We start from the raw sequence: 57,671 nt of genomic DNA, 5'->3' as shown, positions 1-57,671 counted from the left end.
GCCGCCTTCGTCCGGCTTCAAATCCCCGATTTTTTTATGAGCGAATTCCACCTTGCCTTGGATCAGCTCCTTGGCGACATTGGCGTTCTCCACTACCAGATTCTTGATGCCCGGGTTGGCCTTGAACCGGGTCGGATCGTACAGCTCCGTATAGGGATTCGGTTTGCCTTGAATCTGATCGGCAATTATCCGCGCCGCCAGCGTGCCCGCCGTCATTCCCCATTTCGCGAAGCCTGTGGCGATGTAGATCTCCTTGTCTTTGGACAGCTTGCCGATGTAAGGGACCTTATCTACCGTAATCAAATCCTGGGTGGACCAGCGATAAGGAATCTGGCGGATGCCCAGAAGCTCTCCGGCGAAAATCTCCAGATTCTCATAATGCTTGATCGTACAGCTGCTCTGCCCCGTCTTATGGCTCTCGCCGCCGGCGATAACCAGCTTTTTGCCCTCCCATTCGACCGCGCGGAGAGAGCGTCTCGGCTTGCCGACGCATAAGTACATTCCGCCTTCATAGTCGGTTTCAGGCTCGAAGGCCAGGGCGTACGCGCGTTCCGCATGCAGGCGCGCAAAGTACATCGCTCCGCCGTCATAGAACGGAAAATGGGAGGCCGATACGGCATGCCGGCACTTGATGCGGTGCTTGCCCCGTTCGGTAAAGAGCGTCAGACCGTCCTCATCCTCGACCTCTTCGCTGATCATGGTATGCTCGTACACGGTTCCGCCCTTGGCGAGAAACGCTTCAAGCAGTCCCTTCAGATACTGCAGCGGGTGGAAGCGGGCCTGGCCGGGAAGCTTGATGCCGCCTCCGATGCGCATGGGCAGCGATACGGAATCGACCCATTCCCCCGGAAGTCCCAGCTTGCGGTAAGCCTCGAGTTCATTCTCAAGCTCCTTCAGCGTTTTCCCGTCGCCGACATCGCTGTATATATAGGCATCCTCACGCTCCAAACCACAGGATAAGCCGAGCTTCCCGGCCGTTTGAAGAATCCACTCCAAACTCTCGCTGTTCGAGCGGAAATAAGAGCGCGCGTGCTCTTCCCCGAAATGCTTGATCAGATTGCTGTAGATCAGCCCGTGCTGGGCCGTAATTTTGGCCGTCGTGAATCCCGTTGTGCCGGCGAGCAGCTCGGTGCCTTCCAGCAGCGTAACCTTCCGCCCGGCCTCCGCAAGCAGATAAGCTGCGGTAATACCAGTGATGCCTCCGCCCACCACGGCGATGTCAGTGGTGTGATCCTCTGCTAGCCGGGGAAAGGAGGGCAGCTCCGTCGTTCCTCTCCATAGCGACTCCGGAAATCTGGGCAGACTCTCCTGCCCTTTATTTTCTGGTTTCATTTACCGAATTCCTCCCTAATTATACAGTTGCCATTTCAGTTATTACCACTGAGATAACAAAAGAAACTGCAGGAGGTTGGTTTCAATATCAAATATTGGCGACGCAGACCTTGTTTCGCCCTGAGTTCTTGGCCGCATACAGCGCACTGTCCGCATATTGGCAGAGCAGGTCTCCGTCCGCGTCCTGGATGTTTTCAGGATAAGACGCTACCCCGACGGATACGGTGAGATGAACTTTTTTGCCTAAAGGCAGTACAAAACGGTCGTTCTCCACAGCGGCGCGGATACGCTCCCCGGCCCTTTGCGCTTGCTGGAGCGGGCAATCCGGGAGCAAAATGGTAAACTCTTCGCCTCCGTTGCGCGATACGATATCATAGGAGCGGGAGTGATTGCACAGGCGGCGGGCCAGCTGCTTCAGGACAGCGTCACCAGCAGGATGGCCGTAAGTGTCGTTGATAACCTTGAAATGGTCGATATCAATGGCGAGCATCGAGAGGCTGTTGCCCCGCCGTTCAGCCCGGGCCATCTCTGTATCCATGTGGCGGTGGAACTGGCGCAGGTTGTTCAGATTGGTAAGGTAGTCCGTCGTTGCGCGATGCTCAAGCTGCGCGTACAGCTCGTTGGAACGCTGAATATATTCGGCGATATAATACACGCCCAGTCCGGCGGCAAGAGTAATCCCGAGCTGCAGCGGGAAAAATTCCATGACCTTGGCCAAGCTTCCGAGGTTGCTGCTGATCGTCACAAAGCTGATGCCCATGCTGATCAGGTTGCTGACCATGACTTTGCGCAGCCGTGACCAGGGAAGTATGGAAATCCAGCAGCAGCAATAACCGATAATCAGGAGAGAAACGCCCGCTGCTATGGAAGAATAGGACACACCATAAAAAAGAACCCGGCTTATCGCGAGCAGCACAGAGCAAATCAGTGCGGGCAGCCAGCCGATATATGATGAAATGAGAATAATCGTCAGGTGACGCAGGTTGGCGTAGCTTCCCGGTCCGACCGGAAAGGAATAGCACATCAGGATCATGCCGAACAATCCGAAGAGCAGCCCGGCGTTGACTCTTGTGGCGATGCTAACCGAACGGCCGGCGACGACAAATTTTTTGGACAGCATCCCCGACAAATATAGAAAAGTTACAAGGATGCAAAAGTTTGCAAAAAGACTGTTGATCAATTTTAATATCATCATGGCGGTATCAAGAGCTCCCTGAATAAAGTGACCGTAACCAACTGCGGCTCTTGCTTATTTTATCGGAAATTCCAGTCAGAATGTTGAAGAATTTTGTCGAATTAGATCGACTTTTTTTGCAATGCCGGGCTCTCCAATGATTGACCGGAATGCTCCAAAGATTTATACTTGATCTAAAAATAAAAAGTTAGGGTGATCGAAGTGAGACATCTGAATCTGACTTCCCAACGCCAAGCCGTTTACGATATTGTCCGTGAATCGCATGACCACCCGACTGCGGCGGAAGTGATGAACCGTCTGGTCGAGAAGGGGCATAACCTTGCCTACGGCACTGTATATAATTCGCTTCGCTATCTTGCCGACAAGCAGCTGATCCGGGAACTGAAGCTGGGAGAGGCCGCCAGCCGCTATGACGCTCGTATGGACGACCACCAGCATATTATTTGCGACGTGTGCGGAGCGGTGGATGAAGTGATGAGCCATGTGCCCGCGGGCTGGCTGGAGGAGGTCGCCAAAGAGACCGGCTACAGCATCGGACATGCGCATGTCGTTTTTGGAGGCGTTTGCTCCGCCTGCCGCAGCAAGGTTGTGAATTAACCGGACGGCACCGGCCCATTGCCGGCGGGGATATAACATAGCATGCAGAAAGGGCTTTCCGGCCAGAACGGACGGAAAGCCCTTTTTGTGTCCATTTGTGGAATGACTGGATATTTTTATGAGCAGAATCAAGAAAAAGAGTAGAATAACAGCCAACATATGCCGATATAACATTATACATTTGCTAAGCGATCTACCGTTATTTTATCCAGTCGAATGGGGGAACAGAGAAGATGCCCAGAAAGAAAAAGGCAGGCTTGACTATGCGCACCAAATTAATTTCCATTTATTTGCTTGTGCTGATTGTCCCGGGTCTCATCATCGGAGGTCTGACCTATCGGACGGCCAGCAGCGCGGTGACGAATCAGCTCGTCAACAGCTCGCAGGAGAGTGTTACGGCGGTCAATGAAATCGTCAATTCGAATATCCAGTCCAAGATAGAGGACGTGAAGTATTTCGTCGACGCCGTTTCTTCTTCCACCGTGAACAGTGATCCTAACGGAGGAGGATACGCCGAGCTGAAAGGCCGGTTGAAGGAATATGCGGCAATGCATCCCGATGTACTGGAAGTATATATAGGAACCGACCAGGGCAAAGTTGTAAAAGCTTCCGATACCCCCCTGCCCGCCGGATATGATCCACGGAAGGAAAATGCTTATGTTAGCGCTATCAAAAAAGGCGGCGGTCCAGTGATCTCCCCTGTGTTTCAGAACGCGAACAAGGAGACGGTGGTCTCCATATCGTCGGTACTCAACGATAAAAGCGGCGTGTTCTTTTTGGAGCTGAACCTGAAGCAGCTGGCGAATCTGGTCGATCTGAAGGTCGGCAAGGAGGGGTATGTCCTGATTGTGGACAGCAGCAAGAGGTTTGTGGTGCATCCGACGGAGCCGCTAGGTCTTCAGTCAAACGTAGAATTTGTCAAAAGAATGTTCGAGAAGGATGGCGGCACGTTCGATTATGACTATAATGGCGACAAGAAAAATCTGACCTATATGACCAATGCTCTTACCGGCTGGAGAATAGCGGGAACCATCAACAAAAGTGAAATCACTAGCGCGTCGCAAGGCATCCGGACGACCGCGCTTATTGTAATCGCTGCGTCCATCCTGATTGCTTTGGTGCCGCTCTACTTTGTTCTGCGCGCGCTTCTTGCGCCGCTCGGCCGGCTGAGCAAAGCGACGGAGATCATCAGCCAGGGCGATCTGTCGCAGGATATCGGCTCCTTCGGACAGGACGAGATCGGCCATCTGGCCACCAATTTCCAGACCATGGTTTCCAGTCTCCGGGAGATGATACTCGGCGTGCAGGAAATGACCGACAACGTATCTTCCTCGGCTGCGGAGCTGACGGCCGGAGCCGAAATGACGACAAAGGCGATCGAGCATGTGACCGTCGCCATTCAGGAGGTGGCTGCGGGCAACGAGCGGCAGGTTGGCAGTGTGCAAAGAGGTATGGAAGGCACGGCCGCGACTACGGCGGAGGTGTCCAACATTTCCGGGTATATGAATGAAGTGTCGGCGATGATGGACAATACGTCCCGCTCAGCCGCTGAAGGCAATGACTCGGTTATCCAGGTCGTCGATAAAATCAACGGCATTCACGAGACGGTCGAGGAGCTCGGAGCCGTCATCGATAAGCTCAACGAGCGCAGCGGACGGATTGTAGGCATCGTAGGCATCATTACGGGAATCGCCCGGCAGACGAATCTGCTGGCGCTCAACGCGTCCATCGAGGCGGCGAGAGCCGGGGAGCATGGCCGCGGATTTGCCGTTGTCGCCGCAGAGGTCCGCAAGCTGGCCGAGGAATCGGAGCATTCGGCGCGGGAAATCTCAGAGGTTATCGTTTCGATTAACAGCGAGATGAAAGAAGCGATAACGCGGATGAACAGTGCCAAGGAGAAAGTATCCGAAGGCATCCTCGCGGTCGATACGACAGGGCGTTCCTTCTCGCGGATCCGCAGAGCGGTCAAGGGAGCGGCGGAAAAAATCAAGGCGATGGGCGAAGGTGTTCAGGCACTGTCTCAGGAAGCCGGCGGTATGGAGAAGGCAATGGAGGAAGTTCGCGTGATTTCCCAGGAGGCTGCGGCGAATACGGAGACGATTTCAGCAGCCGCGCAGGAGCAGCTTGCCTCGGTTGAGGAAATCGCATCCTCGTCGTCGGACCTCAGCCGCCTGGCCGATGACTTGCAGGCTCTGGTCAGCCGCTTCAAACTGTACGGTTCCGGTGCGGCAGGTCAGACCGCAGAGCCGGAAGCAGAGCCGACTGCGGCTTCGGCCGAGGAAGAAACTTCCCGCGGAATAGCGAGCTAGAACTTTCTTTGGCATCTCCTTGCAAGTATACTGTTAAGCAAGCAGCAAGGAGAACAGAAGGAGGAGACCGCATCATGGCCGATCAACTGAAAGGCGTGACCGTCGCTCTTGCCGGCCCTCGCAAGTCGGAAGAGCTGGCGAAGCTGATAAGCAATATGGGCGGAACCGCACTCCTGCGGCCAGCCCAGGGAACGGTATTTCTGGACGGGGAAGAGCTTCGCCGGGAGCTGGAAGAATGGACCGGGAGTCCCCCCGACTGGAGCATTCTTACTACGGGAATGGGCCTGGACGCGTTGTACCAGGTTGCAGGTGACATGGGCATTCAGGAGCGCTTTCAGGAAGTGCTTGCCGGCTCAATGATCGCGGCCCGGGGCTACAAGACAGTAAACGCGCTGAAGAAAAGAGGGCTTGTGCCGCATGTTCGGGACGATGACGGAAGCACGTCGGGGTTGATCCGCGGCCTTGAGGCTTTCGACCTCCGGGGCAAGACCGCCGTTCTTCAGCTGCACGGCGATCCCGCCCCGCGACTGAACGCCTGGCTCAGAGAAGCAGGCGCCGAGGTTCGGGAGGTTCTACCTTACCGGCATATGCCGCCGGAGCAAGAGGACCTTGAGCGGCTGCTTACGGAAATAACCGGGGCCAAGGTCGACGCCGTTACTTTCACCAGTGCGCCGCAGATCCGTTTTCTGGCCGAATACGCGGACAGCCGCGGCATGCGGCAGGCGATGCTTGACGCCTTTGAGGCCGGAGTGCTTGCGGTTGCAGTGGGCCGTATTACAGCCGACGCGCTCAAGGAGGCGGGCATCCGGCGGATCGTCATGCCGGAGCAGGAGCGGATGGGCAGCATGATCGTGGAGCTTGGCCGCTATCTGGCCGCCAATCGCTAGGGGCCTTCCAAGCAAAGATAACGGAGCATTTTCGCGCCGAAGCCGGCCGGAGATGCTCTTTTTACGTCGCACCGTTTAACCGGCGGAAGGGTTCCCCGTTTTTCGCGAATGGACATACGCCAGCATTTTACTTAAAATATAGGCAGCATAGATTGAACGAATACGGTTACCGACACGAGGAGGCCTTTATGGATAAAAGAAAATGCCTGCTGCTGGGGGAGTACACACATCCCCGGTTCCATCCTTTGCAGGGTGTGGATGAGCAAATCAGCCATATTTTAAATGATTTGATGATTGTCCAATGTACGGAAAACAGAAAAATGCTGCTGACCGAGAATATTAGCGGTTATGATCTGTGCATTGCATATAATGAGTTGTGGAATGAATCGGTGTCCCCGCAGCAAACGGCTGGACTGCTGAGCTATGTCGCTGGCGGAGGCGGACTTATCGTCTTACATACAGGCGTGTCTCTCGGGAACCGGAATGAACTGGCCCAACTGATTGGCGCCCGGTTTGGAGGCCATCCCCCGTACGGTCCGCTCGAATTCCGCACGCAGGAGCATCATATAACGGAAGGTGTAGGAAGCTTCAAGCTGGATGAAGAGCCGTACCGTTTCGAATTCGATCCGTTTACGGAGAAGACCGTGCTGCTGGAATTCGAGGCAGGCGGACAGTGGTGGCCGGCGGGCTGGTGCCACAGCTACGGTCTCGGACGGGTTGTCTACCTGATGCCAGGGCATCATGAGCCTACATTCCTTCATCCCGAAGTGAAGAAGCTGCTGCTGCAAGCCGCCAAATGGGCGGCCCGGATTCCGACCCGGCAGTAAAGGCCCGTCTTTTGTGCGCCCCCGCCCGGTAAGGTATAATTTAAAATACAAGAAGCCTTCAGCAAAACGGAATCCAAGGAGGAAGAGAAGATGAGCGATTTGTTGAAAAAAGCGATCTCTTTAGGAGTGGGACTCACCGTTGTCAGCAAGGAAAAGGTGGAAAAAGCCGTCGATGAGCTGGTCAAGCGGGGAGAAGTGGCTCCCTCGGAATCCAAGGCGCTTGTCGACCGGCTGATTGAGCGGGGCGAAGAAGAACGGGGCATCATTAAATCGGCGGTTCAAGAGCAGGTGCAGCGCGTGCTGAAGGATTTGAACGTTCCGGCAAAAAGCGACATCGCCGCTTTGGAGGAACGTATAGCCGTTCTGGAGCGGCGTCTAGCCGAGCTTGAGGGCACATCCCGATTGGAGGGATCGCAGCCGGCGGAAGGTACGCCGGATACGCGCACGGACTGAAATGGTGCGGATCAGGCATGCCGGACGTTACCGGTCAATCGCCATGGCGCTGATGCGCCATGGCTTCGGTTATATGGTGGAGGAGCTGGGATTATACCGCGTACTGTCGCTTCCGCGCCGGCTCGTGACTCAGGAAGCGCATGCGAGCCGGACGCTCGGGGAGCGGATACGCCTTGTGCTTGAGGATTTGGGGCCGACCTTTGTCAAGCTCGGCCAGCTTGCGAGCACGCGCTCCGATCTCCTTCCGGAGTCTATTATCTCGGAGCTGGTCAAGCTGCAGGACCATGTTCCCCCTTTTCCGGCGGAAACGGCGCGGCATATTCTTGAGCAGGAGCTCGATCAGCCGCTTAACGAGGTATTCGATTCCTTCGAGGATGCTCCGCTTGCCGCAGCCTCCATCGGACAGGTTCATCGCGGTGTGCTTCTGGGCGGAACGGCGGTGGCGATCAAGATCCAGCGCCCCGGCGTCATGCGGATGATGAGCCGGGACCTTGAGATTCTCCGCGATCTGACGGCGCTTGCCGAGCGGCGTCTGGACTGGGCGAAGCAGTACGGCATTTCCCGGATGGCGGAGGAGTTCTCCAAGTCCCTGATGAACGAACTGGATTACAGTCAGGAGGGCCGCAATGCGGAAAGGATCGCGCAGCAGCTGGAGGACAACAAATCGGCTTATATTCCGGCGATTTATTGGGATTATTCCTCTTCGCGGGTACTGACGATGGAATATTTGGAGGGTATCACGCTGAACCGGCGGGAAGCGCTGCTCAGCAAGGGCGTCAACCTCAAAGATACCGCCGAGCGGCTGGTGGACATTATGCTGCGGCTGATTTTTATCGACGGCTTCTTTCATGCCGATCCCCATCCCGGAAACGTCATGCTGACGGAAGAGGGGAAGCTTGGGCTGATCGATTTCGGTATGGTCGGCCGTCTGAGCGAGGAGACCAGGGACCATCTGTCGGGCCTGATCATCGCACTGATGCGCAAAAATACGGAAGCGATGGTGCGCGCGATTCTGCGTCTCGGGGTTATTCCGGAGGAGGCGGACCGTTCCGCGCTGTATGAAGATATAGACCGGCTGAGAGAGGAGTACTATGATGTTCCGTTCAGCCAGGTCAGCATCGGCAAGGCGCTTAACGATCTGTTCGCGGTTGCCAGGCGGCACCGGCTGGCCATTCCGCCAGATCTGGCGATGCTGGGCAAGACGATGCTGACGCTGGAAGGGGTCGTGGGCGAACTGGACCCTTCCTTCAGCATCATCCAAATGGCCGAGCCTTTCGGCCGGCAGCTTGTGAAGCAGCGCTTCAGCAGCAGCCGGCTGCAGCGCAAGCTGCTCGGCGGGGTCGCCGACCTTGCCGAGAGCCTGGTGGAGCTGCCCGGACAAGCCCGGCAGCTGTCGGCCCTCATCAGCAAGGGCAGGCTGAAGGTCGAGATTGGCGTCCCTGAGCTGCAGAGCCTGCTGCGGAAGCTGGACCGCATCGGCAATCGGCTGTCTTTCAGCATCGTGCTGCTGGCCTTCAGCATTATTATGGTTGGCCTGATCATCGGCTCTTCGCTCCGCCGCGAGCCTTCCGTGCTGTGGAATTTTCCAACTATCGAAATCGGCTCGGTGGTTGCGCTGTTCATGTTTATCTGGCTGATTTATTCGATCTTCAAATCGGGAAGATTTTGAATATAGAAGGACAAGGGACGGAAGAACTCCGGCAGGAGTTCTTCCGCTTTTAATGTATGGGGAGTATCCAAAACGGAAATCGATAAAACGAGAAAGAATGAGGTGATGAAATTGCCGGGTTTTAGAGAGTTGGGAGTTTCGGAGGCGCTGACCGCGCTTCTGCGGGGACAAGGCATTGCACAGCCTACCCCGGTTCAGGCGGAAGCGATTCCGCCGGTCGTGCAGGGGCTTGACGTCATTGCGAGAGCGAAGACGGGAACGGGCAAGACGCTCGCTTTTCTGCTGCCGATCCTGGATAAAATCAGGACGGACCGGCCTTTTCCGCAAGCGCTGATTATGGCCCCGACCCGGGAGCTGGCGCTGCAGATTACGGAAGAGGCCCGCAAGCTAACGAGCGAGAGCGACATCAAGATTTTGGCGGTATACGGCGGTCAGGACGTAGAGAAGCAGCTGCGCAAGCTTGAGGGCGGCCGGCATCTCATTATCGGTACGCCGGGCCGGCTGCTGGATCATATGCGGCGCGGAACGCTTGCATTGGGCGGAGTGACCATGCTCGTGCTCGACGAGGCGGATCAGATGCTGCATATGGGCTTTCTGGCCGAGGTGGAGAGCATCATTACCGCGATCCCTTCGCGGCGGCAGACGATGCTGTTCTCGGCGACGATGCCCGATCCGATCAAACAGCTGGCCGCCAGCTACATGAAGCAGCCGATCGATATTGTGATCAAGAGCGGCTCGCCGATTCCGCTGAACAATATCCGCCAGCAGGTCGTCGAATGTACCGACCGGGCGAAGGAGGAAGCGCTGAAGGCGCTGATCGACCGGGACCGCCCGTATTTGGCGATTATCTTTTGCCGGACGAAGCGCCGGGTGTCGAAGCTGAATGAAGCCCTTATCGAGGCGGGCTACGACTGCGACGAGCTGCACGGCGACCTGTCGCAGAACAAGCGGGAGGCCGTCATGAAGACGTTCCGCGAGGCGAAGCTTCAGCTGCTCGTCGCCACCGACGTCGCCGCCCGGGGGCTTGACGTGGAGGGCGTGACCCATGTCTTCAATTACGATATGCCGCTGGATGTGGACAGCTACATCCACCGTATCGGCCGCACCGGCCGGGCGGGCGGCAAAGGGCTCGCGATCACTTTCGCCTCACCGCGCGACCGCGCGGGGCTCGAGATGATCGAGCGGGGCATTTCGCAGCGGCTGGAACGCCGCCGCTACGAGAAGGGCGAATTCGGCGAAGCCAAATTCGCCACGGGCACAGGCGGCGGCGCTCGTGGAGGCGCCGCTGCCGAGTCCGCGCGAACCGGGCGCGGACACAAAGCGGGCGCCGCGCGGGTAAGCGGCCGCGGCAAGGAAGCCGGCGGCCGGAGCGGAGACGCCGGCCGGGGACGGCGCAGCCGCCAGGACGCGGCGGCTGGGGACAAGCGCGCGGCGCACAGCGGCCAAGGCCGTGCGCCGGGCGGTGCGGCCCGCGGCGGCGGGAAAGGCGCTGCCGGCAAGGCCGCACCCGCGCGCACCGGCAGGGGCAGCGACGGCCAGCGCGGGCGAAGCGGCGGGCCGGGTGGGCCGGGCCGCAAAGGCGACGGCGGCCGGGGCAACCGCGGCAGGTAGGACGCCGGGGTATGCCGAAAGCAGGAACAACCGCCAAGATCACGGCGGTCAGACAGAAATTTCTAAGCAGGCGGCTGAAACATTTGCCGCCTTTGGCTTGTCTATAAGGTGATAAAGCAGCAACACCGGTAATAAGGAGGAAGCGCCATGCGCAAACAACTATGGATACCCCTCCTGTTCCTTGTCGTCATCGCCGCCGGCTGGGGAATAGGTCAATATACATCGCCGGCTTCACCAGGCGGCGGGGCCGCAGCTACAAATCAGCCAGACCTTAAGGGACCGGGGGCGGTGGAGACAGGAACCCCGTCAGCGGCACCGACACCGGTTACGTCGCCGGTTCCTTCAGCCTCTCCAGAGTCGCAGAGCGGAGACCCGGGAGAATCGGCCATGCTTGCGGCAACCGAGCCGGACAGCATCGGCGTCATCGTGAACAAGCAGTATGGGCTGCCGGATGATTACAAACCGGCGGATCTGGTGTATCCCGATGTTCCGTTCCTCTTCAAAGAAAAGCTTGAAAAGCGGATGATGCGCAAGGAAGCGGCTCATGCGCTCGAAGAGATGTTCGCCGGCGCAAAGCTGGACAAGGTATATTTGGCGGGGGTCTCCGCCTATCGCTCCGCGAAGACGCAGCGGAGTCTGTTCAACGCCTATGTGGAGCGGGACGGAGAGGATAAGGCGCGCACATACAGCGCCGTTCCGGGCTACAGCGAGCATCAGACGGGGCTGGCGATCGACCTCTCCGGAAGAGACGGCAAATGCGCGGCGGAGAGCTGCTTCGCCGGAACGAAGGAAGCGAATTGGCTGGCGCTTCACGCGCCTGACTACGGTTTCATCATCCGTTATCCGCTAGGCAAAGAAGCCGTTACGGGTTACATGTACGAGCCGTGGCATGTCCGTTATGTGGGCGAGAAAGTCGCCCGTTATCTTACGGACAAAGGTATAACGCTTGAGGAGTATTACAGCGCTGTGCCCGTCTCCAAGTAGCGCGCGCTGTCTACGATTTTTGCCTTAATTAAGAGGCAGGGTTTGACCTTGATTCACCAATTCACGCCGCGGTTAAGTAGTGTAAAACCGCTATTAGCGCTAAAGGAGGCGACAACGTGTCCGAGCATAATCATGTTGTAAGCAAAGACGGCAGCGTGGCGATCGAGATGGTGAAGGAAACCCTGAACCGGATTGAACCGGGGCAAAGGGAAGAAATTTTGAACGACTTTGACGCCTTTCGAAACTATTTAAGAAAACGGGTGGAGCTGGCCCGGAAAATCGGCCTCAGCGAGGCCCAGCTTGCCCAAGCGGCCGAGAAGGTGGCCGATTATCTGGCCGCTTACGAGGAGCCCCGCAATAGCGAGGAGAAGCTGCTTCTGGAGCTGTGGAAGACCGGCAGCAAAGAGGAGAGGGCCAAGTTCGCTTCCATGCTGGTCAGGCTTGCGCTGTCGGAAACGGACTAGGATCAGAATGAACGGTTTCTCCCTCTCTGGCTCTGCCGGAGAGGGTTTTTTGGGTTCTTAAAGCCTGAAGTCAGTTCTCGCGGAAAGGATGCCTTACCATGATTAAGCTCAGTGTGCTTGACCAGTCGCCGGTATCGGAAGGAAGCTCGCCCGCCGAAGCGCTCGCGGAGACCGCCGCGCTGGCCCGGGAAGCCGACCGGCTCGGTTATTACCGCTTCTGGGTAGCGGAGCACCATTTTGCGCCAGGTCTGGCCGGATCGAGTCCGGAGGTGCTGATGGCCCATCTGGCGGCCGTTACCTCTTCCATCCGGATCGGCTCGGGAGGTATCCTGCTGCCCCACTACAGCTCATACAAAGTCGCGGAGAATATTCGGGTGCTTCAGGCCCTGTATCCCGGGCGGATCGATCTGGGGATCGGCCGGGCTGCCGGCGGAGGCGTTCTGGCCGTCCGCGCTTTGCAGGAATACGGTAAAGCCGGCCCCGACCTCTATCCCTTGCAGATTGCCGATCTGCTCGCCTATCTGAACGAAGGGGCGGATTTGCATCACCGTTTTGCGGGCCTTCAGGCCATGCCCAGGGTCTCTTCTCCCCCGGAGATCTGGCTGCTCGGTTCCAGCCGGGACAGCGCTGAACTGGCCGCCAGGCTGGGAACGGGGCTGGCTTTTGCCCGTTTCATTAACGTTAGCGGCGGCGAGGAGGCGATGGCGGCTTACCGCGACCATTTTTGCCCATCGCCTCTGCTCCTGAAGCCCAAAGGCATGATCGCTGTGTTCGCGGTCTGCGCCGAGACGACAGAGGAAGCGGACCGGCTTGCATCCAGCATGGACCTCTCGGCCGTCCTGCTGGACAAGACGCATGTCTCCGCCCCGACGCCTTCTGTTGAGTCCGCGCTGTCTTATCCGTACACGCCATACGAGAAACATATTGTACAGGAGAACCGGAAACATATACTTGTCGGCTCCCCGGAACAAATCCGCGATCAGCTTAACGAGCTCTGCGAGCGGTTCGGCTGTGAAGAGGTGATTATTGCGAGCGTGATGCACGGCTTTGCCGACAAGCTGAAATCTTACCGGCTGATTGCGGAAGCCTGCGGGCTGTCCGCGCGTTAGCGCCCCGTTAGCTGCTGCCCCCCGGGGCATTGCGGGTTTAGTTTTGTATCTTCCGTGAAGGGAAATCCCCTTTTCGGGAGATTTTTTTATAATGTGGACGAATAGTGAACGCTTAATAACTTGAAAAATAAGGCTTGACGCTTTTCAAAGACCCTGTATCCTGAAATAGAGCTAAAGCGCGGCATGTCCGAAGAAATGCGGCTGCCGGCGGAGCCGGGACAAGGTTCAGGATTAAGGTTCAGGTCAAGGTTCAGGATTAAGGTGCAGGAGGTCTATATAGAGATATGAGGTTAATTACGGAGGTTGCGGCAGAGACGGGTATTCGGGAAGAGCATCTGGAGTTATACGGAAAATATAAAGCAAAGCTGGCTCCATCCCTGTGGGAGGAGATCAAGGGCCGTCCCGACGGCAAGCTGGTGCTGGTGACCGCCATGAACCCGACTCCGGCGGGAGAAGGCAAGACGCTGACGACGATTGGACTCGCGCAGGCCATGAACAAGGCGGGCGTCAAGACGGTGGCCGCGCTGCGTGAGCCTTCGCTAGGTCCATGCCTTGGCATGAAGGGCGGAGCAACGGGCAGCGGGAAGGCGCAGATTGTTCCGGCCGATGAGATTAATTTGCATTTTACGGGCGATATTCATGCAGTGACATCGGCGCATAATTTGCTGTCGGCGATGATCGATAACCACATCTTTCAGGGCAACGAGCTGGGGCTGGACCCGACGCGAATCGTGTGGAAACGGGTCATGGATATGAACGACCGAAGTCTCCGCAATGTCGTTACGGGGCTTGGCGACGGCAACGGAATTGTCCGGGAGAGCGGCTTTCAGATCACGACCGCTTCGGAAATTATGGCCGTGCTGTGCCTGTGCGCTAATTTGGCCGATCTAAGGGTTCGCCTTGGCCGGATGCTGATCGGCTATGACCGTGAAGGGCATCCGGTGACGGCGGGCGAGCTGAAAGCGGTGGATGCGATGACCGCCCTGCTGAAAGAAGCAGTTAAGCCGAATCTGGTGCAGACGCTTGAAGGAACGCCGGTCATCGTCCATGGCGGTCCGTTTGCCAATATCGCGCACGGCTGCAGCAGTGTGATCGGCACCCGCTACGCCCTGAAGCTGGGCGAAGTTGTCGTGACGGAAGCGGGCTTCGGCGCTGATCTTGGGGCGGAGAAGTTCATGGATATCAAATGCCGGCAGGCGGGCCTGAAGCCATCCGCAGCCGTGCTTGTTGTTACGATAAAATCGCTGAAATATAACGGCGGCGTGCCCAAGGGAGAGCTTTACGCCGGAAACCGGGCCGCTCTGCTAGCCGGAATGAGCAATATGGAGCGCCATATCCAGAATTTGCGCAAATTCGGCGTTCCTGTCGTCGTGGCGCTCAATCATTTTGAAGGCGACAGCCAGGCGGAGATTCAGGAAGTGCTGGCGGCTTGCCGGCGCTTGGGCGTCCCTGTCGCCATCTCGAAGGCGTGGGCCCAAGGCGGAGCCGGGGGCCTGGAGCTGGCCGAAGAGCTGAAGCTGCTGCTGGAGGGCAGCGACACGTCAGCTTTCGCGCATTTATACGAGGACGAACTCGACATTCCGTCGAAGATCGGCAAAATTGTCAAGGAAATCTACCACGGCGCCGATGTGTCCTTCAGTCCGGCAGCCAAGCGGAGTCTGGCTATGATCGAAAAGCTGGGCCTAAGCCATCTGCAGGTGTGCATGGCCAAGACGCCGTATTCCTTCTCCGATCAGCCCCGTCTGCTCGGCGCCCCGCGCGGCTTCACCGTTCAGGTACGCGACATTACGCTGTCGCTGGGAGCCGGCTTTGCCGTCGTCATTACGGGCAGCATCGTCACGATGCCGGGGCTTCCGGCCAAACCGGCCGCCGAAGGGCTGCGGATCGACGAGGAAGGACGTTTGCTCGGCCTGCTGTAGCATGACCTGGATCTTAACCATTGTACACTAATCCCCTGGCAAGGCGTTCAACGAGGCCGTTGAGGTTATGTGGTGGGTGGAGGTAGGGGAGAAAGTGGAATAGGGGGAGAAAGTGGAATAAGTGGCGGTCGGTTGCCGAGATTCCAGCGTTATTACACTTTTTTAGTGTAAATCCATCCTCCGAACCCTAATTCCTGCCGAAAGTGCAGGAATTCTTCTCCTATCTCCCCATTTGGCGGCGCGTGAGCTTTAAAAGCTGCAGAATGGTATCCTTTTCTTCTTCCTGCGCGAAATTAACCTGGCAAACCTGCAGATTTGCAGGAAAATGCCCGGCGACCTACACCGAGCACAGACTGAACAGGAAGAAATGGTTAGTTATCGGAAGGTTGTTGATGCGGCAGAGTTGATGGAGGGTTAGTGAGTCGCTTGGATGGATAGATGGGTTAGCTAACGGGGGACAATAGATTGCCGAGATCCCTGCGTCCTGTATAAATCCCTGGGTTTCCTGGTGAAACCTGGGGATTTTCTATGTATAAACTTCAAAGACCAGACTTCCTGATATTGCAAGAAAAACAACCGCCAAAGAGGGATTCGGCAACATCTTCGAGAGGCTTCGATAGGAGTTTTTCTTATGGAGACTTTTATAAAAAAAACAGAAGGGTGCGTTCCTTTAAGCGGGTGCGGCTGCTTCATTCTTCCACTGACATAATGCAAGTGCAGGCGGGCCAAACTAAAACGGACTTCTCCCGAAGCGGTTCATTTCAAATTGTGAACAATGTGTTAATTGGCAGAAAAATGATTGAAATGTGATAATTATCACAATATAATGATTGTATAAAGTGAAAAAAATCACATTAACAAACGTTTTGTCCAAAAAAAGAGCTTTGCATTTGGAGGAGGAAGAAACCATGAAAGTAGCCGTTATCGGATGCACCCACGCAGGAACCGCCGCCATTGTCAACACAGCCCAGCTGTACCCGGAAGCCGAAATTACCGTGTATGAGCGCAACGACAACATTTCTTTCTTGTCTTGCGGCATTGCGCTGTATGTCGGAGGCGTTGTGAAAGACCCGCAGGGGCTGTTTTATTCGTCTCCGGAGAAGCTGGCCGAGCTCGGAGTCAAGACCAATATGCGCCATGAAGTGGTGTTGGTGGATACGAAAAACAAGACGCTTCGCGCACGCGATCTGAACACGGGCAAAGAATTTGACGATGCCTACGACAAGCTCATTGTGACGACAGGCTCCTGGCCGATCGTTCCTAAGCTTGAAGGGATTGACCTGGATAACATTCTGCTCTCCAAAAACTACAATCATTCCAATACCATTATCGAAAAATCGCGTCACGCCAAGCATATCGCCGTCGTCGGCGCGGGCTATATCGGTATCGAGCTGGTCGAGGCCTTTCAGCTTAACGGCAAAAAGGTCACGCTGATCGACGCGGAGCCTCGCATTCTGAGCAAATACCTTGACCCCGAGTTTACGAATCCGATCGAGCAGTCGCTGAAGGATCACGGCATCGAGCTGGCGCTTGGCGAGAAGGTGAGCTCCTTCAAGGGCGAGGGCGGCAAGGTAACGACCGTCGTTACGGACAAAGGCGAATACCAAGCGGATCTGGTCATTCTCTGCATCGGCTTCCGTCCGAACACGGAACTGCTTAAGGGACAGGTCGATATGCTGGACAACGGGGCGATTATCGTGGACAACTACATGCACACAAGCGCGCCGGATGTGTTCGCGGCAGGAGACAGCTGTGCGATTCACTACAACCCGACAGGTAAAAAAGCCTACATCCCGCTGGCAACCAACGCCGTACGGATGGGCACGCTGGTTGCCCGCAATCTGGTGAACAATACGATTCCTTATATGGGAACGCAAGGGACTTCCGGCATCAAAATTTACGAAGACAATATCGCCGGAACCGGCATGACCGAAGCCGCCGCCAAGCACGAGGGAATCGACGCCGAAGCGGTCATGATTACGGACAACTACCGTCCGGAGTTTATGCCTACTTTCGAGGAGGTCCAGCTCAAGGTTGTCTTTGAGCGCGGCACGCGCCGCATTCTGGGAGCGCAAATCATGTCCAAAATGGATTTGACCCAGTCGATCAATACGATCTCGGTCTGCATCCAGAACGGCATGACGGTCGACCAGCTCGCCTTTATTGATTTCTTCTTCCAGCCGCATTACAACAAGCCGTGGAACTTCCTGAACACGGCCGGCCTTCAGGCGCTGCCGAAACTTGCGGAGAGCAAACAGCCGGTCAGAGTTTAGCGGGTTCAGTTAAGCAGCACGAATTAAATATCCATACCGGAGCCGGGCGCGGCTCCGGTTTTTTGTTTTTACAGAGATGTTGTTAGGTTTTGCCGTGTGAGAAGATGGTTGTAATAGAATTGTAAATAACCCCCTTTTAAAATGCTATATAATTACATAATTGGCTGATGAAGGATGGTCGGGTGGATACTATAGTTAAATATAGAACCAGATATTAGGGAGAGAGTGATATGAAAAAAGAATTAAAGCCTTTAATATGTCTGATATTGTTAGCAATACTACTGATATCCTGCTCGTCTAAGGGTGCTGGTGTGGAACCAACAAGCACAGCAAATCCCAGTGCAATCGCCAGTACAAAGGTGAAATCAACAGCACCTGCAGCTGATTACATCACGATGACTTATTCAGAGTATTCAACTACAGATAATAACGGGGCCATAAAGACACAAATATTAAGCTATGATACAGCTACAAAAGAAATGAAAAAGGTCTTTGCATTCGATTATACAGCTCAATATCCTTTGGGCTTCTATGATAAGCCTAATCAATTGTTGTACTATACGCAAAGGGTAAATACAGACAAGGATTACGGAGACCAGATTTTTATCAGAGATTTATCGAGCAATAAAAGTAATCAGCTAACTAATAACTTATATGCAGTCAATTATATTATTCCTTCAGGAGATCAACTATTTTTTGTGGCTAATGTAAAAGGAGAGCAAGGTATACGATTAGGAGCCATTGATCTCAACACCCATGAGATGACGCTCTGGGGCGATAATGACATGCTGGTAGAAACAATCACATTAGATCACATAAACAAAAAAATCTATGCTTCTGCGTATTCGGTGAAGCAAAGGAACTATAGTCTGGCCCATCAAGATGGACCTGTGGGACAGAATAATTTTAAAATGCCAACTTTTACCGTATATGAAACAGATTTCGCTTTGAAGGAGAAAACCAAACTTTTTAGCAAGAATTACTGGATTCGTATGCTGATGAATAAAGATGATCATGTTATTGCATTTTGTGACAAGGAATATAATAAGGGACAAGTGCCCTCTACGGTTGTTGACTATGATAATGCCAAGAAAACATCCAGTTTGAGTAAGTGGGGGACTTTAAGATTACAAAGAGGAGATGCCAATTACTCGAACGATGGCAATAAAATATATACGATAGCAGTCGTTAATAACAAACGAGGGTTATTCGAGTATGATGTGAAGAGTAATAAATTTACTGCTATATTTACTCCTGAAGCAGGGTTCATTAATAACATCCAGGTTGTAAAAGGATCAAACAATTAAAGCACTTTATCCTGAAATTCAGTTACAGTTTTCGGAAGCGATTAAAAGTTTGTCACACTGGTGAAAAAATTCACTTGATATTTTCACAAGTGATAATTATCACGTAAATGTGGGGAGCAAAGAGCTACAATGGGCCTAAAGAAAAAATTTAAAGTAATAGTGAAGGAAGAAGGAGACAGTAACCATGGCTTATAACAAACCGCAGCAAATAGCCGAAGTGACGGTGGAGAACGGAATCAAGAAGGCTCACAACCCTCTGCTCACCGTGCTTATTCTCGGCTTTCTGGGGGGAGCGTTCATCGCTCTGGGATACTTACTTGATATTCGCGTTATTGCCAGCGCGCCGAAGGAATGGGGGTCCATCGCCAGCTTTATCGGGGCATCGGTGTTCCCGGTCGGACTTATTCTCGTGCTTCTGGCAGGGGGAGAACTGCTTACCGGCAATATGATGGCTGTGCCGCTCGCTTTGTATTCCAAGAAGATCTCGTTCGGAGAGACGATCAAGAACCTGATTCTGATTACGCTGAGCAATTTTGTGGGAGCCCTGTTTGTCGCTTATTTCTTCGGGCATGTCGTGGGTCTGACCGCCGATGGCGTCTACCTTGACAAGCTGGTTGACCTGGCGGAGCACAAACTGGACGCTACGTTCCTTCAGGCTTTTGTTTCGGGTATCGGCTGTAACTGGCTTGTGGCGCTGGCGGTCTGGCTGTCCTACGGAGCCGACAATTTCAGCGGCAAAATCCTCGGCATCTGGTTCCCGACCATGGCTTTCGTTGCCATCGGATTCCAGCACGTTGTCGCTAACATGTTCCTGATTCCGGCGGCTATCTTCGAAGGCCATTTCTCATGGGGACAGTACCTCGGCAATTTCGTGCCGGTCTGGCTCGGCAACCTGACAGGCGGAGCCTTGTTTGTGGCGGCCATCTACTGGAACGCCTATCTGCGTAAGTCGCCTGCGGCGGTTCAATCTCTGGACAGCGTGGCCTCGGCCGGCGTGAAGAAGCACGCTTAATTACCGGGAATTCCGGCCATAATTTTATAGCTTCATTGCCTGATCAAGGGCGCCGTCTCCGGGGGAGCGGCGCTCTTTTGCATGAGCTGCTGCCGGGCAATAAAAATTCGCCGTAATCGCTAACGGTTCGGGGGAACGAAACCGAAGCTTACGGCGATAAAATAGGGAGTATTTCATACCGTCTATTACCCGGCTTTCACCGGTTCGAATCAGCAGGAACGTTCCCGTTTTGCTTTACGGATAGGAATGTTCAATTATACAATAAAAGGAGCAAACACGAGGAGGGCCAAGCGGCATGAACGAACTCGAGAATGGCATATTCCCTGCCGTATGCTCACTGGATTGTCCCGATACTTGCGGGCTGCTTGTGCATAAGAAAGACGGCAAAATTGTAAAAATCGAAGGAGATCCCGAGCATCCGGTCACCCGGGGAGCCATCTGCAACAAGGTCAGGAACATGGCGCAGCGCGTCCACCATCCGGACCGTCTGACTACTCCGCTTCGCCGCGTAGGGCGGAAAGGAGAGGGCGCGTTCGAGCCGATCGGCTGGGATGAAGCGATTGCCGAAATCGCCGGCAAATTCCGCAGCCTGTCGGAGGAATACGGGCCGGAAAGCATTCTGCCGTACAGCTTCTACGGCAATATGGGTGTACTCAGTGTGGAGGGCATGGACCGCCGGTTCTTCAACGCACTTGGAGCGAGCCGCCTGGAGCAGACCATCTGCAATGCCGCCGGAAGCGCGGGCTGGAAATATACAATGGGCTTCAGCGGCGGGACAAGCCCGGAGGATACCGTGAACGCCGAGCTGATTATCGTCTGGGGCGGAAATATCGTCAGCACGAACATGCATCAGGTTGTGCTGGCTGAGCAGGCCCGGAAGAAGGGCGCCAAAATTGTCGTCATAGATGTCCATAAGAACCGCACTGCGCAGTGGGCCGACTGGTTCCTGCCGCTGTATCCGGGAACGGATGCGGCGCTGGCGCTCGGCATCATGCATATTTTGTTCCGCGACGGGCTGACGGACGCGGATTTCCTCAAGACTTACACGGTGGGGCATGAAGAACTGCGGCAGCAGGCGGAAGAGTATACGCCGGCGGCTGTGGCAGCTATAACAGGCATCCCGGTAGAAGACATTGAAAAATTGGGAACATTGTACGGAAAAGCTGCGGTCTCCTATATCCATATCGGCAACGGGCTTCAGCACCATGATAACGGAGGCATGGCGGTGCGCAGCATTGCCTGTCTGCCTGCGCTGACCGGACAGTGGCTGAAGCCGGGGGGAGGCGCGATCAAGGGCAACGGCGGGTATGCCGCGATGAATTCGCGGGCACTGGAGCGTCCCGACCTGCGGCCGAATCCGCGGGCGCGCAGCATTAATATGAACCGGATCGGCAAAGCGCTGGAAATGACGGAGCAGCCGATCAAGGCGCTGTTCGTCTACTGCAGCAATCCGGTTGTCGTCGCGCCGGAGGCGGAGCGGGTGCGGCGAGGATTTGAGCGCGAAGACCTGTTTACGGTCGTGCATGATCTTTTTCTGACTGATACGGCCAAATACGCCGACATTGTGCTTCCCGCCACGTCGACTTTTGAGAATACCGATTTGTACAGCTCCTACTGGCATCATTATATCCAGCTTCAGGAGCCGGTGCTAAAAGCCCCTGGCGAGTGCAAGAGCAATGTCGAACTGTTCTCGCTGCTGGGAAAGGCCATGGGCTTTGACGAGGAAGCCTTCGGGCAAAGCGAGGAAGACATGATCCGCGAGGCGCTGGACTATCCGCGCAATCCGTATCTGAACGGAGTGACGCTTGAACGGCTGAAGGCTGAGCGGCATGTCAAGCTGGATATGACGCCTAAAGAACGGTATCTGGATAACCTGCCCACGCCATCCGGCAAAATTGAGCTGTACTCCCGGGCGATGGAGAATGCGGGATTGCCGCCGCTGCCAGCCTATACTCCGCTTATCGAAGGCTTTGACGGCATCCGGCGGCCAGCCAAGGAAGAAAAGTACCCACTTATGTTCATCTCGCCGCCGAACCATAATTTCCTCAACTCCACCTTCGCTAATGTCGGCAAGCATCAAACCTTGGAGAAAAGACCTACGCTGCAAATTCATCCGGTTGATGCCGCGGAGCGGGGCATTGCCGACGGGGATGAGGTCAAGGTTTATAATGACCGGGGCGTGATTGAGATTTGGGCGTCGGTGACCGACCGCATGCTTCCGGGCACCGTCATCAGCCAGGGGCTGTGGTGGGAAGGCAAGGACCGCCCCCAGCGGAGTAATGTGCTGACCCCCTCCCGGCTGAGCGATATGGGGAAGGGAGCCACTTTTTTCTCGGCGACGGTCGAGGTTGAACTACGTTAAAGCGTCAATGCATAGGCTTGCCCTGAACGTTTGTTAGGACGTAATCTAGTGAGATTACTGATAAACGCAGATTACAGGGGATGTATTGGCAGATGAGGTTTTTGGACAACTATCCCAGGGAAGTAAAAGTGTTCCTGGCCGCAAGCTTGATTAACGCGACAGGCAGCGCGCTGATGTGGCCGCTGATTACGATGTATGTGTATGGCGAGCTCGGACGGAGCATGCAGGATGCCGGGCTCGTTATTTTGATTCAGTCGCTAGGCGGGATTGCGGGCCAGCTGCTCGGCGGCTCCCTGTACCATAAAGTCGGGGTGAGCAGGCTGATTGTCGGCGCGCTGGCCATGAATGCGCTGGTTCTGTTCACCTTACCGGCGGCAAGCTCAAGCTGGAGGCTGTTCATTATCGCAATGGGGCTGGTGGGGCTGTTCAACGCGCTCTCCATGCCCGCTATCCAGGCGTTTATCGGCTTTCGGTTCGCGGAGCGGCGTGCCGAGCTGTTCAATATCGTCTATGTCGCGAACAATATCGGCGTGGCGGCCGGGACGGCGCTGAGCGGATTTCTGGCGGATATCTCCTATATGCTGAGTTTCGTGTTAAACGGCGTCTCATCCGCCGTCTTTGCCGTTTTTTTCTTTGTGTACTTGCGGCAAGTGGGGGACACGCGGGGAACCGTTTCAGCCGAATCGAAAAAGGCGCAGCCCCGGGCCGTTTCGAACTGGAAGCTGATGGGCAATACGCGAATCTATTTGTTTATGGCGCTCGGGTCGCTGTTTCTGCTCATTGGCAACTCGATCTGGAATACGGGAGTGTCGCCGTTCATCATTTCGGAAGGCCTGCCGAAAAAATATTATGGCTTCCTGTGGACGCTTAACGGCATTTTGATCTTCGCCGCCCAGCCGCTGGTCGCCTTGGTCAAGCGCTGGTTCGCGGCCGGATCGGCGGCGCAGATGACGGCGAGCGCCGTCTTCTACCTGAGCGGCTACATCGTCATCCTGACGATGCCGAGCTATGCCGGCATGCTCTTCGCCATGCTGCTGACGACGCTGGGCGAAATGCTCATTGCTCCGGCCATGCCGGCGTTTATTTCGGAGCATGCCGCGCATGGCGCTCCGTTCTATCTGGGCCTCACCGGAGGCATCGGGGCGGTAGGCCGGGTGCTCGGCCCATTCTTTATGGGCAGCCTGTTTGACGCGGGAGGCCTGGCGCCGACCGCCTGGCTGGCCTGCGGCGTGGCGGTGCTGGCTGTGGGATTTTTCGTCATTCATGCATACGGCAGCAGACGCGGCGCGCTTTCGGAATCGGCCGAAGCGGTGAAATCGGCTTGACCGGAGCGCTAGGCCTATAAGCTTTAAACCATCGGCGCTTGTCCCATGCGCCGTTTACTTGCAAGGGGGATATGAATATGCTTCACATAGACAAATGTACGCTGTCGATCCGGCTGTCCGAGCTTCGTGACGTCCGCGAGCTGATTATGCTGGATCATCTGATATGGACCGAGGATACGGCCCCGGCGGCGTTGTCGTGGCGGTCGAGCGAGGACTTTTTGCTGCATGCCCCTCCGGGCTCCCAGCTTGTTGCGTTGATAGAGGACGAGCTGTGCGGCTATGTCGGCTTCGGCTGCCCGACCGGAATGAAGAGCAACCGGCATGTCTATGAGATACATATTGCCGTCCATCCCGACCGGCAGCGCGCGGGAATCGGCCGGGACCTGATGGAAGCCGTCAAGGAGCTGGCTGCCGAGCGCGGCATCCGCAAGCTTCGGCTCCGTGTGCTTTCAAGCAATCTTTCGGCTATGTCGTTTTACCGGAAATGCGGATTCCTGGAAGAAGGGCGTCTTCGCGAGGAGTTTTATCTCGGGGGCCGGTATGTGGACGAGATATTTATGAGCTGTATCCTCCCGCAGGCATCGAACAGACAAGAGGATGAACGGGTCAAAGAAGAGTAGACCATGACAGATAATAGCGAACAGAAAGCGGGGTTGGTCATGAACATTATCTCATTGAACGTGGGAATGCCGGTAACGACTCATTATAAAGGCAAGCCGCTGGAGACGGGCATTTACAAATTTCCTGCGGTGGGTCCTGTACGTCTCTCGGCGGACGGGCTGGCCGGGGACGGACAAGCCGATCTGGTCAATCACGGAGGGCCGGACAAGGCCGTCTGCGTGTATCCGTCGGAGCATTATGCCTACTGGGAAGAGTGGCTGGGCAAGAAGCTGGACTGCGCCGCCTTCGGAGAAAATCTGACGACCGCCGGGCTGCTTGAGACGGAAGTCTGCATCGGCGACATTTATGAGATTGGGAACGCGCTCGTACAGGTGAGCCAGCCCCGCTATCCCTGCTTTAAGCTCTCGCAAAAGCACGGTCCGGCGGATATGCCCGCGCAGGTGCTGAAGACGGGCTTCAGCGGCTTCTATTTCCGGGTGCTGCGCGAAGGGGAGCTTACCCCCGGCTCGGCGATCGTGAAGGTCTCCTCCGGGGACGGTGGAGTCCCGGTGTTGCGCGTGCTCCAGATGATGGCGTCCGGGCGCGGGGACAAGCGCGGTCTGGAAGAGCTGGTCCGGCTGGAAGCTCTGGCGTCCGGTATCCGGTCGCGGTTCCAGGGATGGCTGGACGAGGAGTAAGAGGGGGCCTTTAGGGGCCCTCTGTTTTTTTGGCAGCGTATAAAATAACGCGTATCTACCGCAGGGTGACGCGCCCCTCCAGTTAAAAGGCTTGGCTGTCTATCAAGCTTCCTTTCCGGCCCGCCCTGCCTTTCATTACCGGAGCAGCTTCCACTCGCTCCGCAGCATGCCGTACACGGCATGGTTAACATAGCCGTACGGGAGCTTCTCGGCTTCCCGGATCACGCCCTCCAGCACGAAGCCGAGCCGCTTAGGAATGGCGCGGCTGGAGGCATTGCCCGTGGCGCAGCGGATCTCTACCCGGTTCAGATCCATTTCCAGCAGGGCATGGTCGATGAACACCCGGCAGGCACTGGTCATGTAGCCGTTGCCTTCAAAGCTCTCCCCCAGCCAATAGCCAATGCCGACGGACCGGTTGTGCCAGTCGATTTCATGGAAGCCGATGATGCCGGCCATCTGGCCGCTCACCCACAGGCCTGCGGTAAAGCCGCCGTTGTCGCTGCCTTGCCGGATGGCGGTTTTGATAAAGGCCGTCATATGCGACACGTCCGTCACGCTGTCCACCCAGGGGAGCCATTTGCGCAGCCGTTCCCTTGATTGATCCACAAGCGTAAACAAGGCCCTGGCCTGCTCCACCGCCAGAGGCTTCAGGACCAGCTCATCATCGATTACAAAATGGAACAAGCTGCCGCCTCCTTCAGTTCGATCGCAAGTCTAAAGCGGTGCCGCCTATTTTCGGGATACTCTCCATTCCAGCGCATAGATATCCTCTTCCAGCCCTTGCATCCGCTGCGCCGTCAGTGTGCGGCAGTCGCTCAGCGCCTGGTTGTAGACGGCCGGTCCCAGCTCATTCATAAAAAAGTCCAGCAGGCTGTCCGCCGCAAGGCGCCCGATGCTCTCTCCCCGTTCCAGCTCGAAATAGGACTGGATATGATCAAGCATCGCTTCCCGCTGCTCTTTTGGCAATTTAATCGGTTTCATTGGCTCGCCTCCTCTTGAAACTCATGCTACTCCATGACCCGGCGGGAAGTCAAAGGGAACCGGCACCTTGGCAGCGTATGCCATTTTATTGAACAATCCCGGCTTAACGGGTATATTAATAGGAAACCTGTTTATACAAGAACAAGGGCAAGAATTCACGAACGAAAGGTTGATTGCTGTGGAGAACCGGGGCACACCCTCCAATTTCATTAAAAATGTCATTACCGAAGATCTCCGCTCTGGCAAAGTAAACGAAATCGTCACCCGGTTCCCTCCGGAACCGAACGGTTATCTGCATATCGGGCACGCCAAGGCGATCTGGATCAATTTCACGCTGGCAGGCGAGTTCGGCGGCAAGACAAACCTGCGGTTTGACGATACGAATCCGCTCAAGGAAGATACGGAGTATGTGAAATCGATCGAGGAAGATGTAAAATGGCTCGGTTACACATGGGAGAACCTGCGCTTCGCCTCGGACTATTTTGAAGAAATGTACGAGCGGGCAGAGCTATTGATTCATAAGGGCAAGGCTTATGTGGACGACCTCAGCGCGGACGAAATTCGCGAGCTTCGCGGCACGCTGACCGAACCGGGCAAGAACAGCCCTTACCGCGACCGCAGCGTAGAAGAGAGTCTCGATCTGTTCCGCCGCATGCGCGCGGGCGAGTTCAAGGACGGCGAGAAGGTGCTTCGCGCCAAGATCGACATGGCTTCGCCGAACATCAACCTGCGCGATCCGGTCATTTACCGGATTGCCCATGCGCATCATCACAATACGGGCGACAAGTGGTGCATCTACCCGATGTACGCCTACGCACACCCGCTTGAAGACGCCATCGAAGGCGTGACGCATTCCCTCTGTTCCCTGGAGTTCGAGGATCAGCGTCCTTTCTACGACTGGGTCATCGCCGAGTGCGAGATGCCGGCCGCGCCGCATCAATACGAATTCGGCCGCCTGAATCTGGAGCAGACCGTAACGAGCAAGCGGAAGCTGAAGCTGCTCGTCGACGAAGGGCATGTCGACGGCTGGGACGACCCGCGTATGCCGACGATTTCCGGGCTTCGCCGCCGCGGCTACACGCCGGAGGCCATCCGCAGCTTCGTCTACGAGACAGGCATTTCCAAGAGCCAGGGACTCGTCGATCTGCAAATGCTGGAGCATTTTATCCGCGAGGATCTGAAGCTGAAGGCGCCCCGCACGATGGCGGTGCTCCGCCCGCTGAAGGTGGTCATTACGAACTATCCCGAGGGACAGGTTGAATGGCTGGAAGCGGAGAATAACAGCGAGAACGAGGAAATGGGCACCCGGCAAATTCCGTTCTCCCGCGAGATTTACATTGAGCGCGACGATTTCATGGAGAATCCGCCGAGTAAATATTTCCGGCTGTTCCCGGGCAATGAAGTGCGCCTGAAGCATGCCTATTTCATCAAGTGCAATGAAGTGATCAAAGATGAGAACGGCGAAGTGACCGAGCTGCACTGTACCTACGATCCGGAGACGAAGAGTGGAAGCGGGTTTACCGGCCGAAAGGTCAAAGGGACGCTGCACTGGGTGGAAGCAAGCCACGCCGCTCAGGCGGAATTCCGCCTGTACGAGCCGCTGATTCTCGCCGAAGAACCGGAAAGTGAAGGGGAAGCCGGGGAGCTGGAAGGCGCGGACAAGCCCGCCCGATCGTTCCTGGATCAGCTGAACCCGAAATCGCTGGAAATTCTGCAAGGGTTCGTAGAGCCTGAACTCAAGGACAGCAAGCCGCAGGACAAGTTCCAGTTCTTCCGCCATGGTTACTTTAACGTGGACAGCCGGTACTCGGAGCCCGGCAAGCCGGTCTTCAACCTGATCGTTTCGCTCAAAAGCTCCTATCAGCCGCCCAAACAGGGCTAAGCTGAAATCATAAGACAAGCAGAAGAAACGGCTGCCGCCCGAAAGCGTAACAGCCGTTTTTTTGCACCTCCAAAGAGCGGTGCCGTTAAATGAAAACAGAAAGGAATGAAGGCTCGATGGCTTTTTCGTTGAAAGTGGAGCGGCAGATGAAGGCTTTGCCGGAAGTTCTGTATGAGGCGTGGACCCGGAAGTTCGACCGCTGGTTTGCGGAGCCGGGATCGGTCATTATGGAGGGGGAGGTCAATACCGTCTTCTTTTTTGAAACGGTCTCCCGCACCGCACAGGACAGCACCATACGGCGGCATCCCCATTACGGCCGGTTTCTCCGGCTTGAACAAGACCGCCTGGTTGAAATGACATGGGTTACGGGAGAAGGAGGTACGAAGGGAGCCGAGACGGTGGTTACGATTGAGCTGGCTCCCCGGCAAGACGGCACGCTGCTAAGCCTTACGCATTCGGGATTCCCCGACGAGGATTCCAGAGATGCGCATGAACAGGCTTGGCCTTTCGTATTGGAGCAGCTCGACAAACAAATGGCCGGAGAGACTTCATAAAGCGGGCTAAACCCCGTCTTCTTCATGTGCATCCTCGGTCACCTGGTGAGGGCGGTAATGATTCCTTCGGACAAACACCCACATGCCTGCGTACCCAACCGCCCCGATCAGCGCAAGAAAGACACAGAATTCGTACATGCTCTGGGCGCCGAGATACTGGAACAGCCATCCGCCGAGGATGCCGCCCATCATTCCCGAAATTCCGCTCCAGGACAGCGTATAAAGAGCTTGTGCCGAAGAGCGGTACGGCCGGGGGATGAGCAGCATCGTCAGCTCGGTGCCGACATAAAAGAAGCCGCCGAACGTTATTGAATGCAAAATTTGAATGAACGCCACCTCAAGCGGCGTCGTTGACTGCGCCATCAGCCACCACCGCAGCGCGAACAAGAGGCTGACCAGCGCCAGCCAGCCGATGAGTACGGAGATTTTGCGCCGCAGGTAGCGGTCGCAGAGCATGAAGACGCCTACTTCAACGATGGAGGAAAGGAACACTGCAAGCCCGACCATCGTCTTGGAGCCCCCCATATCGTTGATATACAGCGACATGAACGTATTATTCACCGTGTTGGGGATCGATACCAGAATGCCGAAAAAGATAAAGAACAAAAAGTAAGGATTCTTAAACAGCACATGAAAGCCTCGAAGCGGCATCGGCGCAATCCCGATGGAGTGGCGCAGCTTGGGCAGAGTCGCGAGCGAGACGATGGACAAGCCAAGCAGGACCGCGAACAGGTAGGACAGCACGGAGACGCCGCCGTAATCCACGATAGGGCCAGCGGCTATTGCCGTCAGCGCCCAGCCAAGGGAGCCCCACAGGCGGAAGGAGCCAAAGCGCTGTTTCGACCCGTAAATATAGCTCAAGATCAGGGTGTTGCTCTGCGCAAACAACGGAGTCTGGCAGAAAAAGAACAGGATGATCGCCGCATAGATCGTTTCATATGTATTGGCCTGAAAAATGAGCTGGGAGAACAGAAGCGTCCCCGCCAGCATCAGCAGGACGATAACCCGGATATTCGGATAACGTCCGGCCCATAGCCCCCAGAACGGGTTGGCGAAGATCGAGACGAAGGGGCCGATCGACATCAGCACACCGATTTCCAGCTTGTTCATCCCTACATCCTGTAAATAAAGCTGAAAAAAGCTCGTAAACAAAACCATGGTTCCGTAAACGAAAAAGTTAAACCATTTTAAAGATGTGAAGGTATATGGTTTTTCACTATTATCCTGCAAGTTGGATGCTCTCCTCCCGCAAATGCTGTGCATGTTGAATCAGAGCCGCCATAGCCGCTAATATCACTGTAACATTAGTTGAAAAGGGATACAAACCAGCTTTTTCTGCTTTTTCCAAATGCACAGCTTTTCTAGGAGGGGATTACCTTTTATGAAAAATAATTTTGGCGAAGGAGGTCAGATGAAGATGAAAATTGCCGGTATCCTCATCGCCGGAGGCCGTTCCAGACGGATGGGCGCCGACAAAGCGCTGCTTAAGTACGGCGGTATCCCGGCCATTGCCCGTGTGGCCGCCGCCCTCGGGGAAGTCGCGGACCCGGTGACGGTCGCCTGCGGAGAGAAGGAGCGGGAGGACTTCCGTTTCCTGAAGCTTTCGCAGGCTGCCGACCTCTTTCCCGGCTGCGGCCCGCTGGCAGGGATTCATGCTGGCATGAGCGCGGCGCCTTCGGATTGGTATTTTGCCGCCCCCTGCGATTTGCCGTTTGTTTCGGCGGCGTTTATGCGGTACATCCTGGACGCTTGGGAGCGGAGCGGCGGGCGGGCTGCGGTCGTACCGGTCTCGCGTTCGGGCAAAGTCCAGCCGCTGCTGGGGCTCTACCATAAGGATACCCTTGCGAAGCTGGAAATCGCCTTGTCCGAGGGGAAATTGAAGGTGATGGATTGGCTGGCTGGCCTCGATGTGCTGTATGTGCCGGAAGAAGGTTTTACGGGACACTTGGAAGGAGCCCCTTCCCCGCTGCTCAATGTGAACACTCCGGAGGAGTACCGGGCCGCCGCGGAGTGGCGAGTTTAACTGGAGTTTAACTTCCGGGCGTATTTTGTCATTATAATCCAGACAAGAAGGGAAGGACCTTTAATGACGAACGCAACGAAGATGAAGGGAAAGAACCTTCGTTCATTTCTCCAATTGCTCAAAGAAACGAAACCGCCTTATGCCCTGCTGGCCCTGGCCATTACGCTAAGCGTCATTTCCACGCTGGTATCCCTCGTCATTCCGATGTTCACCAAAGGGCTGGTTGACGGCTTCTCGCTGTCTTCCATAAGCCGTCTTCAGATCGCCGGAATCGCCGGCGCTTTCGTTGCCCAGACCATTGCCGCGGGCGTATCCGTCTATCTGCTGAACTATGCAGGCCAGAAAATGGTTGCCAGCCTGAGGGAGCGCCTGTGGCGCAAACTGCTGCTGCTGCCGGTTTCCTATTATAACGACATCCGGACGGGCGAAAACGTCAGCCGCATGACAAGCGACACAGGCATTATCAAGACGCTGGTAGCGGAGAATGTCTCGAGCCTGTTCACAGGCATCATTTCCATTGCAGGTTCGATCTCGGTGCTCTTTTATCTGAATTGGAAAATGACGCTGGTTCTGTTCACTGTGCTGCCTCTTTCGGCGCTCGTTCTTGTTCCGCTCGGCCGGATGATGTACAAGATTTCCAAGGGCATGCAGGATGAGACAGCTTCCTTTACGGCGGTGCTCAGCGGCGTGCTGTCGGAAATCCGGCTCGTCAAAGCGTCCGGAGCGGAACGCCGGGAATACGAATCCGGCAAGAAAGTCATTCTGAACCTGCTCTCCTACGGCATACGCGAAGGCAAGGCCAGCGCCTGGATCACCCCGCTTGTCTCGCTCATATTTATGATGCTGCTGGTGGTCATTATCGGCTACGGCGGGCTGCAGGTGTCGAGCGGAGCGCTGACGGCGGGAGAGCTGGTCGCTTTTATCCTTTATCTGATCCAGATCATTATGCCGCTGACCCAGTTGACGACCTTCTTCACCCAAATTCAGAAGTCCATGGGCGCTTCGGAGAGGCTGATGGAGATGCTGATGCATGAAGAAGAGAAGTACGAAGGGGAAGAGATGGCTGACGGCGGAAGCCTGCCGATTATGCTGGACAATGTCACCTTCGGGTACAAAAAAGGAGAGTCCGTGCTGAGCAAAGTCAGCTGCTCTATTGCGCCGGGCGAGGTGACGGCGATTGTCGGTCCAAGCGGCGGCGGCAAGACGACGCTGTTCTCCCTGCTTGAACGCTTCTATGAGCCGCAGGATGGCGTGATCCGGCTGGGAGGCAAGCCGATTTCCGATTTCTCGCTGTCCTCCTGGCGCGGAGGAATCGGCTACGTCTCCCAGGAAAGCCCGCTGCTGGCCGGAACGATTGCGGACAATCTCCGCTACGGGCTGGACCGGGAGGTTGATTTGGCGGAAATGCAGCAGGCGGCGGCGATGGCGTATGCGGATAGATTCATCGACGAGCTGCCGGATGGTTACGACACCGAAGTCGGCGAGCGCGGCGTGAAGCTGTCCGGCGGACAGCGGCAGCGGATTGCGATTGCCCGGGCGCTTCTGAGAGATCCGAAAATCCTGATGCTGGACGAAGCGACTTCAAGCCTTGACAGCAAGTCCGAAGCCGTCGTGCAGAAGGCGCTGTCCAATCTGATGAAAGGCCGGACGACCATCGTTATCGCGCATCGGCTGTCCACGGTGGTGAACGCGGATCAGATTCTTTTTATGGAAAAGGGCGAGATTACCGGCAGGGGAAGACACGAAGAACTGCTGCGGGAGCATAGCCTCTACCGCGAATTTGCGCAGCAGCAGCTGCAAACGACAGATAAGGAAGCGCGGGAACACGGCGAAGAGGAGGAGAGTGCCGGACATGGCAAAAATACTGGTGGTGGACGACGATCCGCACATCCGCGAGTTGGTAGCCGTATTTTTGAAAGCTGAAGGCATGGAAGTGTATGAGGCTTCCGATGGGAAAGAAGCGCTGGAGTTTCTTGGGGATCATACCGCCGACATGGTAATTCTCGATATCATGATGCCGAACATGGACGGCTGGCAGCTCTGCCGCGAACTGCGAAAGGATTACGACTTTCCGCTGCTCATGCTCACGGCCAAAGGTGAAACCTCGCAGATTGTAAAGGGCTTTGAGCTGGGAACCGATGATTATCTCGTCAAACCGTTTGAGCCGCCCGTGTTGACCGCCCGCGTAAAGGCGCTGCTGAAACGGTATCAGATTTCAGCTGCCCAAAGCGTAACCGTCGGCAGGCTGAAAATGAACCGGAAAACGTATGAAATCCATTCGGATGATGGCGTTCTGACGCTGCCCCTTAAAGAGTACGAGCTGCTGTTCAGGCTGGCGAGCTACCCCGGACAGACCCTGCCGCGCGAGCGGCTGATCGAGGAGATCTGGGGCTATGACTACGAAGGCAATGAACGCACGCTGGATGTGCATATCAACCGGCTGCGTGAACGCTTCCCGAGCGAGCGGTACGGATTCGCCATCCGCACCGTGCGTGGTCTCGGCTACCGGCTGGAGGGTGCGGAATGATGGGGCGGCGGGACTTGTCAAGGAAACGTCCCGGGAGATTGCGCTCAGAGGGGCACCCCGGGCAAACATTCCGTACCCGCCGCACGCGCCGTGAGCGGTCCCGGCATTCGGCCGGAGGACGCGGGATGAACCGGCTGAGGCGGGCACTTCGGGGACTGCTCGGAATGCTGGCTGGCTTTTCGTCCCTCATCATCTCGTGGACGGCTTCCTATTTTATCTTGAGAGTGCTGTTCGAAAAGTTTGGTAGCCCGTCATCGGCCTATGTTTCGCAGCTGCTGGGCATGCTGCTCGGATTTCTTATTCTGTTCTTCATTGGCGGTTTGATCTCCCTGATTACGTACGGGAAGCAGAACAAATTTTATAGCCCGATTCTGAATGCCGTCCGGCGGATATCCAAGGGGGATTTTACCGCCCAGGTGGAAGATGTCGAACGCTACGGCCGAATGGGCGAGCTCGTGGAAGGAATCAATGAAATGGCCAGCGAGCTAAGCCGGATGGAGACGATGCGGCAGGACTTCATCTCGAATGTGTCGCATGAAATCCAGTCGCCGCTCACTTCCATCCGCGGCTTCGCCCGTGCACTGCGCAACGACGGAATCAGCCGGGAGACCCGGGAACATTATCTGGACATCATCGAGGCGGAGAGCGCCCGGCTCTCGGGCTTAAGTGACAGTCTGCTCAAGCTGTCGGTGCTGGAGTCGGGGAACTTTCCGTTTGAAGCGAAGCCTTTCCGCCTGGATAGACAGCTTCGAAATATCATCCTGGCCTGCGAGCCGCAGTGGATGGGGAGAGGGATCGAAGTGGAAGCGGAGCTTCCTGAAACGACGGTGACGGCCGTGGAAGATCTGCTGATCCAGGTCTGGACCAATCTGCTGCATAACAGCATCAAGTTTACTCCGGCGGGCGGGACGATCACCATTGCAGCGCGTCCTCTAAATGGGGGAGCCGAGGTCATAATCTCCGATACCGGTACGGGTATTGAAGGGGAAGACTTGCCCCGCATTTTCGAACGGTTCTACAAGGCGGACAAGGCGAGAAGCGCGGGCGCCGGGGGCAGCGGGCTGGGGCTGTCGCTCGTTAAAAAGATTGTCGACCTGCACCAGGGGGAGGTCCGCGCGGAGAGTCGCGTCGGCGAAGGGACTGCGTTCGTCGTGACGCTGCCCGCCCCGCCGGAAAAGCAGACGACATAGCGCGCATAAGGTTGTGCTGGTAACGGCGCAAAACATTGGACGGCTTGTGGCCTGTCCGGATGGCAAGCACGTCGAATCAGGTCGGGAGGTTCCGGGAGCCAGCGACCCGGCCACCCGGATTGGCAGCCCCCAGCCGCCGGATTACACAGGCCTGTTGCACCGAATGGCACAGGTCCTGCCGTCCAACCGGGATGCACAAGCCCAAGTTGCCGGGATTGCGTTCGGCACTTCCTTCGCCCTTCCGCCTGTCAGGAAAGCCCGCCCATCCGGCGGATCAGCTCCGCCAGCTTGGCGATCCCCCGTTCCAGTTCGGACGGGGACGCATACGCGTAGGACAGGCGGAGATGCCTTGCATCGGACCGGTCGTACAGATCGCCGGTATTCAGCAGCAGGCCTTCCGCAAGCGCTGCGCGGAACAGCCTAGGTAGCGGCACCGGCCGGTTCAGCCGCAGCCATACATAGAAGCCGCCCGCAGGCTTGCTCCAGACTGCAAGCCCCTCACAATGCCGCTCCAGCAGCTCCAGCATCAGATCGCGCCGCCGGCGCAGCGCAAGGCGCAGGGCGCTGCAATGCCGCTCGTGGCAGCCGTCCTCCAGCCACTTGGCCGCCGCCAGCTGCGAGAGGGAGCTGGCCCCGTAGTCGGTCTGCATTTTGATATCGGCCAGCCGCCGGATCACCTGCTCGGGACCGGCAACCCACCCGATACGCAGGCCGGGACTCGCCGATTTGGATAGGGTGCCAAGGTGCAAAACACTGCCGCTTTGGTCCATAGCCTTGAGCGGCGGAGGAGGGGGCGCATCCAGCCACAGGTCCTGGTAAGCTCCGTCTTCAAGGATCGGCAATCCCAGCGCCGCCGTCTTCTCCATCAGCTCCCGCCTCCGCTCCGCATCCATGAGGATGCCTGTCGGGTTATGGAAGGCGGGGATCGTGTACAGCAGCGCCGCCTTGGTTCGAACGGCGGCGTTCTCCAGCCCTTCCGCCATCAGGCCCTGCCCGTCCATGGGCAGGCCGCACAGCTTGACTCCCGCCGACTGGAAAGAATGAATTGAGTACATATAGGAGGGCTTCTCCAGCAGAACGGTCGATCCCTTGGGCAGAAGGCCCAGGGAAATCAGCTGAAAGCCTTGAAGCGCCCCGGAAAGAATCAGAATCGAGGAGGGGTCGGCCTGTATCCCGCTTCGGCCCAGCTCCGCGCTGAGCGCCCGCCGAAGCCGCAGGCTGCCGAGCGGCTCCTCGTACGCCAGCGGCAGCTCACCGCGCGCCAGTTCGGCCAGAATGTCGCGCATCTGTTCTCCCGGCAGCAGCTCGGGGGCGGGCTCTCCGGTCCCGAGCCGAACCAGCTCCGGCTGAAATTCCAGTCGGTTGATCGCCTGAACGGCCGGAAGATTGGGATAGTGGATGCCTTCCTCCACATAATCGTTCCAGCTTCCCGCCGTTCCCCGGTTTGCTTTCGCCGCCGCTACCCGAGTGCCTCCTCCGTGTCTTCCTTCGATGAGCCCGAGCTCGGTTAGCTGGCCGAGCGCCGCAACAATCGTGCTCCGGTTGACGCCAAGCTGCCGGGCCAGCTCGCGCTGCGGCGGGAGCTTCATCCCTGCAGGCCAGTCGCCGCCGGTGATCTTGGCGCGGAAATGTCCGGCGATTTGCGCGTAGAGCGGCAGCGGCGATAACGGGTCGGGACGCCAGTCCACCATAGCCATGCCGGCGCTGTGCCGCATGGGAATCCCTCCTTTTTGCTAAAAAGTCTTGGGCCTGCTTACTTCATTAAGAAACGGTTGCCTTCCTTCTGAAGGGAGGTGCAGCCGTTTCTTTTTCGTGCGGTCTATGGATTTCAGTATAGCATGCGAAGGGGAGACGTTTCCTTTGGTTGGGCTTTCCGCCACGCTTTTGGATGGTCCCGGAAGCGCGAAATGGCTGTACGATCATAAAGGACAAAAAAAAGCCGCGGCGCTTATGGCCGCGGCGCAAACAGCCGGGAGGGATAACACTTGGTGGACGTTATTATTCATGGGGTTATTTTGGCCGTTGGCCTTATTCTGCCGCTTGGGGCGCAGAATATTTTTGTATTCAACCAGGGCGCGCTGCAGGCCCGATATATTGGTGCTCTGCCCGTTGTGGTCACGGCGGCGCTGTGCGACACACTGCTGATCTTCGCAGCCGTAGGGGGAGTATCCCTGGCGGTGCTGTCGCTCCATTGGCTCACCCCTTTCATTTACGGGGCGGGGGCCGTCTTTTTGGTCATAATGGGCCAGAAAATTCTGCGGGAGAGGCACGCGGGCGAACAGGCAGCCGTTCTTCCGGTGAGGGAACAGGTAGGCTATGCGCTGTCGGTGTCGCTGCTGAACCCGCATGCACTGATGGACACAGTGGGCGTAATCGGAACAAGCTCCCTGCAGTATGGAGCCGCCGACCGCTGGACGTTCGCCGCCGCGGCCGCCGGGGTATCGTGGCTGTGGTTCATGGGCCTGTCCGCCGGCGGCAGGGCGCTCGGCAAGGCCGATCCTTCCGGACGGCTGGTGCGGCTGCTGAACATATTTTCGGCACTGCTCCTCTGGGGAATGGCAGGCTATATGGTCTGGCAGCTGTGGGCCGCGCTTACGGTTTAACCGCCGATTTGCGACATGCGGCGGGTCGTAGGCGTGTGGCTCTGGGCTTTTTTTCTCAAGCGCCAGCGCCATTTCGTGGGTTTTGGGCTTGTTCCCCAGCGCCTTGCGGAATAACGCGCGCACCGCTTCCGGGTCTCCCGCCAGCGGACGCACGTTATATTCGTCGGACCAATACAGACAAGCCTTGATGTGCCCGTCGGCCGTAAGGCGCAGCCGGTTGCAGTTATCGCAAAAATGCTCGCTAACCGGATGAATCAGACCGAATGTGCCTTTGGCGCCGATGACGCGTCTGTCCTGGGACGGGCCGTTCCCGGCGGGCGGTTGCGCTTCCTCGGTTTCCCATCCGGCCTCGCGGCAGGCTTCGAGCACTCTTTCCAGCGGCAGATAGGTCTGCCGCCAGGCGTCAGTTGCGCTGCCGATCGGCATATATTCGATAAACCGCACATTCAGCGGACTATTCCGGGTAAGAGCGATAAAATCCTTGATCTCGTCGTCGTTGATGCCTTTCATAAGGACGACGTTCAGCTTGATGGGCGAGAGTCCCGCCGCCTCGGCCGCCTCGATCCCCTTCAGCACCTTGGCGACTTCTCCGCCGCGTGTAATCATGGAGAACCGGTCCTGCCGCAAGGAATCTATGCTGATGTTCACCCTCGACAAGCCGGCGGCTTTCAGCGCGGCCGCTTTGGCGGGCAGCAGCAGGCCGTTGGTGGTGAGCGACAGATCCTCGATGCCCGGAATGGAGGACAGCATGGCGACCAGGCGCTCCAGATCCTTGCGGACCAGCGGCTCGCCGCCGGTAAGGCGCACCTTGCGCAGCCCGGCGGGGGCCAGTGCCTTCACGACGGAGGCGATTTCCTCATAGCTCATGATCTCGTCATGTGGCTGAAATACCATGCCTTCCGCGGGCATGCAATAGATACAGCGCAGATTGCAGCGGTCCGTAACCGAAATACGCATATAATCATGAACGCGCCCAAAAGGGTCGGTCAGCAGTTCCATTATGAGTTGTCCCCTTTCGTTGCACGGTGATTTTATTTCAAATTTTAAAGAATGATAACAGTGACGTCAATCTTGGACTTTTGACGATTCTCTATATATTATCACGACTATCCCAAGTCCAGCCAAGCTGGGAATTTAAATTTGACAGTAATGCGACAAATGAAGGGAATCCGCCATAAATTGCTCACGAAAAGCGTTTTCATTTTGGGCTATAATGAAACCATCAAACCGTGATAACTTTTAATTATCGGAAGAACGTAGTAAAATGTGGTAGGTTCGCGGCACAGCCCGTACGATTTTCCCGGGGGTGCACGCTCTATTCACAAAGCAGAGAAAGACAACGATGAGTCCGTAAGGAGCAGCCTCCGGGCTGTACGGTACGGATCAACCTTACAAGGGGGATTTACTAATGCATATGACCGTTCCTTCCCTGGAAGTTTCGGAAGCCTTCAAACGTTGGCTGGGAAGCAGGGGATTCATATACCAGCTGTTTACTGATTTTTTCGGAAGAAAACCGACCCTGTCGCTAATCGCGCAGTGGGGCCGGAATCGCCAAATCGGCGCTGCGGCCGAGATGTCCGAAGGGGGGCGCGAGCTGAAGCGCTATTTGTGCGGCCAGAAGCCGGAGGATCTTCTTCAGGTCTGCGAGGCGGAAGCTGCGGAATACGACCGGCTGATGCGCGACGAAGCCGTGGCCGGCTTTAAGCCAAGAGAAGCGGCCCTTCTCGGAGAAGCGGAGGAGTTCTGCAACGTGCTTTCCGACGTGTATGCTTCCGCAGGCATCGTGTTCAAAAAATGCGGCGACGAGGCCGATGATCACATTGCTATCGAGCTGGAGTTCATGGCCGTGCAGCACGAGCGGATGCTGTTCAACAGTTTTTCCGCCAAGAGTGCTATGGAGCTGCTGGACATCCAGGAGCAATTTTTGCGGGAGCATCTGCTGCTCTGGATTCCGGAATTCTGCGAAAGACTGGAGGCGGCGACGAACAGTCCGCTGTATCTGGGATTGTCCCGGATGCTGAAGGAGTTTCTGCCCTACGACCTTCATATGCTGCAGTCCTGGAGAGCTTCGCTGGAGAGCGCCCCTGCTGTGGTTCAGCACCGCCCCTCAGTCGCGGTTGTTTAAGAACAAGATGCCCGGAAATCCGGGCGTTTTTTTTTGTTTTCCCCCGAGTTATAGTAGTGAGGTCATTTCGTGAATAGGCTCTTTCGGTTTCCTTCCAGCTTGTCTGATGTCAGGTGAATGATTAATTCCTCGATGGCCGATAGGCTGGCTGCAGCACACAGGATACTCATCAGCACCGCTGAATGAATATAGGGGAGCGGGAAGGGGAACAGAAACAGCAGCATGCCGGTGATTTTATTCCCGTAGGTGTGGAGGATGGCGAAGGTGTTATATTTTTTCAGCGTAACGGCCATCGAAACCAATCGGATTAGTCCAATGCAGACCACCCAAACGATAATTTCGGCCGGAGGATCGATGAGGGGATACAGCCTGATGAATAATACGCCTGTCATGATGAGGTCGGCCAGGGAATCAAGCTTTTCGCCAAGTCTGCTCGTTGTCCCTGTCTTTCGGGCAATCCATCCGTCTACCATATCGCTCAGACCGCAAACCGCATAGATGACGTAAAAGGCTGCGCTCAGCGGCTTAACTGCAAGCAAACTCAAAACCAAAATCATTCGGCTGCACGATATCCCATTTGGAATCATTTTCATCACGCCACCCCGTTCAGGTTAGGATAGGCCATCCTATATTTCAGAGCCGATAACACCTAGCTGCTGTAGGAACAAGTTTCTCAGATTCATCCGATGTTAAAAATGATCTTTCTCTCAAGCCTTTGACCGCGGTCATCCTTACGGATTTTGCTGTTTTGAGTGGCCCGGAGCTATACGGGAATCCTCGGGAGAAGGTGTATAATAGACTCATGTAACTGGGAGGAGGATGGACATGGGGCTATTCGTCGGGCTGGATATCGGCACTACAAGCGCGAAGGTGTTTCTGTTCGAAAGACACGGCAAAATCCGCGGGCAGGGCAAGGCGGCCTACACGCTTCTTGTTCCCGAGCCGGGAAGGGCGGAGCAGCGCCCTCAGGAGATTATGGATGCCGTTGCCCTGGCGTTCCGCCGGGCAATGACGAGCGGCGGGGTCAGGCCGGAGGACATCGAGGCTGTGGGGGTCAGCGCGGCCATGCACAGTCTGATGGCGGTGGACAAGGACGGCATGCCGCTGACGCCGCTGCTCACCTGGGCGGATAACCGCAGCGTCACCCAGTTGGCCGAATTGAAGCGCAGCGGAGCGGCTTCAGAATTGTATGCGCTGACAGGCACCCCGGCCCATCCCATGTCGCCGCTCGGCAAGCTGCTGTGGTGGAAGGAGAACATGCCGGAGCTGTTCGAAACGGCGGCAAGATTCATCTCCATCAAAGAGTACCTTTTGTACCGATGTTTTGGCGTGTACGCGCTTGATGTGTCGACGGCGGCGGCCACCGGGCTGCTCGACATCTCCGGGCGGGGCTGGTCTGATGAAGCGCTGGAGCTGGCCGGAATCGGAAAAGAGCGCCTCGGCGAGCTTGTGCCGGTCACCGAGGTGCTGCGGGGAATGAAGCCCGAGATGGCGGCGGCCTTCGGCTTGTCGCCCGGCACAAAGTGGGTAGTCGGAGCAAGCGACGGCGCACTCGCGAACATCGGCTCCGGCGCGGCCAGTCCCGGAAGCACCGCCGTTACAATCGACGGGGGCGGCGCGGTCCGGCGGTTCGTGACCCGGCCGATGACAGACCCGGAGGGCCGGATGTTCTGCTACCCGTTCAGCGAAGACCGCTGGCTGATCGGCGGCCCTACCAGCAGCGGCGGTGTCGCCCTGCGCTGGTTCAATGAGCAGTTCATGGGCGGCGCCCAGCCCGGCCCTTCGCTAAGGGATGCCGTCCGGGCGCATCCGGAGAGAAGGCAGCGGCGGGGAAGACATCATGCCGCTATCGATCCGGGGCAGCCCGGCTTTCTCTCGCTCGACGAGTTGATTGACCTGGCGATGACGGTGCCGCCCGGCGCAGGCGGCGTGCTGTTCCTTCCTTACCTGAGCGGAGAACGCGCTCCCTACTGGAACCCGGATGCCCGCGGCGTATTTGCCGGCGCGGGCCTGCACCACGGCCGGCAGCACTTCGTCCGGGCCGTGCTGGAAGGGGTGCTGTTCGCAGTGAACGATGTGACGGAGACGCTCAGCGGGCTGGCCAGTCCGCCGGAGCGGATGCTCGCTTCGGGCGGGTTCGCCTCGTCCGCGGCCTGGACGGGGCTGCTCTCCGATATTACGGGCCTGCGGATCGATGTCCCTGGCTGCTTTGAAGCCTCCGCTTTTGGCGCGGCGCTTCTGGCGATGATAGCGACGGGAGCACTGGATTCGCTGGATGAAGCCGACGACCGCGTCGGCATCCTGCGGAGCCACGCTCCAAGCGATGCGAACCGCGCCGTCTATGAGAAGCTGTACCCGCTGTTCAAGGACGTTTACCGGCGTCTGGAGCCGGTGTTTCCGGAGCTTGTGTCCATGCAGGGCAAGGTTTAGCGTTTGAAATAAAGAAGCCATCCAACACTGGGCCAGTGTCGGGTGGCTTCTTGCTCTTTTTCCGAAATGGCGAGCGAGTCCGGCGCTTTCTTCAATCCTACGGCAGATTACAGGTTACAGTTTTGTCGTAATCTCCCTTTTGGAGAGGATAGTTGTAGGAAGAAAGTCATCTTTCATGTAAAATGTAGGATGGTATTCTATAGCTGTTATGATTAATTGTAGAGGTAAGGTGCCGATGAGAAGAGGAATACAGTCAACGATCATCATAGGAGCTTTGCTCGCCTTTTACTATTTTGGCTTCGGCATTTTCGGAAGCACCGGCGGGACGATTATCAGTATTTTTTCCACGTTGACGGTCGTATCGATCGGACTCGCCATTTTTATGGAGAACCGCAACCCGTCGTCGACGATGGCGTGGATTCTTCTGCTTGCGCTCATTCCGGTCGTAGGGCTCGTGTTCTATTTTCTGTTCGGGCAAAATGTCTTCAAACGCCGCAAATACGACAAAAAAGCCCAGCACGACCTGATGGCCTATGAGCGGATTGAGAACGACGCCCTGCGCCTGCATCAGGATTGGTCGATGTTCAATTCCACTCAGCGCAAGCTGCTGGGCCTGTCCCAGCGTCTGGCGCGTTCACCCATCTCATTCTCTTCGGAGACGCGGGTGCTGACCAATGGCGAGGAGACGTTCGGAACGCTCCTGATGGAGCTGCGCCAGGCGAAGCACCATATCCATATGGAGTATTATATTTTCCGCGCTGATGAAATCGGGACAAGAATTCAGCAGATCCTGATTGAAAAAGCCCGCGCCGGCGTCAAGGTCCGCTTCATGTATGACGCCGTGGGCAGCATACAGCTGTCTCAGAGCTTCCTGAAGGCGATGAGCGACGCGGGGGTGAAGGTTGCGGCGTACGGCAGGTCCAAGAGCTTTTTCTCCAGCCGGGTCAACTACCGGAATCACCGCAAAATCGTGGTCATCGACGGCGATGTCGGCTTTATGGGCGGGCTTAATGTTGGGGATGAGTATTTGAGCCGCAGCAAAACGTATGGCTTCTGGCGCGACACGCATATGCTGGTGCGGGGTGAAGCGGTGCGGACGATGCAGATTATTTTTCTGCTGGACTGGATGCATACGACCGGCGAGCGGATTCTGGAGCAAGACTATTTATCGCCGCAGCTTCGCTATACGGGGGATGGCGGCGCGGTCCAGATTATCGCAAGCGGCCCGGATAACGAGAGGCGGACCCTCAAAAATATTTTCTTCTCGATGATCACCTCGGCCAAGAAGTCGGTGTGGATTGCGACGCCGTATTTTATCCCTGACGAGGACATATACACGGCGCTGGAGGTGGCTGCTCTATCGGGATTGGATGTACGCCTGCTATTCCCGGCCAAGCCTGACAAGTGGCTGCCGTTTCTCGCATCCCATTCCTATTTCCCGGCTTTGCTGGAAGCTGGCGTCAAAATTTTCGAGTATGAAAAAGGGTTTATTCATTCCAAGCTGCTTATTATAGACGGCGAAATCGCCACCATCGGCACCGCTAATATGGACATGCGCAGCTTCCATCTGAACTTCGAGGTCAATGCGCTGCTGCTGCAGACCGATAGCGTCAAGCGCATCGTCGCCGACTTTGAACGGGATTTGCTGTCCACCTCGCAGATTATCCACGAGAAATTTATGGAAAAGCGTCTGCTGGAGCGTCTGCTGGAGTCGGCGGCTAGGCTGCTGTCGCCGCTGCTGTAAAGCGCGGCATATCATTTTTCCGTTGACGAGCAGCGCCGTGACCGCTAAATAGTCAGTACGTCGTCAAGCCCAATACGTTCTGAATGCGCATGATAGCGTATTTCAGCCAGGTGAGTTTACCCTGGTAGCTTGCCGGGTGACTGTACTCGGCTCCTTGATTGTTCCACAGACGATTGAAATAGGCGTCAAGCTGGCGATAAATCGGCTGATCGCGGTCAAAAGCGGCCCAAAGATCATTCTCAAGATTATAATCGGCCAGATTGCGGGGCGTAAAATTGGCGGAGCCCCCCATTGCAATCGATCTGCCGCCTGGTTTATCCACAAAGAGCAGTTTGGTATGGTACTGTTCTTTGGTCGTGTTATACCAGCGGATGGATATTTTGCCGCCCGACCGGCGGTTCAGCTCCAGAGCAACGGGGCGGTTCGGAATGCCAATTTTGCTGCGGCCAAAAGCGTTCTCGTTCGGGTCAAGCAGAAGCCGCACGGTCACGCCGCGTTTCGAGGCTCCTACCAATTCGTTGATGATGGCCTCGTCGGCGAGATAGAACATGCCCATCCAGACCGTATCTCCCTCCAACGCCTCGCGGATAGCCTGGAGCGCATATTTGTATATTTTCCCCTCCGTTAGATACCGGATGTCCACCGGACCATCGCCGTCAGCCGGAGACTGCGGAAAGGAGGGCGGCGCCTTCAGCAGCGGACCCGCTCCCGATAAATCGGCTGCGGCCTGCTCCGTCCGCACAATATCCGCGATGATAGGTCCCTGCACCTCAAACGCGATATTGGAATTATAGGCGCTTGCGTCGTGCACATTGGCGGAAGTGATCAGCGCGGTCCGCTCGCTGACGATGACTTTTCGATGATTGGCCTTGACGTTCAGCAGCTTGAGATAGGACCTTACGGTAATGTCAGGTCCGCCGCTCGCCATCAGATTGGGAACCCAGCCCTCACCGGATTGCCCGAACCACTGGATGAATGTGCGCCACACGGCGGAGTAGGCGGGGGTCGAATCCCTCAAAGGATCGACATTGGTAACGATGACATTGATGCCCGCCTGCTTCATCTGTTCGAGCAGGGCATTGGGGGCGGAGCCGTAATTCGTATTCACTTCGTCTGTAATGAACGCGATGTCCATACTGGGGTATTTCGTTTTGTGGGCAATCAGCTTATCGGCGAGGGTACGGCTTACCGGAGGAAACTGCTGTCCTTTATGCGTATAATTGTTGAACAGGAACATATCGACAATCAGGAACTGTCTGGATTCGTCGACGATTTGCAGCATTCGCGGTAAAATGCCGCTCTCCTGCCTGCCTTTCGCACTGCCATCGGGATAAGTCAGATCATACAATAAGGTTAAATTCTTCACACGGTACACCGGGCTTTCGAACGACAAGCCGGGAGGCAGCGGCTTGTGTGTATGATAAATTATGACGCCGATCAGCCAGAGAAGAAGAAAGGAAATAGCTGCCAATGGCCATTTCAGAGGACGTCTGAAGAAATGTCCGGAACGGTTCCGTTCGGGAGCGTCATGCGGCAAGGCTGCGGGCGGACTATTGTTTATCGGATGCATACTATTGCGTCTTGGATTCATCGAAGGTTCCTCCTGTAAAAATGTGCAGCGCTTATCCGTTTCGTCCTGCTATTTATTATTACCGCCAGGAGGAAACCGGTGAAGCAGCAAGGCCGGCATCTGGAACTGCCGCTTCTGCCGCCAGCCACCCGATCATCCTCTAAAAATCACTGATCCGGGCGAAGTTGCGGATGATGCAGTCATTTCACATATATGGTTGTGCTATACTATGACAGCAGGAACAAAAAATTGATGAAAGGCCAAGAGCCGATTAATATGAACAATGAACATATACCGGAAGGAACAACCGGAGGGCGCAAGATTGAGCATGTACGCCTTTGCCTGAACGAAGACGTTGCGGGGCAGGGCATTACCACCGGCTTCGAGCATTACCGGTTCCGGCACAACGCGCTGCCGGAGCTGGATTTTGACGATATTACGCTAAGCACCTCATTTCTCGGCCGGAGTCTGCGCACGCCGCTGCTGATCAGCTCGATGACCGGCGGCAGCGCCGCGACCGGCGGGATCAATGCGCGGCTGGCCGAGGCCGCCCAGGAACGCGGCTGGGCGCTGGGCGTCGGCTCCGTCCGGGCGGCGGTGGAGCGGCCGGAGCTTGCGGCTACGTTCCGGGTGCGGGACCGGGCGCCGGATGTTCCAGTCATCGCGAACCTCGGAGCGGTGCAGCTCTCTTACGGCTTCGGCGTGGATGACTGCCGCCGGGCAGTGGAAATCGCCGGGGCCGACTGGCTGGTGCTGCATTTAAACGGCCTCCAGGAGGTGTTCCAGCCGGAAGGCAATACCGGCTTCGGCTCGCTGCTGCCGAAGGTTGAACGTTTATGCCGCAGCCTGGACGTCCCGGTCGGCATCAAGGAGGTCGGCTGGGGCATCGACGGCGAGACGGCGGTCAGGCTCTACAGCGCCGGCGCCGCCTTCATTGACGTGGCGGGGGCCGGAGGAACGTCCTGGAGCCAGGTCGAGAAATTCCGCAGCGCCGATCCGGTGAAACGCCGCGCAGCCGAAGCGTTCGCGGACTGGGGCATTCCGACCGCCGACTGCATAGAAGGCGTGCGTGCCGCGTCGCCGGAGGGCGCGCTGATCGGCAGCGGAGGCCTCCGCAGCGGCGTCGACGCCGCCAAGGCGCTGGCGCTCGGCGCGAACTTGGCCGGGTTCGGCCGGAATCTGCTCGGCCCGGCAGTAGAATCGGCGGAGGCGCTGGAAGCTGCGCTTGCGCAGACCGAGCTTGAGCTGCGGACGGCGATGTTCGGCATCGGCGTTTCCTCCGTGGCGGAACTGCGCGGAACGCCGCGGCTAGTGCGCATTTAAATACCGAAATAAGGAAGGTCTAATCATAATGATCAAACTGGTTCAAATGGACGAAGCGACGTTTCAATTTTTCATGAGTCAATCGACCAGCGACTTTGCCGAGGAGAAGGTGAAATCGGGAGCCTGGGAACCGGATAACGCGATGAAGCAGTCCAAGGAGGCGATGACGCGCTTTTTGCCCCGCGGGCTGCATACCGAAGGCGCTTATCTGTACTCTGTGGTGGAAGAAGAGGGCGATACTCATGTCGGGTATATTTGGTTCAACGTGACTGAGGGCCGGCTCGGCCGGGAAGCTTTTATCTATGACATCTATATTTATGAGCCTTTCCAGGGCAAGGGCTATGGCAAGCAGGCTATGCAGGCGCTCGACGAAGAGGCCCGGAAGATGAATGTCCGCAAAATCGGGCTGCATGTGTTCGGCCAGAACCAGCGCGCATTCGAGCTTTACAAAAAAATGGGCTACGGCGTAACCGACATTACAATGTCCAAAGAGCTGTAATGTGCAATGCGCCCGCATCTGGGCGGGTTTAGCCCAGCAGGGTTAGCTGTGGAGGACCTCCGGGGAAGGGGGTCCTTTTTTAACAGCCATGCTTGACAAGGATTAGCGGCATATCGCGGGATCTCTCAGCACTCGACAGGATGGATATGGCAGTATGTACCTGTAATTGCAGAACCTGGGCCTGCTATCATCGCCCGGTGCATTGCTTTCCCGTATGGCACAGGAAGTATTCGGGAAGTTTATAATCGGCGTCCTCTCTGCAAGGACATTTTAGTGGGGATGTCTTTCAAAAGGTGGACATTGGCACAAGGGTATTCCTTCGGAAGTGTTGTTCAATATATGGACATTGGTAGGTTCATTCACTCTATATATAGACAAAAATCTACTCGAAAGCCGCAACTTCGTGTACATGCCGGTTTTGCGGGAGTGTCCACGCTTTGAAAGACATTTTTAAGGATTTTGTATCTGTGAACAGGACAGATCACTCTGTACCAGGCGCCAGCCGGGCCGGAAACATGACATTTAAGCCGATGGCCTAAGCAGAACGGGGAACGAGAGGTCATTTTTATTCGGAAGCGCCTCGGTTCTCTTTAAAAGGGCTCAGCCCGCCGGTATTGCTGGAGAATTTGTTCTAATATATAATAGTTTAGATCGCAAGGCGTTTTGGTCAATTAACGAAAAATGGGAGTTGTCATATACATGGCTTTGAAAGCGGGTATCGTAGGTCTGCCCAACGTGGGCAAATCGACGCTGTTTAATGCAATTACGCAGGCGGGCGCGGAGTCCGCGAACTATCCTTTCTGTACGATCGACCCGAACGTCGGTGTCGTGGAAGTGCCGGATGAGCGTCTTGATAAACTGACGGAGCTGGTTGTTCCGAACAAAACGGTGCCGACCGCATTTGAGTTCGTCGATATTGCCGGACTGGTGCGCGGAGCGAGCAAGGGCGAGGGGCTTGGCAACAAGTTCCTGGCGCATATCCGTGAGGTGGACGCCATCGTTCATGTTGTGCGCTGCTTCGAGGACGAGAACATCACCCACGTTGACGGCAAGGTGAATCCGGTCAGCGATATCCAGACGATTAACCTGGAGCTGATTCTGGCCGACGTGGAGAGCGTGGAGAAGCGGATCGACCGTTCCCGCAAGAACATGAAGGGCGGCAACAAGCAGTACGCCCAGGAAGTGGAAGTGCTGGAGCGCGTCAAAGAAGCGCTGTACAACGATATGCCTGCCCGCAGCGTGGAGCTGACCGATGAAGAGCAGCTGATCGTGCGTGATCTTCATCTGCTGACGCTGAAGCCGGTGCTGTACGCGGCCAATGTCGGCGAGGACGAGGTATCCACGGCGGAGGAGAATCCGTACGTGAAGCAGGTGCGCGAGTTCGCCGCTGCCGAGAATGCGGAAGTGGTGCCGATCAGCGCGAAGGTGGAAGCGGAAATCGCCGAGCTGGAAGGCGAAGATAAGGCGATGTTCCTCGAAGAGCTCGGTCTTCAGGAGTCCGGTCTGAACCGTCTGATCAAAGCCGCCTACAAGCTGCTTGGTCTGTACACGTACTTTACGGCCGGAGTGCAGGAAGTCCGCGCATGGACGATCCGCAAGGGAACCAAGGCGCCAGGAGCGGCCGGGGTGATTCACTCCGACTTCGAGCGCGGCTTTATCCGCGCGGAAGTGGTGGCTTATGACGATCTGGTCTCCGCCGGTTCCATGAACGGAGCCAAAGAGCGCGGCCAGCTGCGTCTGGAAGGCAAGGAATATGTGGTGCAGGACGGAGACGTTATGCATTTCCGGTTTAACGTATAAAGCTTGCCTGATTATACAGTTTGCCTTTGGCGGGCGGGAAACCTTCGCAGTAGAGCGGGGCTGTCTGCCAGCGGTACCGAACGAAGGCCATTTCGCGGCGGTGTTATCATCTTGCGCGGGATGGTCTTTTTTCTTGCATATGACTTTGCGTCGGAATTTGGGTTGCCAGATAACATCATGTAGCCAAATCGGCAGTTTCGTGATATAATATAAAGTCGTGTATACCCTTTTGGATATAAGGTATAGACGTTTTTTTTACCATGATACGTTAAAATGCGATAAATCTTAAATTTGTTAACCTTAATTAGGAGAGGTGAATTCCCTTGTTGGACCGATTGCAATCTCTGGCGGACCGCTATGAGAAACTCAGTGAACTGCTTTGCGATCCGGATGTTGCAAGCGACAGTAAGAAACTGAGGGACTATTCCAAAGAACAATCCGATCTGCAGCCCGCCTATGAGGCTTATACCGAATATAGAAATGTCATGGAAGAGCTTGATGCCGCCAAAGCGATGCTTGGCGAGAAGCTTGACGACGAAATGCGCGATATGGTGAAGATGGAAATCGAGGAATTGTCGAAGCGCCAGATCGAATTGGAGGAGAAAATCCGCATCCTGCTGCTGCCGAAGGACCCGAACGACGACAAGAACGTTATTGTTGAAATCCGGGGAGCGGCCGGCGGGGATGAGGCGGCTTTGTTCGCTTCCGATCTGTACCGGATGTACACCCGTTTTGCCGATACCCAGGGCTGGCGCGTGGAACTGATGGACGCCAATACGAACGATTTGGGCGGCTTTAAAGAAGTTATCTTTATGATTAACGGCCGGGGCGCATACAGCAAAATGAAGTATGAGAGCGGCGCGCACCGCGTGCAGCGCATCCCGGCGACGGAATCCGGCGGACGGATTCACACCTCCACCTCCACTGTGGCGGTAATGCCTGAAGCTGAAGAAATCGACATCGAAATTCTTGACAAGGATATCCGTGTGGATACGTTCTGTTCCAGCGGCGCGGGCGGCCAGTCGGTCAACACGACCAAATCCGCCGTGCGCGTAACGCATATTCCTACAGGAATCGTGGCGACCTGTCAGGACGGCAAGTCGCAGAACTCCAACAAGGAGAAGGCTCTTCAAGTGCTGCGCGCCCGCATTTCCGACATGATGCGCCAGGAAGAAGAAGCCAAATACGCCGGCGAACGCAAGAGCAAGGTCGGTACGGGAGACCGCAGTGAACGTATCCGGACCTATAACTTCCCGCAGAGCCGGGTGACGGATCACCGGATCGGCCTGACACTGCACCGCCTGGATTCGGTGATGAACGGTGAGATTGAAGATATTATTTCGGCGCTCTCCATTGCGGAACAGGCCGAACTGATGGAAAAAGGAGAATAATGCTTTGAAACGGAGCGACTATGTTATGCCGCAGGTGCAAAGCATCCGGGAAGCCTTTGCGGAGGCTTCTTCTTTTTTGAGCGGCCTTGGCGTCAGCGAGCCGCAGCGCAGCGCCCAGCTTCTGCTGGAGTATACGCTGGGTCTGTCCGGGGCGGCTTATTATATGGCCTTAGCCGATCCCTTTCCGCCTGAGAAGCGGGAGCGGTGGGAGAACGCCGTAACGAAAAGAGCAAGCGGTGAGCCGGTGCAGTATATTACCGGGGAGCAGGAGTTCTACGGCCGGGTCTTCGAAGTGACGCCGGATGTGCTGATCCCCCGGCCGGAGACGGAGCTGCTCGTGGAGGCTGTGCTGCGGTATGCGGCCGAGCTGTGGCCGCAGGGCGTGGCAGGCGAGCGGGCAGCGGGAGTGAGCGATGCAGGCGAGCTAGGCGGATCGAAGGGCGATGCGAGTGAGCGGGCAGCGGGAGTGAGCGACGCAGATGAGCTAGGCGGAGCGGCGGGCGCGATCGGTGCAGGTGAGCCGGGCAGAGCGACGGGTGATGCGAGCGAGCGGGCAGCGGGAGTGAGCGATGCAGGCGAGCTAGGCGGAGCGAAGGGCGATGCGAGTGAGCGGGCAGCTGGCGGCGAATACGCAGCGGCGCGCCCGGGGCGGCGCCTGATCGCGATCGACATCGGCGCGGGCAGCGGCGCGATCTCCGTCACGCTGGCGGCCGAAGCGCCGGCGTGGCGGGTGCTCGCCGGCGACATCTCGCCGGCGGCCCTGGCCGTGGCCGGCCGCAACGCGGGGCGTCTCGGCGCGGCGGTGGAGCTACGGCTCGGCGACCTGCTCGAGCCGTTCGAGGGCCTGGAGACGGATATTCTCGTCTCCAACCCGCCCTACATTCCCGGCGGAGATATCGCCGGGCTGCAGCGCGAAGTGCGCGACCATGAGCCGCGCACCGCGCTTGATGGCGGCGAGGACGGGCTGGACCCGTATCGCCGCATGATGGAGCAGCTGCCGCTGCTCCCGGCTCCGCCGCGCCTCGTCGGCTTCGAGCTTGGCCTCGGGCAGGCGGAGCAGGTGGCCGCCATGCTGGAGTCGGCCGGGCATTGGAGCGAGATCGTGACTGTGCCCGATCTCGCGGGGATTCCGCGCCATGTGATCGGCATTGCGCGATAAATGCGTAACGCAGCGAAAGTGGTATTTTTCACCCCATTCCCTTACAATAAAGTCAGCGGCCTGTAAACTGTCCGAAGTCAGGACAAAGCCAGCATAACCACAGGGAGGCAGAGCATTGCTCCAGAAGTTTAAAAAAATCGACGGCGTCATCGTCGTGGTTCTTGTGTTGTTGATGGTGATCAGTCTGTTCTCCATATACAGTGTGACGCATGGCCGGCAAGGCCTGGACGGTTTTCACATTAAAATGTTGAAGTTTTATATTTTGGGATTCATCGCCTTTTTCGGCTTGGCGCTATTGGATTACCGGCTGCTGATCAAGTACGCGGTGTATGTTTACACGTTCGGAATCGCTCTGCTCGTACTAGTTACCTTCATCGGTGCGGAGGAGAACGGCGCGAAGGGCTGGATCAAGTTCGGGGGTTTCAGCCTGCAGCCTGCTGAGCTGTTCAAGCTGATCCTGATTTTATTTCTGGCGGCCTTTCTGTTCCGTAAGAATAAGAACCGGCTCCATTTTTGGAGAGATGTCGTGCCGCTCGGTCTGCTGGCGCTGCTTCCTTTCGTTATTGTCATCATGCAAAATGACCTGGGAAACGCGCTTTCCTACATCGTCATCCTCGGCGGGTTGCTCTGGATCGGGAACATCAAGTTTTCCCATGCGCTGATTGGACTTATCGTTACCGCCGGTTTGGTAGGCGGCAGTATTTTCTCTTATATTCATTATCATGATTCCGTCTCAAAATTTCTGAATGAATTGCGTCCCCACTTGGTGGAGCGCTTCGACCCCTGGCTTGTGCCGGATGAAGCGTCCGCGAAGGCCAGCTATCATACGAAAAACGCCAAGCTGGCGATCGCTTCCGGCGGAATGAGCGGTGAAGGCTACATGGAAGGAAGTTCGGTGCAGACGGAACGGGTTCCTTACACCTATTCGGATTCGATTTTCGTGGAGATTGCGGAAGAGTTCGGCTTTGTAGGCTCGGCTGTGCTGCTGCTGCTATACTTTATTCTGATTCACCGGATGATTCTGATTGCGCTCGAATGCAGGGACAGGGGCGGACCTTTCATCATCGTCGGCATTGTAGCCATGATGCTGTACCAGATTTTTGAGAATATCGGTGCGTTTATCGGCCTTATGCCGCTGACCGGCATTACGCTGCCTTTTATCAGCTACGGCGGCACCTCGCTTATGATCAATATGGCGAGCATCGGGCTTGTGATGAGCGTGAAGCTGTACGGGCAGGAAGAAGAAGAGGATTTGCCAAAAGCGTCTTATACGGCTCCGGCCAAACAGGGATGACCCGGGCACTTTTGAAAAGAATAGATCGAACAAAATAAAAACCGCTAGGACGCCTTAATGAAGGAGCCTGGCGGTTTTTGTGCTGATGGCCGGATTTATACGGTTTATGTATGGTCGATACTCTATGAACAGTGTACAGGCGTGCGGCAAAAATAAATAGATTCATAGGTTTGGGCGTTTCGCTTTCCGGGGATACTGACAGACATGAAGCTTAGTGGAGAGGGGTATCCCGAATGAACGTAAAAAAAGGATTTGCCGGAGATTCGCTGCGCCAGACTTTTACGTATACTGCCATTTTAATTTGTATTTTTATGCTTGTCATGATGGCCTGGGAAGGGCAAAAAACCGATGCTGCCGTAAGCGAAGGACCTATTCCGCAGGAGTCGATCCGGCTGCGGATTCTCGCCAACTCGGACGGGCCGGGGGACCAGCTTGTTAAGCGGCAGATCCGCGATAAAATTGTGGAGCAGATGAACGGGTGGGTCGCAGAGCTTGAGGACCCGCAAAGCCTCGATCAGGCGCGGGCCGTGATACGCGAGCATTTGCCGGAGCTGGAACAACTGGTGGGCGGGGAACTGCGCAAGCGGGGCATCGAGTATGGCTATAAGGTGGAGCTGGGGGTTGTTCCGTTTCCAACCAAGCTGTACGGGGGAACGGTGTATCCCGCCGGAGAATATGAAGCACTTCGCGTAACACTGGGAGAAGGAAAGGGTCAGAACTGGTGGTGCGTGCTGTTCCCGCCGCTCTGCTTCATCGACGCGGGTTCGGGCGATGCGGCGGCCAAACCGGCAGGGGAGGCCAAGGCCGTGAAGGTGTCGGCGGACGGAAATGCTGGCTCCGGAAAAGTGAAGCAAGGCCAAGCGGGGTCGGCAGGCGATCGGCAGCCGGATTCCTCGGCCCAGGCGGGGGCCGCCGGAGAGCAGCCGAAGGTGCGGTTCTTTGTATGGGACCTGCTGCTCAAAATCGGACACTGGCTTAGCAGCTTGTGGGCATAAATTCTATTGTTTTGCTGCCGGATATGTTACTATTTTCTTATAGAGAAGCGGCCCCACGCGGTGGGGCCGCTTCTGCTTAAACTAACGGAGGCATGGGAACATGGAAACGAAGTATTGGAAGCTGAGCAGTGCGGAGAGGGAAGCCGGACGGGAACGGACCCGGCGGATGAGGCGGTGATTGCGGAAGCGGCAGAGCTCTTGAAGGCGGGAGAGACCGTTGCTTTTCCAACCGAGACGGTGTACGGGCTCGGAGCTGACGCGCGGAACACGGAGGCGGTCGAGGCGATTTTCGAGGCCAAGGGGCGGCCGTCGGACAATCCTCTGATTGTTCACATCGCCGACCGTGCGGCGCTCGGAGAGCTTGTGACGGAGGTGCCTCCAGTGGCGGCGGCCCTGATGGATGCCTACTGGCCCGGTCCGCTGACCGTGGTGCTGCCGCTTAGGGCCGGCGTACTGTCCTCGCGCGTCACCGCGGGACTGGACACGGTCGGCGTACGCATGCCGGACCACCCTGTGGCGCTGGCCCTGCTGGCCGCGGCCGGATGCCCGGTCGCCGCTCCAAGCGCCAACCGCTCCGGACGGCCGAGCCCGACGCTGGCTGGCCATGTGCTCGATGATCTGGCCGGCAAGATCGGCGGCGTGCTGGACGGCGGCGCCGCTGGCGTCGGTCTGGAGTCGACCGTCGTGCAGGTGCAGCCGGACGGCTCCGTCGCAGTGCTCCGGCCCGGCGGCATCACGGCCGCGCAGCTGGCGGCCGTCGCGGGGGAAGCCGCCGTCACAGGCGTTTCGGCGGCGCCCGATTTCACGCCTCCGCAGGAAGCGGCGGAGGCCTCATCACGCCCCGCCGCCCCGGACGCGGCGGGGGATGGAAGCCCGGCTCCGCGCGCGCCGGGCATGAAGTACGCGCACTACGCGCCGCGGGGCTGGCTCGGCGTCGTGCGCGGGTCTTCGCCGGCGAGCGCGGCGAAGACGGCTGCGGGCCTGCTGGACGCGGCCCGCGGGCGCGGCGAGAAGACGGGGATGCTCCTCTTCGAGGAGCATCTGCCCCTGTATCCCGCCGGCGCCGCCGACTGTGTTGTCTCCCTCGGCCCGCTGGCCTCGCCGGAGACGGCCGCCCGCTTCCTTTATGCCGCGCTGCGGCGCTTCGATGAAGCGGGAGCGACTTATATCCTGGCCGAAGCCTGCCCGGAGACGGGGCTCGGGTCCGCGATTATGAACCGGCTGATGAAGGCCGCCGCCGGCTGCGTGATTGACGCCGAATAGCCCTCCCTTTTCCAATTTATAGAATGTTTGTCCTCTTGTCCGCATATCGTGGTTGTACAAGAGATTCGGACATGGAGGTATGGGAATGGGCATGGGAGAAGTGCAGGCCGGTTGGGGCCAGATCGTAACCATTGCAATCATGGCGATCGCTCTGGGCATGGATGCCTTTTCACTTGGCGTAGGAATCGGAATGAGAGGCATCCGTCTTCTTCATGTACTGCAAATGGGCTTGCTCGTTGCTTTTTTTCATGTGCTGATGCCTCTTCTGGGGCTGGTAGCCGGAAACTATGTCGGACACCTGCTTGGACGGGTAGCGGGAATTGCCGCCGGAGGCCTGCTTGTCGCGCTGGGCTGCCATATGGTGCTCGGTTCGTTCCGCGTCGGTGAGAGCAATGAAATGCGAGGGATGGACCACCGTACGCTGTGGGGAATGCTGCTCATTTCGCTCAGCGTCAGCATCGACTCCTTCTCGGTCGGCCTGTCGCTTGGGGTATTTGTGAGCCATGTGCTGCTGACGGTGCTGGCCTTCGGGGCCTGCGGCGGAATTATGTCGATCACCGGCCTGCTGCTCGGGCGGCGTGTGAGCCGAGGACTCGGAGAATACGGAGAAGCGCTCGGCGGGGCGATTCTGCTTGGGTTTGGCTTGCTGTTCATCTTCTGATACAATAGCGGCAAAAGAGTAAATCCCATGGAGGTGATCAGCATGCTTCATATTTTGTTCGTCTGCACCGGCAATACCTGCCGCAGTCCAATGGCTGAGGGCCTCATGCGCAAACTGTCGGCGGAGCGGGGTATCAATCTGGAGGTGCGGTCCGCCGGGGTTTCCGCGATCTCCGGAACGCCGATGTCAAGGCATGCGGCGGCCATATTACGGGATGAAGGCGTTAACGACTTGATTACATCCTCCCAACTTTCGGGCGAGCTGCTGAATTGGGCCGATCTGGTGCTGACTCTCACCCAGAGTCATAAGCGGCATGTTCTGCACTATTTTCCAAAGGCGGTTTCCAAGACGTTTACCCTGAAGGAATACGTGCAGGATGAGGACGCAGTCCGCAGGGATCTGGAGGAGCTTGACAGCTTGTATGCCGGAACGGAATTGGCCGCTTCGCTCGGACAGGAACCGAAGGCCGCCGATCTGCAGCGGATTATCGAGATCCGCCAGCGGATACCAAGTGCGGACATTATGGACCCGTTCGGCGGAAGCCGCGAGGACTACGAATATGCGGCGGCGGAAATCCGTTCATCGCTGCACAAGCTGCTGGATAAGCTTGAAACCTTGCATCGTCTGTAAAAATATTAGTAAGCTACGGTTGATTTTCGGGGCAGCATGATTTAAGATATAGACAAATAATCGGTTCCGGTGTAACTGGCGACAAGTGTGGACCAACCACGATGGAGCATCGGAATAAACGGCCGGTCGCCTGGGCAAAAGAGCAATTCCGCAGCTGTCTGCGGACTGCTCTTTTTTGTTTAAAATCTATGAATGAGCAGGCAGCGGGCATGTTATCCTGACCGTATCAGACAACTTGGTTCTCTGAGGAGGTAAAACGGTGAAAAATTACGGAAAGCGGGCGGAGGATAAAATCTTCGCCGCCCCTGACCCGTCCGGCGGCGGACGCGGCCTTGCGGTGGAGTTGTCTATCGCCGAACAGACGCTGCTCGTGCTGAAAGAGCTGGCCGAAGCCGGCGGGATCGGACCGGGCAAGATACTGGTTGTCGGCGTCAGCACGAGCGAGGTGGCCGGTGCGCGCATCGGCACCGGCGGCGCGCTGGAAGTGGCGGAGCAGCTGTTGTCCGGGGTGAACCGGGCTGCGGAGCAATTCGGGTTTTCCCCGGTATTTCAGTGCTGCGAGCATTTGAACCGGGCCATTGTAATGGAACGGAGTCTGCTGGAGCAGCTCGGCTTGACTGAAGTGTCGGCGGTGCCGATTCCGGGGGCCGGCGGTTCAATGGGCGCCGCGGCTTACCGGGCAATGACTGATCCCGTATTGGCCGAAACGGTGCAGGCCCATGCAGGCATCGATATCGGCGAGACGCTGATCGGCATGCATCTGCGCCGCGTCGCGGTGCCTTTCCGGCCTTCGCTGCGCTATATCGGACAAGCCCGTGTGAATGCGGCCTACACCCGGCCGCCGCTGATCGGCGGCGAGCGCGCCGTGTACCGGAAGCAGGAAGAAAGCGGCTCGAAGCTGTGTGATTAGGGAAGGATAAATCCCATCTCATAAACTTATTTTCAGGGAGGAAACAAGAACAATGGAACAATTGCGCAAGAGTGATCCGGAAGTGCTGAAAGCGATGGGACTGGAGCTTCAGCGTCAGAAGGCCAATATCGAGCTGATCGCTTCGGAGAATATCGTGAGCGAGGCCGTCATTGAGGCGATGGGCTCCGTATTGACGAATAAATACGCCGAGGGTTATCCGGGCAAGCGCTACTATGGCGGTTGTGAAGATGTGGACATCGTCGAGAATCTGGCCCGCGACCGTGCCAAGCAGCTGTTCGGCGCCGACCATGCCAATGTGCAGCCGCACTCCGGCGCGCAGGCGAACATGGCCGTTTACCTTGCTGCGCTTAATCCGGGAGATACGGTGCTCGGGATGAACCTGGCCCATGGCGGACACTTGACACACGGCAGCCCGGTTAACGCTTCCGGCCTGCTCTATAATTTTGTTGCTTACGGCGTTCAGGAAGACACCTTCCTTATCGACTACGACGAAGTGCGCAAAGCCGCATTCAAGCATCGTCCGAAGCTGATCGTCGCCGGCGCAAGCGCCTATCCGCGCACGATCGATTTCGAAGCGCTGGCTTCGATTGCAAACGACGTCGGAGCGCTGTTTATGGTCGACATGGCGCATATCGCTGGCCTGGTAGCTGCCGGACTGCATCCTAGCCCTGTTCCGCATGCTCATTTCGTGACCACAACCACCCATAAGACGCTTCGCGGCCCGCGCGGCGGCATGATTCTCTGCAAACAGCCGTGGGCTGCGGCGATTGACAAGGCCGTATTCCCGGGATCGCAAGGTGGTCCGCTGATGCACGTCATCGCGGCCAAAGCCGTTTCCTTCGGCGAAGCTCTTCAGCCGTCCTTCAAGACCTATGCGGAGAACGTGGTGAAGAACGCGAAGGTGCTTGCGGAAACTCTGATCGGCGAAGGCGTCAATATCGTCTCCGGCGGAACCGACAACCATCTGATGCTGGTCGATACGCGAAATTTGAACATTACCGGCAAGGATGCGGAAAAAGTGCTCGATTCCATCGGCATCACCGTCAACAAAAATGCGATTCCGTTCGATCCGACCAGCCCGTTCATTACAAGCGGCATCCGGATCGGCACGCCTGCGGTTACTTCGCGCGGCATGGACGAGCAGGCGATGACCGAGATCGGCC

48 protein-coding genes, 1 pseudogene and 1 riboswitch (2 of these 50 cut by a window edge) are annotated in these 57,671 nt (G+C 56.8%); of the genes and pseudogenes, 40 read left to right on the top strand and 9 right to left on the bottom strand.

Annotation, left to right across the window (positions count from 1 at the left end; genetic code table 11):
• Both PSAB_RS22910 and PSAB_RS22905 read right to left on the bottom strand, forming a co-directional pair.
• Positions 1 to 1,332: the 5' portion of an FAD-dependent oxidoreductase gene (locus PSAB_RS22910; protein WP_025336890.1), read on the bottom strand. It extends 216 nt beyond the left edge of the window; the window shows 1,332 of its 1,548 coding nt (coding positions 1–1,332); it begins with the start codon at positions 1,330 to 1,332; its stop codon lies beyond the left edge, outside the window.
• 88 nt (positions 1,333 to 1,420) lie between these two features.
• Complete coding sequence (locus PSAB_RS22905; RefSeq protein ID WP_051529810.1) at positions 1,421 to 2,527, bottom strand: diguanylate cyclase; 1,107 nt, start codon at positions 2,525 to 2,527, stop codon at positions 1,421 to 1,423.
• 201 nt (positions 2,528 to 2,728) lie between these two features.
• Between PSAB_RS22905 and PSAB_RS22900 the strand changes: the two genes are divergently transcribed.
• From PSAB_RS22900 to PSAB_RS22810, 18 genes are all read left to right on the top strand, one after another.
• Positions 2,729 to 3,124 carry a Fur family transcriptional regulator gene (locus PSAB_RS22900; RefSeq protein ID WP_025336888.1) on the top strand — a complete coding sequence of 132 codons (396 nt, stop codon included), beginning with the start codon at positions 2,729 to 2,731 and terminating at the stop codon, positions 3,122 to 3,124.
• Positions 3,125 to 3,357: 233 nt separating this feature from the next.
• The gene (locus tag PSAB_RS22895; protein ID WP_025336887.1) at positions 3,358 to 5,433 is read left to right on the top strand and encodes a methyl-accepting chemotaxis protein; all 2,076 of its coding nucleotides are present in this window, start codon (positions 3,358 to 3,360) and stop codon (positions 5,431 to 5,433) included.
• A 74-nt stretch (positions 5,434 to 5,507) separates the two neighbouring features.
• Positions 5,508 to 6,320 carry a uroporphyrinogen-III synthase gene (locus PSAB_RS22890; protein WP_025336886.1) on the top strand — a complete coding sequence of 271 codons (813 nt, stop codon included), beginning with the start codon at positions 5,508 to 5,510 and terminating at the stop codon, positions 6,318 to 6,320.
• Positions 6,321 to 6,508: 188 nt separating this feature from the next.
• Positions 6,509 to 7,147, top strand: coding sequence for a ThuA domain-containing protein (locus PSAB_RS22885; RefSeq protein WP_025336885.1), 639 nt, complete (start codon positions 6,509 to 6,511; stop codon positions 7,145 to 7,147).
• Positions 7,148 to 7,192: 45 nt separating this feature from the next.
• Entirely contained in the window at positions 7,193 to 7,600 is a 408-nt protein-coding gene (locus PSAB_RS22880; protein WP_226991847.1) for a phasin family protein, read from the top strand.
• Position 7,601: 1 nt separating this feature from the next.
• On the top strand, positions 7,602 to 9,269 hold the full coding sequence (locus PSAB_RS22875; protein ID WP_038596250.1) for an ABC1 kinase family protein: 1,668 nt from the start codon (positions 7,602 to 7,604) through the stop codon (positions 9,267 to 9,269).
• Between the two features lie 105 nt (positions 9,270 to 9,374).
• A complete protein-coding gene (locus tag PSAB_RS22870) occupies positions 9,375 to 10,880 on the top strand; it encodes a DEAD/DEAH box helicase (protein WP_038596248.1) in 1,506 nt (501 codons plus the stop codon).
• Positions 10,881 to 11,027: 147 nt separating this feature from the next.
• Entirely contained in the window at positions 11,028 to 11,864 is an 837-nt protein-coding gene (locus PSAB_RS22865) for a M15 family metallopeptidase (RefSeq protein ID WP_025336881.1), read from the top strand.
• Positions 11,865 to 11,980: 116 nt separating this feature from the next.
• Positions 11,981 to 12,328, top strand: a complete 348-nt coding sequence (locus PSAB_RS22860; protein ID WP_025336880.1) for a DUF3243 domain-containing protein — start codon at positions 11,981 to 11,983, stop codon at positions 12,326 to 12,328.
• A 98-nt stretch (positions 12,329 to 12,426) separates the two neighbouring features.
• The gene (locus PSAB_RS22855; RefSeq protein WP_025336879.1) at positions 12,427 to 13,437 is read left to right on the top strand and encodes an LLM class flavin-dependent oxidoreductase; all 1,011 of its coding nucleotides are present in this window, start codon (positions 12,427 to 12,429) and stop codon (positions 13,435 to 13,437) included.
• Between the two features lie 284 nt (positions 13,438 to 13,721).
• Complete coding sequence (locus PSAB_RS22850; RefSeq protein ID WP_025336878.1) at positions 13,722 to 15,356, top strand: formate--tetrahydrofolate ligase; 1,635 nt, start codon at positions 13,722 to 13,724, stop codon at positions 15,354 to 15,356.
• A 908-nt stretch (positions 15,357 to 16,264) separates the two neighbouring features.
• Positions 16,265 to 17,629 (top strand): FAD-dependent oxidoreductase, encoded by a 1,365-nt coding sequence (locus tag PSAB_RS22840; protein WP_025336876.1) that lies wholly within the window; start codon positions 16,265 to 16,267, stop codon positions 17,627 to 17,629.
• Between the two features lie 230 nt (positions 17,630 to 17,859).
• Positions 17,860 to 18,936 (top strand): hypothetical protein, encoded by a 1,077-nt coding sequence (locus PSAB_RS22835; protein ID WP_025336875.1) that lies wholly within the window; start codon positions 17,860 to 17,862, stop codon positions 18,934 to 18,936.
• A gap of 184 nt (positions 18,937 to 19,120) precedes the next feature.
• Entirely contained in the window at positions 19,121 to 19,948 is an 828-nt protein-coding gene (locus PSAB_RS22830) for a formate/nitrite transporter family protein (RefSeq protein ID WP_025336874.1), read from the top strand.
• 295 nt (positions 19,949 to 20,243) lie between these two features.
• Positions 20,244 to 22,310: a molybdopterin-containing oxidoreductase family protein gene (locus tag PSAB_RS22825; RefSeq protein ID WP_025336873.1), complete on the top strand. Its 2,067-nt coding sequence runs from the start codon at positions 20,244 to 20,246 to the stop codon at positions 22,308 to 22,310.
• A gap of 92 nt (positions 22,311 to 22,402) precedes the next feature.
• Complete coding sequence (locus PSAB_RS22820) at positions 22,403 to 23,635, top strand: MFS transporter (protein WP_025336872.1); 1,233 nt, start codon at positions 22,403 to 22,405, stop codon at positions 23,633 to 23,635.
• A 77-nt stretch (positions 23,636 to 23,712) separates the two neighbouring features.
• Positions 23,713 to 24,255, top strand: coding sequence for a GNAT family N-acetyltransferase (locus tag PSAB_RS22815; RefSeq protein ID WP_025336871.1), 543 nt, complete (start codon positions 23,713 to 23,715; stop codon positions 24,253 to 24,255).
• A gap of 3 nt (positions 24,256 to 24,258) precedes the next feature.
• Entirely contained in the window at positions 24,259 to 24,933 is a 675-nt protein-coding gene (locus PSAB_RS22810; protein WP_226991740.1) for an MOSC domain-containing protein, read from the top strand.
• 135 nt (positions 24,934 to 25,068) lie between these two features.
• Here PSAB_RS22810 and PSAB_RS22805 read toward each other — a convergent pair whose 3' ends face one another.
• On the bottom strand, positions 25,069 to 25,617 hold the full coding sequence (locus PSAB_RS22805) for a GNAT family N-acetyltransferase (RefSeq protein WP_025336869.1): 549 nt from the start codon (positions 25,615 to 25,617) through the stop codon (positions 25,069 to 25,071).
• A 45-nt stretch (positions 25,618 to 25,662) separates the two neighbouring features.
• Positions 25,663 to 25,914, bottom strand: a complete 252-nt coding sequence (locus PSAB_RS22800; protein ID WP_025336868.1) for a DUF2164 domain-containing protein — start codon at positions 25,912 to 25,914, stop codon at positions 25,663 to 25,665.
• 178 nt (positions 25,915 to 26,092) lie between these two features.
• Here PSAB_RS22800 and PSAB_RS22795 point away from each other — a divergent pair, with 178 nt between their 5' ends.
• Both PSAB_RS22795 and PSAB_RS22790 read left to right on the top strand, forming a co-directional pair.
• Positions 26,093 to 27,796 carry a glutamine--tRNA ligase/YqeY domain fusion protein gene (locus PSAB_RS22795; RefSeq protein ID WP_025336867.1) on the top strand — a complete coding sequence of 568 codons (1,704 nt, stop codon included), beginning with the start codon at positions 26,093 to 26,095 and terminating at the stop codon, positions 27,794 to 27,796.
• Positions 27,797 to 27,885: 89 nt separating this feature from the next.
• A complete protein-coding gene (locus tag PSAB_RS22790; RefSeq protein ID WP_038596244.1) occupies positions 27,886 to 28,350 on the top strand; it encodes an SRPBCC family protein in 465 nt (154 codons plus the stop codon).
• A gap of 6 nt (positions 28,351 to 28,356) precedes the next feature.
• Here the strand turns inward: PSAB_RS22790 and PSAB_RS22785 are convergent, their stop codons facing one another.
• Entirely contained in the window at positions 28,357 to 29,580 is a 1,224-nt protein-coding gene (locus PSAB_RS22785) for an MFS transporter (RefSeq protein WP_025336865.1), read from the bottom strand.
• 151 nt (positions 29,581 to 29,731) lie between these two features.
• On the opposite strand from PSAB_RS22785, the gene mobA reads away from it, so the two are divergent.
• The 4 genes from mobA (at position 29,732) to PSAB_RS22765 (ending at position 34,090) form a co-directional block, all read left to right on the top strand.
• The gene (gene mobA / locus PSAB_RS22780; protein WP_025336864.1) at positions 29,732 to 30,373 is read left to right on the top strand and encodes a molybdenum cofactor guanylyltransferase; all 642 of its coding nucleotides are present in this window, start codon (positions 29,732 to 29,734) and stop codon (positions 30,371 to 30,373) included.
• Positions 30,374 to 30,436: 63 nt separating this feature from the next.
• Positions 30,437 to 32,296 carry an ABC transporter ATP-binding protein gene (locus PSAB_RS22775; RefSeq protein WP_025336863.1) on the top strand — a complete coding sequence of 620 codons (1,860 nt, stop codon included), beginning with the start codon at positions 30,437 to 30,439 and terminating at the stop codon, positions 32,294 to 32,296.
• Positions 32,226 to 32,900, top strand: coding sequence for a response regulator transcription factor (locus tag PSAB_RS22770; RefSeq protein ID WP_025336862.1), 675 nt, complete (start codon positions 32,226 to 32,228; stop codon positions 32,898 to 32,900). The genes PSAB_RS22775 and PSAB_RS22770 overlap by 71 nt, the downstream gene beginning before the upstream one ends.
• A gap of 125 nt (positions 32,901 to 33,025) precedes the next feature.
• Positions 33,026 to 34,090: a sensor histidine kinase gene (locus PSAB_RS22765; protein WP_025336861.1), complete on the top strand. Its 1,065-nt coding sequence runs from the start codon at positions 33,026 to 33,028 to the stop codon at positions 34,088 to 34,090.
• A 248-nt stretch (positions 34,091 to 34,338) separates the two neighbouring features.
• On the opposite strand, the gene PSAB_RS22760 is transcribed toward PSAB_RS22765, so the two are convergent.
• Positions 34,339 to 35,805, bottom strand: a complete 1,467-nt coding sequence (locus PSAB_RS22760) for an aminotransferase-like domain-containing protein (RefSeq protein WP_226991739.1) — start codon at positions 35,803 to 35,805, stop codon at positions 34,339 to 34,341.
• Between the two features lie 273 nt (positions 35,806 to 36,078).
• On the opposite strand from PSAB_RS22760, the gene PSAB_RS22755 reads away from it, so the two are divergent.
• The gene (locus PSAB_RS22755; protein ID WP_338045090.1) at positions 36,079 to 36,693 is read left to right on the top strand and encodes a LysE/ArgO family amino acid transporter; all 615 of its coding nucleotides are present in this window, start codon (positions 36,079 to 36,081) and stop codon (positions 36,691 to 36,693) included.
• On the opposite strand, the pseudogene moaA reads toward PSAB_RS22755, so the two are convergent.
• A pseudogene (gene moaA, locus PSAB_RS22750) lies at positions 36,690 to 37,695 on the bottom strand (GTP 3',8-cyclase MoaA). The gene PSAB_RS22755 and the pseudogene moaA sit on opposite strands and share 4 nt — an antisense overlap.
• Before the next feature lie 406 nt (positions 37,696 to 38,101).
• Between moaA and PSAB_RS22745 the strand changes: the two are divergent.
• Positions 38,102 to 38,818: a TorD/DmsD family molecular chaperone gene (locus tag PSAB_RS22745; RefSeq protein WP_025336858.1), complete on the top strand. Its 717-nt coding sequence runs from the start codon at positions 38,102 to 38,104 to the stop codon at positions 38,816 to 38,818.
• A gap of 62 nt (positions 38,819 to 38,880) precedes the next feature.
• Here the strand turns inward: PSAB_RS22745 and PSAB_RS22740 are convergent, their stop codons facing one another.
• Positions 38,881 to 39,405 (bottom strand): CDP-alcohol phosphatidyltransferase family protein, encoded by a 525-nt coding sequence (locus PSAB_RS22740; RefSeq protein ID WP_226991846.1) that lies wholly within the window; start codon positions 39,403 to 39,405, stop codon positions 38,881 to 38,883.
• 238 nt (positions 39,406 to 39,643) lie between these two features.
• Here PSAB_RS22740 and PSAB_RS22735 point away from each other — a divergent pair, with 238 nt between their 5' ends.
• Both PSAB_RS22735 and cls read left to right on the top strand, forming a co-directional pair.
• Positions 39,644 to 41,248, top strand: a complete 1,605-nt coding sequence (locus PSAB_RS22735; protein WP_051529809.1) for a gluconokinase — start codon at positions 39,644 to 39,646, stop codon at positions 41,246 to 41,248.
• Between the two features lie 235 nt (positions 41,249 to 41,483).
• Positions 41,484 to 42,992 carry a cardiolipin synthase gene (cls, locus tag PSAB_RS22730; protein ID WP_025336855.1) on the top strand — a complete coding sequence of 503 codons (1,509 nt, stop codon included), beginning with the start codon at positions 41,484 to 41,486 and terminating at the stop codon, positions 42,990 to 42,992.
• A gap of 52 nt (positions 42,993 to 43,044) precedes the next feature.
• Here the strand turns inward: cls and PSAB_RS22725 are convergent, their stop codons facing one another.
• Entirely contained in the window at positions 43,045 to 44,583 is a 1,539-nt protein-coding gene (locus PSAB_RS22725; protein WP_025336854.1) for a phospholipase D family protein, read from the bottom strand.
• A 255-nt stretch (positions 44,584 to 44,838) separates the two neighbouring features.
• Here PSAB_RS22725 and fni point away from each other — a divergent pair, with 255 nt between their 5' ends.
• The 12 genes from fni to PSAB_RS22665 all read left to right on the top strand — a co-directional run.
• Positions 44,839 to 45,885, top strand: a complete 1,047-nt coding sequence (gene fni / locus PSAB_RS22720) for a type 2 isopentenyl-diphosphate Delta-isomerase (protein ID WP_226991738.1) — start codon at positions 44,839 to 44,841, stop codon at positions 45,883 to 45,885.
• Positions 45,886 to 45,913: 28 nt separating this feature from the next.
• Positions 45,914 to 46,384, top strand: coding sequence for a GNAT family N-acetyltransferase (locus tag PSAB_RS22715; RefSeq protein ID WP_025336852.1), 471 nt, complete (start codon positions 45,914 to 45,916; stop codon positions 46,382 to 46,384).
• 699 nt (positions 46,385 to 47,083) lie between these two features.
• A complete protein-coding gene (gene ychF, locus PSAB_RS22710) occupies positions 47,084 to 48,184 on the top strand; it encodes a redox-regulated ATPase YchF (protein WP_025336851.1) in 1,101 nt (366 codons plus the stop codon).
• Between the two features lie 323 nt (positions 48,185 to 48,507).
• Positions 48,508 to 49,575 (top strand): peptide chain release factor 1, encoded by a 1,068-nt coding sequence (gene prfA, locus PSAB_RS22705; protein WP_025336850.1) that lies wholly within the window; start codon positions 48,508 to 48,510, stop codon positions 49,573 to 49,575.
• A 4-nt stretch (positions 49,576 to 49,579) separates the two neighbouring features.
• Positions 49,580 to 50,734, top strand: a complete 1,155-nt coding sequence (locus PSAB_RS22700; RefSeq protein ID WP_025336849.1) for a N5-glutamine methyltransferase family protein — start codon at positions 49,580 to 49,582, stop codon at positions 50,732 to 50,734.
• Positions 50,735 to 50,849: 115 nt separating this feature from the next.
• Positions 50,850 to 52,028, top strand: a complete 1,179-nt coding sequence (locus PSAB_RS22695; protein ID WP_025336848.1) for an FtsW/RodA/SpoVE family cell cycle protein — start codon at positions 50,850 to 50,852, stop codon at positions 52,026 to 52,028.
• Between the two features lie 233 nt (positions 52,029 to 52,261).
• A complete protein-coding gene (gene spoIIR / locus PSAB_RS22690) occupies positions 52,262 to 53,023 on the top strand; it encodes a stage II sporulation protein R (protein WP_025336847.1) in 762 nt (253 codons plus the stop codon).
• 114 nt (positions 53,024 to 53,137) lie between these two features.
• Positions 53,138 to 54,286: an L-threonylcarbamoyladenylate synthase gene (locus tag PSAB_RS22685; RefSeq protein ID WP_051529895.1), complete on the top strand. Its 1,149-nt coding sequence runs from the start codon at positions 53,138 to 53,140 to the stop codon at positions 54,284 to 54,286.
• 91 nt (positions 54,287 to 54,377) lie between these two features.
• Complete coding sequence (locus PSAB_RS22680; RefSeq protein WP_025336845.1) at positions 54,378 to 54,947, top strand: manganese efflux pump MntP; 570 nt, start codon at positions 54,378 to 54,380, stop codon at positions 54,945 to 54,947.
• Between the two features lie 42 nt (positions 54,948 to 54,989).
• The gene (locus PSAB_RS22675) at positions 54,990 to 55,577 is read left to right on the top strand and encodes a low molecular weight protein arginine phosphatase (RefSeq protein WP_025336844.1); all 588 of its coding nucleotides are present in this window, start codon (positions 54,990 to 54,992) and stop codon (positions 55,575 to 55,577) included.
• Between the two features lie 61 nt (positions 55,578 to 55,638).
• Positions 55,639 to 55,720: riboswitch (ZMP/ZTP riboswitch) on the top strand.
• A gap of 194 nt (positions 55,721 to 55,914) precedes the next feature.
• Positions 55,915 to 56,487 carry a TIGR01440 family protein gene (locus PSAB_RS22670; RefSeq protein WP_038597626.1) on the top strand — a complete coding sequence of 191 codons (573 nt, stop codon included), beginning with the start codon at positions 55,915 to 55,917 and terminating at the stop codon, positions 56,485 to 56,487.
• 52 nt (positions 56,488 to 56,539) lie between these two features.
• Positions 56,540 to 57,671, top strand: the 5' portion of a protein-coding gene (locus PSAB_RS22665; RefSeq protein WP_025336842.1) for a serine hydroxymethyltransferase. The gene runs 116 nt beyond the window's last position; the window shows 1,132 of its 1,248 coding nt (coding positions 1–1,132); its start codon is at positions 56,540 to 56,542; its stop codon lies beyond the right edge, outside the window.

Origin of the sequence: Paenibacillus sabinae T27 (genome assembly GCF_000612505.1) — a bacterium.
Classification (GTDB): domain Bacteria; phylum Bacillota; class Bacilli; order Paenibacillales; family Paenibacillaceae; genus Paenibacillus_AQ; species Paenibacillus_AQ sabinae.
Note: the sequence above shows the minus strand (reverse complement) of the source record. Positions and strands in the feature narration are given on the sequence as shown.

Excerpts from the sequence above, each read along its gene's own strand:
- PSAB_RS22850 (WP_025336878.1), top strand. The coding sequence starts at position 13,722 with ATGAGGTTAATTACGGAGGTTGCGGCAGAGACGGGTATTCGGGAAGAG.
- PSAB_RS22840 (WP_025336876.1), top strand. The coding sequence starts at position 16,265 with ATGAAAGTAGCCGTTATCGGATGCACCCACGCAGGAACCGCCGCCATT.
- PSAB_RS22810 (WP_226991740.1), top strand. The coding sequence starts at position 24,259 with ATGACAGATAATAGCGAACAGAAAGCGGGGTTGGTCATGAACATTATC.
- PSAB_RS22790 (WP_038596244.1), top strand. The coding sequence starts at position 27,886 with ATGAAAACAGAAAGGAATGAAGGCTCGATGGCTTTTTCGTTGAAAGTG.
- PSAB_RS22905 (WP_051529810.1), bottom strand. The coding sequence starts at position 2,527 with ATGATGATATTAAAATTGATCAACAGTCTTTTTGCAAACTTTTGCATC.
- PSAB_RS22865 (WP_025336881.1), top strand. The coding sequence starts at position 11,028 with ATGCGCAAACAACTATGGATACCCCTCCTGTTCCTTGTCGTCATCGCC.
- PSAB_RS22740 (WP_226991846.1), bottom strand. The coding sequence starts at position 39,405 with ATGATTCCAAATGGGATATCGTGCAGCCGAATGATTTTGGTTTTGAGT.
- ychF (WP_025336851.1), top strand. The coding sequence starts at position 47,084 with ATGGCTTTGAAAGCGGGTATCGTAGGTCTGCCCAACGTGGGCAAATCG.
- PSAB_RS22760 (WP_226991739.1), bottom strand. The coding sequence starts at position 35,805 with ATGCGGCACAGCGCCGGCATGGCTATGGTGGACTGGCGTCCCGACCCG.
- PSAB_RS22825 (WP_025336873.1), top strand. The coding sequence starts at position 20,244 with ATGAACGAACTCGAGAATGGCATATTCCCTGCCGTATGCTCACTGGAT.
- PSAB_RS22715 (WP_025336852.1), top strand. The coding sequence starts at position 45,914 with ATGATCAAACTGGTTCAAATGGACGAAGCGACGTTTCAATTTTTCATG.
- PSAB_RS22895 (WP_025336887.1), top strand. The coding sequence starts at position 3,358 with ATGCCCAGAAAGAAAAAGGCAGGCTTGACTATGCGCACCAAATTAATT.
- PSAB_RS22775 (WP_025336863.1), top strand. The coding sequence starts at position 30,437 with ATGACGAACGCAACGAAGATGAAGGGAAAGAACCTTCGTTCATTTCTC.
- PSAB_RS22890 (WP_025336886.1), top strand. The coding sequence starts at position 5,508 with ATGGCCGATCAACTGAAAGGCGTGACCGTCGCTCTTGCCGGCCCTCGC.
- cls (WP_025336855.1), top strand. The coding sequence starts at position 41,484 with ATGAGAAGAGGAATACAGTCAACGATCATCATAGGAGCTTTGCTCGCC.
- PSAB_RS22885 (WP_025336885.1), top strand. The coding sequence starts at position 6,509 with ATGGATAAAAGAAAATGCCTGCTGCTGGGGGAGTACACACATCCCCGG.
- PSAB_RS22770 (WP_025336862.1), top strand. The coding sequence starts at position 32,226 with ATGGCAAAAATACTGGTGGTGGACGACGATCCGCACATCCGCGAGTTG.
- PSAB_RS22735 (WP_051529809.1), top strand. The coding sequence starts at position 39,644 with ATGGGGCTATTCGTCGGGCTGGATATCGGCACTACAAGCGCGAAGGTG.
- PSAB_RS22870 (WP_038596248.1), top strand. The coding sequence starts at position 9,375 with ATGAAATTGCCGGGTTTTAGAGAGTTGGGAGTTTCGGAGGCGCTGACC.
- PSAB_RS22675 (WP_025336844.1), top strand. The coding sequence starts at position 54,990 with ATGCTTCATATTTTGTTCGTCTGCACCGGCAATACCTGCCGCAGTCCA.
- PSAB_RS22875 (WP_038596250.1), top strand. The coding sequence starts at position 7,602 with ATGGTGCGGATCAGGCATGCCGGACGTTACCGGTCAATCGCCATGGCG.
- mobA (WP_025336864.1), top strand. The coding sequence starts at position 29,732 with ATGAAAAATAATTTTGGCGAAGGAGGTCAGATGAAGATGAAAATTGCC.
- PSAB_RS22745 (WP_025336858.1), top strand. The coding sequence starts at position 38,102 with ATGCATATGACCGTTCCTTCCCTGGAAGTTTCGGAAGCCTTCAAACGT.
- PSAB_RS22835 (WP_025336875.1), top strand. The coding sequence starts at position 17,860 with ATGAAAAAAGAATTAAAGCCTTTAATATGTCTGATATTGTTAGCAATA.
- PSAB_RS22830 (WP_025336874.1), top strand. The coding sequence starts at position 19,121 with ATGGCTTATAACAAACCGCAGCAAATAGCCGAAGTGACGGTGGAGAAC.
- PSAB_RS22815 (WP_025336871.1), top strand. The coding sequence starts at position 23,713 with ATGCTTCACATAGACAAATGTACGCTGTCGATCCGGCTGTCCGAGCTT.
- spoIIR (WP_025336847.1), top strand. The coding sequence starts at position 52,262 with ATGAACGTAAAAAAAGGATTTGCCGGAGATTCGCTGCGCCAGACTTTT.
- PSAB_RS22820 (WP_025336872.1), top strand. The coding sequence starts at position 22,403 with ATGAGGTTTTTGGACAACTATCCCAGGGAAGTAAAAGTGTTCCTGGCC.
- PSAB_RS22680 (WP_025336845.1), top strand. The coding sequence starts at position 54,378 with ATGGGAGAAGTGCAGGCCGGTTGGGGCCAGATCGTAACCATTGCAATC.
- PSAB_RS22725 (WP_025336854.1), bottom strand. The coding sequence starts at position 44,583 with ATGAATCCAAGACGCAATAGTATGCATCCGATAAACAATAGTCCGCCC.
- fni (WP_226991738.1), top strand. The coding sequence starts at position 44,839 with ATGAACAATGAACATATACCGGAAGGAACAACCGGAGGGCGCAAGATT.
- PSAB_RS22855 (WP_025336879.1), top strand. The coding sequence starts at position 12,427 with ATGATTAAGCTCAGTGTGCTTGACCAGTCGCCGGTATCGGAAGGAAGC.
- PSAB_RS22765 (WP_025336861.1), top strand. The coding sequence starts at position 33,026 with ATGAACCGGCTGAGGCGGGCACTTCGGGGACTGCTCGGAATGCTGGCT.
- PSAB_RS22800 (WP_025336868.1), bottom strand. The coding sequence starts at position 25,914 with ATGAAACCGATTAAATTGCCAAAAGAGCAGCGGGAAGCGATGCTTGAT.